This window comes from Serratia sp. CoH_134_PS_4 (assembly GCF_058190535.1).
Genome location: NZ_JBXWKI010000013.1, coordinates 56,555 through 114,225, shown reverse-complemented (window position 1 = coordinate 114,225; position 57,671 = coordinate 56,555). Strand labels below are relative to the sequence as shown.

49 protein-coding genes, 2 tRNA genes and 1 pseudogene (2 of these 52 running past the window's edge) are annotated in these 57,671 nt (G+C 51.5%); 30 read left to right on the top strand and 22 right to left on the bottom strand.

Features of this window, described 5'->3' with window-relative positions:
* The 3 genes from AC2FCQ_RS19360 to AC2FCQ_RS19350 form a co-directional block, all read left to right on the top strand.
* Window positions 1–151 carry the 3' end of an HNH endonuclease family protein gene (locus AC2FCQ_RS19360; RefSeq protein WP_490308815.1) on the top strand. 632 nt of this gene lie to the left of the window's left edge, so 151 of the gene's 783 nt are visible here — the last part of the coding sequence; its start codon lies beyond the left edge, outside the window; its stop codon occupies window positions 149–151.
* 865 nt (window positions 152–1,016) lie between these two features.
* Window positions 1,017–1,961 (top strand): ArdC family protein, encoded by a 945-nt coding sequence (locus tag AC2FCQ_RS19355; protein ID WP_490308816.1) that lies wholly within the window; start codon window positions 1,017–1,019, stop codon window positions 1,959–1,961.
* Window positions 1,962–2,581: 620 nt separating this feature from the next.
* A complete protein-coding gene (locus AC2FCQ_RS19350) occupies window positions 2,582–3,907 on the top strand; it encodes a hypothetical protein (protein WP_490308817.1) in 1,326 nt (441 codons plus the stop codon).
* A gap of 227 nt (window positions 3,908–4,134) precedes the next feature.
* Here the strand turns inward: AC2FCQ_RS19350 and AC2FCQ_RS19345 are convergent, their stop codons facing one another.
* The 7 genes from AC2FCQ_RS19345 to virB11 form a co-directional block, all read right to left on the bottom strand.
* A complete protein-coding gene (locus AC2FCQ_RS19345) occupies window positions 4,135–5,184 on the bottom strand; it encodes a DNA-methyltransferase (RefSeq protein ID WP_490308818.1) in 1,050 nt (349 codons plus the stop codon).
* Window positions 5,177–5,980 (bottom strand): MobC family replication-relaxation protein, encoded by an 804-nt coding sequence (gene mobC / locus AC2FCQ_RS19340; RefSeq protein ID WP_490308819.1) that lies wholly within the window; start codon window positions 5,978–5,980, stop codon window positions 5,177–5,179. The genes AC2FCQ_RS19345 and mobC overlap by 8 nt, the downstream gene beginning before the upstream one ends.
* Before the next feature lie 8 nt (window positions 5,981–5,988).
* Window positions 5,989–7,725 carry a type IV secretory system conjugative DNA transfer family protein gene (locus tag AC2FCQ_RS19335; protein ID WP_490308820.1) on the bottom strand — a complete coding sequence of 579 codons (1,737 nt, stop codon included), beginning with the start codon at window positions 7,723–7,725 and terminating at the stop codon, window positions 5,989–5,991.
* 778 nt (window positions 7,726–8,503) lie between these two features.
* A complete protein-coding gene (locus AC2FCQ_RS19330) occupies window positions 8,504–8,809 on the bottom strand; it encodes a dpoa decarboxylase (RefSeq protein WP_490308821.1) in 306 nt (101 codons plus the stop codon).
* Window positions 8,810–8,858: 49 nt separating this feature from the next.
* A complete protein-coding gene (locus tag AC2FCQ_RS19325) occupies window positions 8,859–9,161 on the bottom strand; it encodes a TrbM/KikA/MpfK family conjugal transfer protein (protein ID WP_490308822.1) in 303 nt (100 codons plus the stop codon).
* Window positions 9,162–9,208: 47 nt separating this feature from the next.
* The gene (locus tag AC2FCQ_RS19320) at window positions 9,209–9,607 is read right to left on the bottom strand and encodes a cag pathogenicity island Cag12 family protein (protein ID WP_490308823.1); all 399 of its coding nucleotides are present in this window, start codon (window positions 9,605–9,607) and stop codon (window positions 9,209–9,211) included.
* Window positions 9,604–10,623, bottom strand: coding sequence for a P-type DNA transfer ATPase VirB11 (gene virB11, locus AC2FCQ_RS19315; protein ID WP_490308824.1), 1,020 nt, complete (start codon window positions 10,621–10,623; stop codon window positions 9,604–9,606). The genes AC2FCQ_RS19320 and virB11 overlap by 4 nt, the downstream gene beginning before the upstream one ends.
* A gap of 37 nt (window positions 10,624–10,660) precedes the next feature.
* Here virB11 and AC2FCQ_RS19310 point away from each other — a divergent pair, with 37 nt between their 5' ends.
* Window positions 10,661–11,668 carry a hypothetical protein gene (locus AC2FCQ_RS19310; protein ID WP_490308825.1) on the top strand — a complete coding sequence of 336 codons (1,008 nt, stop codon included), beginning with the start codon at window positions 10,661–10,663 and terminating at the stop codon, window positions 11,666–11,668.
* Between the two features lie 309 nt (window positions 11,669–11,977).
* Here the strand turns inward: AC2FCQ_RS19310 and virB10 are convergent, their stop codons facing one another.
* The 4 genes from virB10 to AC2FCQ_RS19290 all read right to left on the bottom strand — a co-directional run bounded on the left by virB10 (window position 11,978) and on the right by AC2FCQ_RS19290 (window position 16,085).
* Window positions 11,978–13,195 (bottom strand): VirB10/TraB/TrbI family type IV secretion system protein, encoded by a 1,218-nt coding sequence (gene virB10 / locus AC2FCQ_RS19305; protein WP_490308826.1) that lies wholly within the window; start codon window positions 13,193–13,195, stop codon window positions 11,978–11,980.
* A gap of 19 nt (window positions 13,196–13,214) precedes the next feature.
* Window positions 13,215–14,120 (bottom strand): P-type conjugative transfer protein VirB9, encoded by a 906-nt coding sequence (gene virB9 / locus AC2FCQ_RS19300; protein ID WP_490308827.1) that lies wholly within the window; start codon window positions 14,118–14,120, stop codon window positions 13,215–13,217.
* Window positions 14,120–14,803 (bottom strand): VirB8 family type IV secretion system protein, encoded by a 684-nt coding sequence (locus AC2FCQ_RS19295; RefSeq protein WP_490308828.1) that lies wholly within the window; start codon window positions 14,801–14,803, stop codon window positions 14,120–14,122. Before AC2FCQ_RS19295 ends, virB9 begins: the two co-directional genes overlap by 1 nt.
* Before the next feature lie 214 nt (window positions 14,804–15,017).
* Window positions 15,018–16,085 carry a TrbL/VirB6 family protein gene (locus AC2FCQ_RS19290; RefSeq protein ID WP_490308829.1) on the bottom strand — a complete coding sequence of 356 codons (1,068 nt, stop codon included), beginning with the start codon at window positions 16,083–16,085 and terminating at the stop codon, window positions 15,018–15,020.
* 8 nt (window positions 16,086–16,093) lie between these two features.
* Here AC2FCQ_RS19290 and AC2FCQ_RS19285 point away from each other — a divergent pair.
* The 8 genes and pseudogenes from AC2FCQ_RS19285 to AC2FCQ_RS19250 form a co-directional block, all read left to right on the top strand.
* Window positions 16,094–16,834 (top strand): annotated as a pseudogene (locus tag AC2FCQ_RS19285) (alpha/beta hydrolase); the annotation flags it as partial.
* A 280-nt stretch (window positions 16,835–17,114) separates the two neighbouring features.
* Window positions 17,115–18,107: an aldo/keto reductase gene (locus AC2FCQ_RS19280; protein WP_062792381.1), complete on the top strand. Its 993-nt coding sequence runs from the start codon at window positions 17,115–17,117 to the stop codon at window positions 18,105–18,107.
* Between the two features lie 209 nt (window positions 18,108–18,316).
* A complete protein-coding gene (locus AC2FCQ_RS19275; protein ID WP_490308874.1) occupies window positions 18,317–19,453 on the top strand; it encodes an MFS transporter in 1,137 nt (378 codons plus the stop codon).
* Window positions 19,453–20,586, top strand: coding sequence for an MBL fold metallo-hydrolase (locus AC2FCQ_RS19270; protein WP_490308830.1), 1,134 nt, complete (start codon window positions 19,453–19,455; stop codon window positions 20,584–20,586). The genes AC2FCQ_RS19275 and AC2FCQ_RS19270 overlap by 1 nt, the downstream gene beginning before the upstream one ends.
* Before the next feature lie 21 nt (window positions 20,587–20,607).
* Entirely contained in the window at window positions 20,608–21,546 is a 939-nt protein-coding gene (locus AC2FCQ_RS19265) for an aldo/keto reductase (RefSeq protein ID WP_490639896.1), read from the top strand.
* Between the two features lie 24 nt (window positions 21,547–21,570).
* A complete protein-coding gene (locus AC2FCQ_RS19260; protein ID WP_490308831.1) occupies window positions 21,571–22,869 on the top strand; it encodes an NTP/NDP exchange transporter in 1,299 nt (432 codons plus the stop codon).
* Between the two features lie 29 nt (window positions 22,870–22,898).
* A complete protein-coding gene (locus AC2FCQ_RS19255; RefSeq protein WP_490308832.1) occupies window positions 22,899–23,624 on the top strand; it encodes an NADPH-dependent F420 reductase in 726 nt (241 codons plus the stop codon).
* A gap of 336 nt (window positions 23,625–23,960) precedes the next feature.
* Window positions 23,961–25,181 (top strand): MFS transporter, encoded by a 1,221-nt coding sequence (locus AC2FCQ_RS19250; RefSeq protein ID WP_490308833.1) that lies wholly within the window; start codon window positions 23,961–23,963, stop codon window positions 25,179–25,181.
* A gap of 319 nt (window positions 25,182–25,500) precedes the next feature.
* Here AC2FCQ_RS19250 and AC2FCQ_RS19245 read toward each other — a convergent pair whose 3' ends face one another.
* Together AC2FCQ_RS19245 and AC2FCQ_RS19240 are read right to left on the bottom strand one after the other, a co-directional pair.
* A complete protein-coding gene (locus tag AC2FCQ_RS19245) occupies window positions 25,501–26,775 on the bottom strand; it encodes a tyrosine-type recombinase/integrase (RefSeq protein WP_490308834.1) in 1,275 nt (424 codons plus the stop codon).
* 161 nt (window positions 26,776–26,936) lie between these two features.
* A tRNA-Asn gene (locus AC2FCQ_RS19240) sits at window positions 26,937–27,012 on the bottom strand.
* Between the two features lie 547 nt (window positions 27,013–27,559).
* Between AC2FCQ_RS19240 and AC2FCQ_RS19235 the strand changes: the two genes are divergently transcribed.
* The 5 genes from AC2FCQ_RS19235 to AC2FCQ_RS19215 all read left to right on the top strand — a co-directional run bounded on the left by AC2FCQ_RS19235 (window position 27,560) and on the right by AC2FCQ_RS19215 (window position 32,694).
* A complete protein-coding gene (locus AC2FCQ_RS19235; protein ID WP_209635985.1) occupies window positions 27,560–28,678 on the top strand; it encodes a branched-chain amino acid ABC transporter substrate-binding protein in 1,119 nt (372 codons plus the stop codon).
* A 219-nt stretch (window positions 28,679–28,897) separates the two neighbouring features.
* Window positions 28,898–29,812 carry an ABC transporter permease subunit gene (locus AC2FCQ_RS19230; RefSeq protein ID WP_044552474.1) on the top strand — a complete coding sequence of 305 codons (915 nt, stop codon included), beginning with the start codon at window positions 28,898–28,900 and terminating at the stop codon, window positions 29,810–29,812.
* A 10-nt stretch (window positions 29,813–29,822) separates the two neighbouring features.
* Window positions 29,823–31,109: a high-affinity branched-chain amino acid ABC transporter permease LivM gene (livM, locus tag AC2FCQ_RS19225; RefSeq protein WP_490308835.1), complete on the top strand. Its 1,287-nt coding sequence runs from the start codon at window positions 29,823–29,825 to the stop codon at window positions 31,107–31,109.
* On the top strand, window positions 31,106–31,981 hold the full coding sequence (locus tag AC2FCQ_RS19220; protein WP_209635980.1) for an ABC transporter ATP-binding protein: 876 nt from the start codon (window positions 31,106–31,108) through the stop codon (window positions 31,979–31,981). Before livM ends, AC2FCQ_RS19220 begins: the two co-directional genes overlap by 4 nt.
* On the top strand, window positions 31,978–32,694 hold the full coding sequence (locus tag AC2FCQ_RS19215; protein ID WP_209635978.1) for an ABC transporter ATP-binding protein: 717 nt from the start codon (window positions 31,978–31,980) through the stop codon (window positions 32,692–32,694). The genes AC2FCQ_RS19220 and AC2FCQ_RS19215 overlap by 4 nt, the downstream gene beginning before the upstream one ends.
* Here the strand turns inward: AC2FCQ_RS19215 and AC2FCQ_RS19210 are convergent.
* Window positions 32,691–33,377, bottom strand: coding sequence for an aspartyl/asparaginyl beta-hydroxylase domain-containing protein (locus AC2FCQ_RS19210; RefSeq protein ID WP_209635976.1), 687 nt, complete (start codon window positions 33,375–33,377; stop codon window positions 32,691–32,693). The two genes, AC2FCQ_RS19215 and AC2FCQ_RS19210, sit on opposite strands and share 4 nt — an antisense overlap.
* Before the next feature lie 249 nt (window positions 33,378–33,626).
* Here AC2FCQ_RS19210 and AC2FCQ_RS19205 point away from each other — a divergent pair, with 249 nt between their 5' ends.
* The 3 genes from AC2FCQ_RS19205 to AC2FCQ_RS19195 all read left to right on the top strand — a co-directional run bounded on the left by AC2FCQ_RS19205 (window position 33,627) and on the right by AC2FCQ_RS19195 (window position 37,126).
* Complete coding sequence (locus AC2FCQ_RS19205) at window positions 33,627–34,817, top strand: sugar transporter (protein ID WP_209635974.1); 1,191 nt, start codon at window positions 33,627–33,629, stop codon at window positions 34,815–34,817.
* 277 nt (window positions 34,818–35,094) lie between these two features.
* The gene (locus AC2FCQ_RS19200; RefSeq protein ID WP_209635972.1) at window positions 35,095–35,523 is read left to right on the top strand and encodes a DoxX family protein; all 429 of its coding nucleotides are present in this window, start codon (window positions 35,095–35,097) and stop codon (window positions 35,521–35,523) included.
* The gene (locus tag AC2FCQ_RS19195) at window positions 35,516–37,126 is read left to right on the top strand and encodes an MFS transporter (protein WP_490308836.1); all 1,611 of its coding nucleotides are present in this window, start codon (window positions 35,516–35,518) and stop codon (window positions 37,124–37,126) included. The genes AC2FCQ_RS19200 and AC2FCQ_RS19195 overlap by 8 nt, the downstream gene beginning before the upstream one ends.
* A gap of 23 nt (window positions 37,127–37,149) precedes the next feature.
* Here the strand turns inward: AC2FCQ_RS19195 and AC2FCQ_RS19190 are convergent, their stop codons facing one another.
* Window positions 37,150–38,679 carry an MFS transporter gene (locus AC2FCQ_RS19190; RefSeq protein WP_490308837.1) on the bottom strand — a complete coding sequence of 510 codons (1,530 nt, stop codon included), beginning with the start codon at window positions 38,677–38,679 and terminating at the stop codon, window positions 37,150–37,152.
* Window positions 38,680–38,853: 174 nt separating this feature from the next.
* On the opposite strand from AC2FCQ_RS19190, the gene AC2FCQ_RS19185 reads away from it, so the two are divergent.
* Window positions 38,854–39,741, top strand: a complete 888-nt coding sequence (locus AC2FCQ_RS19185; RefSeq protein ID WP_490308876.1) for a LysR family transcriptional regulator — start codon at window positions 38,854–38,856, stop codon at window positions 39,739–39,741.
* A gap of 49 nt (window positions 39,742–39,790) precedes the next feature.
* On the opposite strand, the gene katG is transcribed toward AC2FCQ_RS19185, so the two are convergent.
* The 3 genes from katG to amiA form a co-directional block, all read right to left on the bottom strand.
* Window positions 39,791–41,989: a catalase/peroxidase HPI gene (gene katG / locus AC2FCQ_RS19180; RefSeq protein ID WP_490308838.1), complete on the bottom strand. Its 2,199-nt coding sequence runs from the start codon at window positions 41,987–41,989 to the stop codon at window positions 39,791–39,793.
* Window positions 41,990–42,310: 321 nt separating this feature from the next.
* A complete protein-coding gene (locus tag AC2FCQ_RS19175; RefSeq protein ID WP_490308839.1) occupies window positions 42,311–43,363 on the bottom strand; it encodes a porin in 1,053 nt (350 codons plus the stop codon).
* A gap of 171 nt (window positions 43,364–43,534) precedes the next feature.
* Window positions 43,535–44,383 (bottom strand): N-acetylmuramoyl-L-alanine amidase AmiA, encoded by an 849-nt coding sequence (gene amiA / locus AC2FCQ_RS19170; protein ID WP_490308840.1) that lies wholly within the window; start codon window positions 44,381–44,383, stop codon window positions 43,535–43,537.
* Between the two features lie 340 nt (window positions 44,384–44,723).
* Here amiA and AC2FCQ_RS19165 point away from each other — a divergent pair, with 340 nt between their 5' ends.
* The 8 genes from AC2FCQ_RS19165 to AC2FCQ_RS19130 all read left to right on the top strand — a co-directional run bounded on the left by AC2FCQ_RS19165 (window position 44,724) and on the right by AC2FCQ_RS19130 (window position 51,789).
* On the top strand, window positions 44,724–46,079 hold the full coding sequence (locus tag AC2FCQ_RS19165) for an MFS transporter (RefSeq protein ID WP_404759272.1): 1,356 nt from the start codon (window positions 44,724–44,726) through the stop codon (window positions 46,077–46,079).
* A gap of 27 nt (window positions 46,080–46,106) precedes the next feature.
* The gene (locus AC2FCQ_RS19160) at window positions 46,107–46,508 is read left to right on the top strand and encodes a hypothetical protein (protein WP_490308841.1); all 402 of its coding nucleotides are present in this window, start codon (window positions 46,107–46,109) and stop codon (window positions 46,506–46,508) included.
* A 53-nt stretch (window positions 46,509–46,561) separates the two neighbouring features.
* Window positions 46,562–47,512, top strand: coding sequence for an ABC transporter substrate-binding protein (locus AC2FCQ_RS19155; RefSeq protein ID WP_490308842.1), 951 nt, complete (start codon window positions 46,562–46,564; stop codon window positions 47,510–47,512).
* 191 nt (window positions 47,513–47,703) lie between these two features.
* Window positions 47,704–48,714, top strand: a complete 1,011-nt coding sequence (locus tag AC2FCQ_RS19150) for a FecCD family ABC transporter permease (RefSeq protein ID WP_490308843.1) — start codon at window positions 47,704–47,706, stop codon at window positions 48,712–48,714.
* Complete coding sequence (locus AC2FCQ_RS19145; protein ID WP_490308844.1) at window positions 48,701–49,468, top strand: ABC transporter ATP-binding protein; 768 nt, start codon at window positions 48,701–48,703, stop codon at window positions 49,466–49,468. Before AC2FCQ_RS19150 ends, AC2FCQ_RS19145 begins: the two co-directional genes overlap by 14 nt.
* Window positions 49,469–49,583: 115 nt before the next feature.
* The gene (gene hchA / locus AC2FCQ_RS19140; protein ID WP_490308845.1) at window positions 49,584–50,459 is read left to right on the top strand and encodes a glyoxalase III HchA; all 876 of its coding nucleotides are present in this window, start codon (window positions 49,584–49,586) and stop codon (window positions 50,457–50,459) included.
* The gene (locus AC2FCQ_RS19135) at window positions 50,456–51,175 is read left to right on the top strand and encodes a PA1136 family autoinducer-binding transcriptional regulator (protein ID WP_490308846.1); all 720 of its coding nucleotides are present in this window, start codon (window positions 50,456–50,458) and stop codon (window positions 51,173–51,175) included. The genes hchA and AC2FCQ_RS19135 overlap by 4 nt, the downstream gene beginning before the upstream one ends.
* A 167-nt stretch (window positions 51,176–51,342) precedes the next feature.
* Entirely contained in the window at window positions 51,343–51,789 is a 447-nt protein-coding gene (locus AC2FCQ_RS19130) for a universal stress protein (RefSeq protein ID WP_490308847.1), read from the top strand.
* A gap of 221 nt (window positions 51,790–52,010) precedes the next feature.
* Here AC2FCQ_RS19130 and AC2FCQ_RS19125 read toward each other — a convergent pair whose 3' ends face one another.
* Complete coding sequence (locus AC2FCQ_RS19125) at window positions 52,011–52,490, bottom strand: hypothetical protein (RefSeq protein WP_490308848.1); 480 nt, start codon at window positions 52,488–52,490, stop codon at window positions 52,011–52,013.
* A 406-nt stretch (window positions 52,491–52,896) separates the two neighbouring features.
* On the opposite strand from AC2FCQ_RS19125, the gene AC2FCQ_RS19120 reads away from it, so the two are divergent.
* The gene (locus tag AC2FCQ_RS19120; protein WP_490308849.1) at window positions 52,897–53,709 is read left to right on the top strand and encodes an abortive infection system antitoxin AbiGi family protein; all 813 of its coding nucleotides are present in this window, start codon (window positions 52,897–52,899) and stop codon (window positions 53,707–53,709) included.
* A gap of 285 nt (window positions 53,710–53,994) precedes the next feature.
* Here the strand turns inward: AC2FCQ_RS19120 and AC2FCQ_RS19115 are convergent, their stop codons facing one another.
* From AC2FCQ_RS19115 to AC2FCQ_RS19105, 3 genes are all read right to left on the bottom strand, one after another.
* A complete protein-coding gene (locus tag AC2FCQ_RS19115) occupies window positions 53,995–55,707 on the bottom strand; it encodes an AIPR family protein (protein ID WP_490308850.1) in 1,713 nt (570 codons plus the stop codon).
* Between the two features lie 279 nt (window positions 55,708–55,986).
* Window positions 55,987–56,062: transfer RNA gene (locus tag AC2FCQ_RS19110), tRNA-Asn, on the bottom strand.
* Between the two features lie 119 nt (window positions 56,063–56,181).
* Window positions 56,182–57,671: the final stretch of a beta-galactosidase gene (locus tag AC2FCQ_RS19105; protein ID WP_490308851.1), read on the bottom strand. Its footprint extends 1,594 nt past the window's final position; 1,490 of the gene's 3,084 nt are visible here — the last part of the coding sequence; the start codon falls outside the window, past its right edge; its stop codon occupies window positions 56,182–56,184.

The following is a 57,671-nucleotide window of genomic DNA, read 5'->3' as shown; positions in this document are numbered from 1 at the left end:
AAATGTTGATATCGATAACTCGTTTTCAGAACATGTGCGTGCACTTGCGGATTATATTTCCGAAGGTGCGGAGTTGTCGGCCTTTGCACGAAGAATTGTGGCCGGTCACCGAGATGTTTTATGGGTTGAGAATTTGCTTCGCTCGGCCTGAAAATGATCTGCTATCTCAGCATAGACGTTTGTTACGCTTCGCTACGCATTTCATGGGTCGATTGACACCAATTTGGTTCTGAAAAATTTAATAATGCTAAGTTGTCTCAAAATAATGAGCGATCTCTTAGGTTACTGATTTACATCACCATCCTCGACCGACTGCTCCAGTATTTTCCGATAGCCCTCGCGTGATAACTATTGTGCTCGTTCGAGATGGCTTTGCCTGCAACGATAGGTCCGAAGTGCCTCCGCCGCTGGATCGCGATGCAGCACGATCCGCGCCCTCTGGTTTCTCATCCAGTAAACACAGATAGTTAACGTAGTGCTGTTCGTCATCATCATTACGTTCTGGCTCGTGTCAATGCGAGAACGAAGGGAACTCTCGCGCGTCAAGGCATCTTGAGGCTACATACGTAAAGTAAGCTCAGCCAACACGGCGACTGCGGGGATAGACTTTACGCTGTGTTCAATAAGGAGACAGCCCTGACCCGGTAGGGATTGATACCGGAACGAGGCAATTTAAGAACAAACCGCCCCCGGTTAGCAGGATCGTCTCGTCAGGCAGGAAAGCATGCTAACACTTACACGAAGTTCCTGTCAGTGCCGGTCCCAGACTCAACACCACTAATTTACTTTTCACCACTGCAGAACAAGGGGCGCTACACCCGTCTATGCAGTGTCAGTTTTTTCTCCGTGTGACTTCCGTTCTCGTATCAGCTTCCGGTTAATCGTTTCCCAACACAACCCGTCCCGCAAGGGTAAATGGCACGCATTCTGCGCCCTTGCTGGCCGGAACGATGCCGGGAAAGCGAACCGTCAGGCGATACGAAGACGAAAAATCACACCACTGACGGAGAAAAAACATGACCATTTCCCTGCATACCCAAACTAGCGCCCCTAACACCGCAGCGGCGACCAGCGTATCCCCGCTGGAGCAGTCAGGCTCCTCAAAAACGAAATTTTCTAAAGCCAAAACCGATATTTATCAGACCGTTACCGACACCATCATTGCAGCGTTGGAAGCTGGTGTGAAACCCTGGTCCTGCCCGTGGCTGCGTGTATCCGGCATGTCTGGTCTGCCATCGAATTACGCCACCGGCGTAGCCTACAGCGGTATGAACATCATGTTGCTGTGGTGCAGTGCATCAAAACAGGGTTTCTGCGATTCACGCTGGATGACCTACAAACAGGCACGTGCAGCAAGTGGGCAGGTTCGCAAGGGTGAGCATGGAACAACAGCTATTTTCTACACAACCCTCGAGAAGGAAAACGACGCCGGAGAAGTTGAACATATCCCGATGCTGAAAACCTTCACCTTATTTAACGTTCAGCAAATCGACGGTTTGCCACTGACCACGGAAATCGCCCGTCCGGAAGCAACCTTTGACCCGGTTCCGCAGGCTGAAAATCTGTTCCGCAACAGTGGCGCAAACATCATCGAGAAAGGACAAAACGCCTTTTTCAACCCATCTACAGATGAAGTCTGGCTACCGGAGTGCTATCTGTTTTCGGATGCGGCTAATTTCTACGCTACCGGTTTGCATGAACTTGTCCACTGGAGTGGTGGCAAAGGCCGCCTGAATCGTGAAATGAAAGGGAAATTTGGCAGTGAGGATTATGCGTTTGAGGAGCTGATCGCGGAGTTGGGAAGCGCGTTCCTGATGGCTGATCTGGGGATTGTCGGAGAGGTCCAACACGAAAGCTATATTGCTTCCTGGCTGAAAGCACTAAAAAACGATAAACGCTATATTTTCAAAGCTGCTAGTGCGGCATCAAAAGCGCATCGCTACTTGATGGATAAAGCTTGAGGGCAGAGGGAAGAATACGCAAAGGAATGTAGCTTAAACCTTACATAGCAGTGGCAGACTCGCAGGCTGCGGGGGAGGGCGGCAAAGAGCCCGCTTATCCGTTTAGATGCATTGACTCAGACTTCATCCGGCGGTGTTCTGGTAAAAAGACGGTCTAGCCTGACAGCCGACAACGAACGAAAAGCGGAAGTTCGCATTTAATCATCGTGGAGCAGGTCACGCAGCCAAAGCTTTGGTATGTGCATGAAGATATTTTTTTGAGGCCTGCTCTACATACCAGTTGGGTTCCCTCATGGGATATGGGAGGTCAAGTTACTACTCACGATAAAAAACTAAATTGATATTATAAACGTGTTGAGTAGAATCAATATATCAATAAGTAGTATCTTATTTGATGTTCAAGTAAATGTCCGCATTTGCATCAGTGCTACCATTCGGATGAGGTTCCTTCATCTTGTAGTGGCTGAATTAATTCATTAAAATCAATTAATTAAGTGATGCTTGCCGATTTAAATGCATAAGAGTAGTCAACTTACTTGCAATTGCTCAGAATTTTATTCTGAAATTTCTTTAATTTAATTTAGGAATCACAACTAAAGCGGCTTATAAGGAGTCTTAAATTGTCAGCATCCGCCCCTACACCGCCAGAACCAATGCTTCCTGCCTTACCAACGGCTGTTCTGCCTGCTATTTCCGAACTCACTACATCATTGGGGATTCCCCGCCATGTCCTGGCGAGCGATGAGGAAATTCAGCATGCATGGCGCGACCTTCCCCGTGAGCTGCGCGAAATTCCACCAAACCTTCGGGGGGAACTGGTCGCCAGAATGTGTGTTGCTGTTAGCACTGGTCTATTTGACGGGGCAATGAATTACGCATGGAACGCGGCCATCCTCCAACTAAGAACAAAGGTAAGGAACTTTGGTCTACCTATCGTCGCGCAGATCCAGCAATCGGACTTCGAAGAAAAGCATCTACTGGAGCTCCAAGATAGCCGGCTCCTTGAACTTGCACTCAAGCTAAACCTAGTTAACGAAGATGGGTTCTTTTTTCTTGACCAATGTCGCGATGTTCGCAATAACTTTTCGGCAGCCCATCCGACAATGGGCAGCGTTAACGACCGAGAGTTTACAACGTTTTTGAACCGATGCGTTCGTTATGCACTAGCTGATGCATCCTCCCCGAGAGGAGTAGACATTGGGGCATTCATCTCAGCAGTCAAAGGTACAAGATTTAATGCTAATCAGCATGACGTGTGGGTGCAAAGGCTCACAGCTACACACGATGCTCAGCGTCAGATGTTGGTTGGAATGGTGCATGGCGTCTATTGCGACCCAAACACATCAGAACCGTCGCGTTTGAACGCACTTGATATAAGCAACTCACTGAAAGAAATTTTTACTGCATCTCTGCGCTCTGAACTCGTCAACAAGCATAGCGAATATGCAGCAAAAGGAGATGAGCCACGTCATGCGGCATCTCTTCAATTCTTCGAGAAACTTGGTCTTTTGACTCTGCTAAATGAGTCAGAGCAACATGCTGTCTTCTACCGAGCGATTGAACGACTTTGGAATGTACATAATGGAACAAATAATTTCTACAACGAGCCGCCATTTGCAGAGCGGCTATTAGAACTGTCGCTGCACGGAGCGGTACCCGAAACAGCACAAGAGCAATTCGTCCAAGTAGTCGTCTGCTGCTACATTGGCAATGGTTACGGTGTGTGTTGGGCCGCAGCTACAAGCTACGAACAATTAATTCGTAACTTTTCCCCAAGGGAAATTGCAACAATGATTCGTTTAGCAGGCAATAATGACAATAGTCTTGGGCGCCGCGTAAACTCATTATCGTCATGCCGTGCCAGATTCAAAGCCACCCTCGCTTTGATTGATCCAGCGAGTGTTCCTAGCGGAGTCAAAGCGGCTTACGATCATTTCATAAGATAATCAATCCCTGACGCCTAAGGCTCGAAGATAAGTCTTAGGCGTCAGGGGTGTGTAAGGCTAGAAAATGCCAGCGTCGTGAGGAATTATAATCACACCGGTTTTAGTTCAACGCACTTTTTAATGTATTTAACCTAGTTTCAATTATGTGCTATTGGGTGATGACGAAATATGGATAAAGAACATCCGGGCATCCGTGCCACTGGTTAAAACCCAGTAGGATTGACACATCATTTATCAATGTGCCTTCCTGCATCACCAGAACGAACCGTGGTACTCCGTGCTGCCGCAATACGCCTGCGAGCAATTTTCACATAATCCGCCTCGCGTTCAATACCGATGAAACAGAAACCTTCCATCGCCGCAGCTCTGCCGGTGCTTCCACTCCCCATAAAGGGATCAAGTACAGTGCCGCCCGGGGGCGTAACCAGGCGGCAAAGGTAACGCATCAGTTCGGTGGGCTTTACACACGGATGATTGTTACCCTCACCACGGTCTTTTTTGCTGGCTTTTGCACAATAAAAGAACCGACTGGCGTTGCTAATTTCTACCTGCTGAGGCATATACGGGAACATAGCAAGTACTGTATCACTGCCATCATGGATAAGATTGGCAGGCCAGCGACCATCAGGGCTTCCTTGTCTGGCGATACCGCCATCACCTTTATTTCTGCCTCGCCACATGTGGTTGGGATCGGAACCCCCCGGTCCATTTGGATAATCATAGGGGGATTCTCCTTCTGCCAGAGGGATCCTGCATTCGCTGATGTTCAGAACGCCGGTACCATGCGCGCACAGATTCGATTCTATAGACCCTTTGAATGGCTTACGGGCAAGGGTAATCGGCTCCAGTGCTGGTTTTAACGCGTGGTGAGATTTAGGGAAGCCCGAACCGTATACCCAGCCCAGCATTCCGTCACGTCCAAATGTCGCGTCCAGCAATTTGAGCTGATCCGTCGACAAACTTTCAATGAGGACCTGGGCAGCATTGCTGGTCTCATAGAGAAATACGATCATGTCACGTATTTCAAACCCCGCATCCTCAATACGCGCTGCCATTCGGTGTTGAGTGCGGGAGCCCGCGAACGAAAGCAGATGACCACCGGGTTTGAGTACACGCAGACATTCTTCCCAGATCGCCAGTGAAGGTACATCATAGTCCCACGTCTTCCCCATGAATTTAATACCATATGGCGGATCGGTCACAATGCTGTCCACAGAGTTGTCTGGCATACTGCGCAGTACGTCAAGGCAGTCGCCATGAGTCAAAATGTCATCCATGGCGTTCCCTTCCGTTATCACCACCAACTGATGAAGAGGGGGTACCCTGTTTATCACTGATTTTTTCTTCCAGCTCATCTATGGTGCGGAACAGGAACATCTCGCGGTTTTTCGCATCAAACGGAGCGGGAACACTATTTCTCATCACCGTTCTGACGCTGCCAAACAGCCTGACCAGCGATTCTTTCGTTTTATCATCCGGCATAACATACATGGCATAGTGCCAGCGTCCGGCGTCGCTGGCGGCGAGATGACTGTTGATAATGCTGATGTAACGGGCGCGGGTTTTCATCGACCGCTCTGTTTCCACTGCGACGATGGCACCGCTGCTTAAGGTAATAATGCCATCAGGTCGGTGCCGGACACCCGGGTACCGCGACATAAACTCTCCCCGATCGCCGTTCAGCCAGCCTGTACCGCCTTTTTCTTCAAGCGCGATCCTTACCCGCTGGTTTAACAGTCGATGTTCCAGCGTCGAGTTTTTGAGTTTGCCCGGTTCAAAATAGGCGGGGAAAACATTGTCATTAGCGCTAACCACCATTGCCAGTCCCTGCATGGTGATCCCCCACAATGATTTTTTCCCGGTCAATACCGGATATTCGTATTTAATCAGGAGGCCTATCGCAACCACTTTATTAAGCAGGTTATACATCGCATGGTTATGTTTTCCTTTATAGCCGACAACTTTTTTTAAGGTCCGGAAATCAGAGAATGTTTCTTCCTTGAGAAAATACAGCAATTCCCGCATTCTCCGTTTTGTGGCTTCATTTCTTGCAGCAACGTTATGAATAAGCATTGATAGCCTCACAGGTTAATGGAGGGTTTGTGGGTCGGGCTTTCTTTTTCGGTATGCAGGCTTTGTTTATGTTCAAACGAAAGCAGGTCGATATATTGCTTTTTCGCCGGTATATGGAATAGTTTGGTTGCCTTCGCCAGATCATTCTGGGTAAAAACAAAACCAACAAATTGGGGGAGGTTAAGCAACATATTGCTGTCGATATAATAGCGTTCAGCCTGGCGGATCATCCTGTCCGTTTCCATTTTCTCCGTCAGGGATATATCCGTTTTCACTTTCCTCATTTCATCGTCTACCAGAATAGAGCCGGTCATCCTTGCCACCCAATCGGCGGTGTCCGGATCGCGAAGGCGATAAACCAGCATAAACTTGCAGTTCTCAATCACCGAACCGGCAACGGCGTCACCCTCCAGATCTGCCGGACAGTCATACAAATCTTTTACCGATTGGTGAGCCATGATGATATGCACGCCTTTATCCCTCGCTGCGCCAAGTCCTTCAAGCGCAGGGCGGGACAGGTGATACTTGAGTTCATCAAGGAAAATAGCGACCGGGCGAGGTTTGCCTTTTATCCGGTCACGCGTTTCGGCTATCTGAATCAGGCGAGTTAAAATCATGCGCTGAGCCGATATGATTTTCTGATTACGCATTGAGCCGATGATGTAGCAACATCCGCCTTCATCAAAAATGGTCTTTAAGGAAAATCCCTTATTGGCATTAATGGAACTCACTAAAGCGATTTCTTCAAGCTCGCCATAAAAAGCAGGCACATCTTCACTGAGGGATTTCACAAAGTCAGTGTTAAATAAGTCGCGTAACGTCATTCCCTTTTCGTAAATAGCTGCCGTATTTCTGGCTGCGCGACGGTCGGCGATACGGTAAAAGTCAGCACCTTCGCCTTTTTTACCCAGGCTGAAACCGGCATTAAACAGCTCCTCCAGTTGTTCATGAGAAATATCAGCCAGTAAATCAAGCTGGAAATGAAGGTCATTCAGGTTAATAAGAACAAACTGTTTATTCGCTTTCTGACAAGCTTCCCGCAGTACATGCGGTGCCCATTCATCATTTTTAGGATCTTCGACAAATACGCCTTCACCTGAAAGTATTGCCTGATAAAGCAGCACACAGGCACTGACACCTTTGCCGGACCCTGTGGTGCCGATAAGGTCGGCGTGTTGAGTTTGAAATTCTTCAGGGGTGATATATTGCGGCTGATCATCTTTGTCCAGCCCGATAAAGATACCGTTATTCAGGTCAATATAATCCAGCGGATTATACGCAATGCTGTCAGGCAACATGTCCCTGACTTCACGAACATCCGTTCTGACATTTCTTTCCAGTTTACTTTTTTTAATCATCCGGTGTTTGAGGGTATCGATTTCACCTGTCAGCAATCTTCGGGCTGCAATATGAAAAGACAGACCTGCAAGCGTAAATCCGACAGTCAGTATCCAGAGTGATAATCTGAGCAGTATTTTATTGTCGAGTACTTTAAAGAAAAAACTCAGCCCCTGAATGGTCAGCGGTGACAGGGTGCCGAATATGAAAAAGAAGGTGGATACACCCGCCACCGATTTTAACCAGAAGGGGGCATTTTTTCTTTCTTCACGTGGCAGATGAAAAATGAATGGCAGCGTCAGCCCGGCCAATATGGACAATATTACCGGGTTGTATTGCAGCCACAGCAGAAAAAAAGAAAATGCATCCGAAAAGGCATTCAGCCTTTGCATCAGATGAGTTCCCATTGCAGTGATCTCCGGCCTGATTTCGGTGTGACGGGCGCATCACATGGGCGTCACCGATGGACGTTAAACCCCACGCCCATGCGCGACGCCTATTGATGACGCCCATAAAAAGGATGAAAAGTACTGAACGTCTCCGACGCTCATGCCCGTGATCCGCGCTTTCAGAAAACAGCCGACGCGTGGTCGTCAGTCCCCTGAAACGCCCGAATGACGGCAACGGCGTGTGATATTACGCTCGGGCTGAACGCCCTTACTGCCTGTCACATGGGGGTAATGTCGTGGCTGGACGCCGCGCCAAAACCCCCGAGGTCAAAGGCGGCACACCGTCGCCCGCTACGCGCGACCAACCCCTTTAAGACGCGCGTTTCGCCTGTTTTTTCTCGCAAGCTCCAAAAAACGGGAACGCTGCTTTAAAGGGGTTGGTCGCGCCTGATCGGTTATATTCCCCGCTGGGGCGGGAAATATAACCTGGCTTGACGGTGTGCGGGGCAAGCCCCCCAAATAAACCGCTGTCGTGGGCGACAGCTTTTCGCTCGCTGGGGCGGCGAAATTTATTCGGCTCCCTCGGCCTGCTCAATTCGCTTTGGGCGAATGTTCGCAGGTGGGCGCGGTGCCTGAAAATTAGCAATTTCTCCGAAATTGAATTTTCTGCCCACGCTCCACGTGCTTATTTTACGGCTTAGCAATTTCTCCGAAATTGAAGCCAAAAATAAACACGCCTGAAACCCGCCGTCTGTCAGTCTGTGGCGTCATTCGATACATTATCAATGTTTGTGATTCACATCTGTTCGCGGGCTATTTCAGCCCGGCATTCCCGGTCCGCGTTTAATGCCGCATGGTAAGTTTCATCATCGATTTTCGTTCCCTGACTTTCGGCATACCGCCTGAGCTTCTCTGCGTCCGATTCATTAAGCTGTGACAGATGATGTCGCAATAAACCGATAAATCGGCTCTCATATATCTCGTAATAAAGTCCGCATCCCTGATGTGCTTTTTTTGACAGAGAATTATAGATACACGTGACAGATATTCTGTCGTGATGCGTTGAGTGAATGTTGGAAATAAACAGGTCTTCTTTATCCAATTTTGTGTCTCCATGCAGGGAAATACATTAAGATAACGGCAGTATTGTATTAGCCTCTGACCCTGCCAAACCTGGACAGGATTTTATTCACCGCCTCCGGTTCAGCACTGGCACATTCTCCCAAGAAAGCTTTTCTGGAATTGAGCGTGTGATTGGGTAAGAAACCGTGTTTATTCTTTTTGACGATATTAAAGAAAGCACGCTCCGCAGAACGACATTCACTTCCTCCATTGTTTCCGGTTGCCTTACCGTACATACAAAGCACCACTTCGCACGGGTCGGCAGCGAAAGAATAAACAGGCGTCCCGGCAGCAATGCACAGTACTGCCGCCGCAATAACGGAATATTTCATGATGGATACCTTAGCCTAGGATTAATTTCAGGATGTGAGGGGAGGATTTAATGTGAAAAATAAATACGGGTGTCGCTGCATGTCAGGCAGTCAGAGACAGGCTGATATTCAATAACGCCTGTTGCGCCATATCGGCGGAGCCAGTTTTTTGCAGTAAAGAATTCTGCGCCTGATGACGCTGCAACAATAATACGCGCTGAGTGGGAGACCGCGTAAAATACGGCGAGCGTCCAGCGTGTCTCATTAAAATTCCGTGCGTGAATGGATAATAACCATTTATCTTTAACCATTGGAGATGGAATGATAACCGGGTTTTCCCGCCATTGCGGTAAACCGGTATTGACTGACTGGCCCGGTTTATCCCATTCAACAGGCACCGGTGGCGGGGGTGAAGAGCAGCCGGAAAGTAGCAGCGAAAATAGCAGCATATTGATAATTTTCATCATGCTTTCATCTCCTCAAAAAAGGCGCGGCGGTGCAGTGGCCGGAAATAAATGTCATTCATCCGGCGCACATTACCGTCCAGGTCGATACTCACGATAACGTCCAGACTGTCCAGCACCTTGCGTAACATAAAGGTGTAAGGGAGTCGGGCGCATTGCGGGTTTTCATAACAGCGGGTAATAAACCCGTCTACCGCTTCCATTGCTGAACCGGCATGGATAGAGGTCATACTGCCTTCATGGCCGGAACCGGTTATCTTGAGAAAATCCCAGGCCTCACCGCCGCGTACTTCGGTTAATAGTATGCGGTCGGGATTCATACGGTAATTCCAGCGCAACAGGCTGGCGGGCGTCACAATTGACCCTTTTTCATCTGCTGATTCCGACGGATAAAAAAGGTGGACGTAGTTTTTATGAATAAATAAGGTGATTTCCGGATTATCTTCAATGGTCGTAATACGCAGATGGCGGGGGATATAACCAATCAGCATCTTCATATAGGTGGTTTTACCGGTACTGGTTTCCCCGGCCACCGCAATGGTTTTACCGTATTTCACACATTTCTCCATAAAGCGCGGAATGTCCTTCGCGTTATATAAGGCCAGTAATTCCTGATCGTGCGTCTGCGTTTTTTCCGTGCCCGTCACCCGGTTATAAAACCCGGCGGCAATATAGTCCTGATGCGGGATCTGCACCTGTGAGGGTTTACGCAGGGTGATGGACACCGTGTTACGCTCGCAGGCTGGGGGCACAATAACCTGACAACGTTCGCCGGATTCCAGCGTGGCTGACAGCCCCGGCTTGATATCTTCGATATTGTCGCCGTGATGCTTCGCCAGGCATCTGGCAAAGTTGTAGCAGCCCTCATAATCCAGCGGAACGGTGTGCTGTTCCCAAATGCCGTTAATTTTGGTGAAAAGCTCACCTGGACGGTTAACGGCGATCTCCGTCAGTCCGGTAAGCGCCAGAAAATCGCCAAAATATCGCTGCTTATAGCGGTCGAGAGAGAGGTTTTTCATGTGATATCCTTGAATCGGATAAATGTGTGGAGGGAGCATGTCGAAGACGAAGGTACTGTTCGCTTATTGCCATGAACTGGGGCGCTTCTTGTCTATTGATGAAGCGCGAACGGAATTTTTTTCCAGAAAGCCGGAAGAAAGAAAGCGGTTCACTTTTTCCTGTAGCGATCGCAACTGTAATGTCACCATCAGTGGCGTTAACTATCACGTCAAAGCTGAAGATGGTGAAAAATTCAAGGCCGCACACTTCCGTTCACCCCATCCTCACAAGTTCGGATGTGAATGGGTCGAGTTCACCGAAGATGCCGATCAGGACAGACGTCCGGACGAATCAGAAGCTGATTTCACGGAAAGAAAAGCCAAGCAAAAGCTGACGGACTATATCAACTGCTTTGATCCTTCAATTGATGATCCTGATGGTGAGCCAGCCGATCCCGCTAAGCTTGCTACTCCTGCATATGTAAAAAAACCTGACGGGGATGATGATAAGCCCGGTACAGGTGAAGAGCCCCGTTGGAGCCGCTATACGCGAACTAACCAGCTTCAGCGACTTATCGACACATGGCAGGAAGCGAAAGAAACGCTGCCTCAGGATGAGTTCAGGGCGTTGAGACTCAGGATCATGCACCACAATCAGGTCTATCTTCATGAATATATAACGCATATTCAGCGAGGATTGACTAACCCGTACGCGGGCGTCATCTATGGCGGTGGGACCCTGATGCATCGGTATGGGCGGGGTTTTCTTATTAATTTCTTTGATAAACATGAGGGTAAACCTGTTCGCCTGTACGTCAGTAAAGATCTGATGGCGAAAGGCCGGTTTGGTCATTATATCGATGAAATTCTGGACACAGAAAACGTAAGATATTTCCGTGTGTTTCTGCTCAATCCGGTTGTTTCTGAACGGGAAAACAGCACAGGGAAAAGCGTTATCAACCTAGAAATATCAAAGCTGCGTCAACTGGCGATTTATTACGAGCTGAACTCCAGCAAGGAAGATGATTCTCCATCAACGGAGCAGGAGGGGGATAGTCCGGCATAGCGGGCTAATGTCGTCACAAGAATGATAATATCGGTGACATCAGGCAGCGATATCTGCTTATGTTCCAGCCGGATATCGTCTGAGGAAACAGGTGGTGCATCCAGAGGACCTTCACAGATGGTGAGGCAGAACGTTTGTCCTTCTCCTGAGTCAATCATGAGCTCTGTCAATGCGCCCCCGGCACGATAACATGTCATGACTATTCTCCTGATCCCGCTAAGGTGTGACATTACGTCGTTGACTACGGCATTGTTGTAATCGTCCCTTACGATGACGTCTGTCGCGGTGACGCCAAACAGAAATTTTCGATTATTCACTCTTCATCCTCAACGTATAGATGCCGGAAAAATCAATATCCTGTCCGGTGATCAGATTGATGATCTCACCCTGATTTTTGTAGAGAGTTGGTGGGATATTGATGCTGTTTTCCAGTATGGTACGTGCCATATCCGCCATCGCCTGACGGCTATTTTCGGTATAGTCCGTGTTACGATCTTTCTGACCGGCGCTGTTGGATGCCCATGCGCCAATATCAGGGATCATACCGACCAGTAATGCACCGCCGAATCGCTCCCTGAAATGCGTGTCGATCCAGCCATCAACGCCAGCCTCGCCGAGCTCTCCGGCAGCGCGGGTATCGACCAGCGGAATATCAAGATAAGGGGGCAGGCGGGTACGCAGCTTTGTGATGACGAGAAAGGCGCGTCCCTGTCCGTGCGTCATTCCTGTTTCTGCGCCTGTCTGGTAAATGCCCGTGGCGGTGGTCCCTTTTTCAATCAGCTTCGTATTACCGCTGGCACTCCAGATATCTTCGGCGATCGTGCAGCGGATTTTCCCCGCCCGATCCGAGACAAAGCGGTAATCCAGTGAACAGGGAATAGCGGTATTTTCCGGGACGTACAGGTCCGGGTTGTAAGGAATACGCCGGACTGCTGCCGGGGAGGGTTCCGACGGTGGCGACGTGGTGTCTGGTTGCTGTCCGGCAGAAGCCGCCTGCGTCATCTCCTGCTGCCGGGTCCGGACCGGGTTTTGGGCCGCAGCGGCTGAACCATCGCGCCGAACCAGAAAATGGGCTTTATCGAGTTGAGGCGGCATTTCAGGCTTCGGGGCTGTCGTCATGCGCGGGCTGTTTTCTGCCGGTTCCGATGCTTCTGCTCCGGTATCTTGCGTACCCAGATCGGTACGCTGCCGGTAATCGCTGCGGTTCGGTTGTGGCGCAGCATCCTGCCGCTTTTCTTCACCGGGTTGCCAGAGAAGATTGCGGTATACCCAGTTGCCTGCCCATGCCAGTGCAATCAGCGCAACGGCGGCGAGCGCCAGAAAAGCGGTGGCTTTCCCGCGCCTGCGTTTTTTCAGTTTGTTGACGGCGGGTTGTAGCGGGTCGTTCTCTTCATCGTCCTGCGCGGTGAGAAGCGTCGCTTCCCGCCTTGCTCGGGCCTCGCGCTCCAGCGTGGCAATATCATCATCTCGTTGTGCCGGAGAAGGCACTGAGCCATCAGGCACCGGATGCAGGTGTTCATCGTTCATCAGTATGACTCCTCAGTTGTCAGTGGGTTGCGGGCTTTTCCACCCGCTCAACCTGCGGGGAAACCGTGGCACCATCAGCGGTCTGGACTCTGCCGAAACCGCGATTTTCCAGGCCGACCACGGCGTTACCGGAACGCAGGACCAGACGGGGCGTGACCTCCTGAATGACCAATACGGTGAAGTTGCCTTTTCTGCGGATACTACTGTTAACCACATGCTCCTGGCCGTTCAGCTCTTTTGTCACGGAGGGAATAGATTTGGCCGGGGAGAAGCCCACGAACGTAAACCGGCCATCGTCATACGCGAAATCCGGAACGATACGGGTGCTGTCGCGCCCCGGATACTTGAGGTAGTGCCAGTTGCGTGGCGTCTGCGCGGCATTCAGGGCCTGCTGAACATCAGCCTGCTGCTGTTTTTGCTCTCGCTCCAGCGCTTTGACCGCTGTCTCACGGCTGGCCTTTTCCTGTGCTTCACCCGGATAACGGTAACTCACCTGGAAAGCAGGCTGCTGCGGTGACTTATCATCGATGACGTTCAGCTCGACGTTGTACAGCCGACGGGTGGTGACGATCAGCAGGTTGGTATGCCAGTCCTGGCTGTTAGGGGGGATCACCACCTGCGTGGTGTTACCGTCCGTGCCGGGCGCGCCCTGAACGAGCGCCACCGGGCGGACGTTGACCCGGTTGGCGTCCGGTGTGGCTTCCCACGCTTCTTCAAAACCGGGTCTGGCACTGATAACCGCTTCGTCGCTGTCAAAGACCAGTGTGGTCATGAAACCGGGCCGGGTGCTGACGACAGTAACGTTCAGTGGGTTATAGACAACCTGCTGAACGCGGGCATCATAGCGGCTGGCCTGCGGGATGGCCGCGCACCATGCCGTGCCACACGCCATCAGCGCCAGCGGGATAAGAGTGATGCTTTTCATTATTCACCTCCCCGGATTTCACGGTCTGCCTGCCAGCTGGTCACGATAAAACCGAACGGGTTAATCTCACGTTCCGTATCGCTCATTTCTTTGCCAGGGTCGGAGTGAAATGTCAGGCGGGCATCCCAGTATTCGATGCGGGTGCTGTTGTCCGCGAGGCGGCGGATAGTCTTTTTGTAACGGAGGGTGGCAACTTTATCGGGATCCGTGCCCGAGGCGATCTGGTTTGACAGAATGTCGATTCGTACCGTATTTGTCCCATTCTGGTACACCTTGTCCGGGGCGTCTTTTCCGGCATACAGCGCCAGATAGTCATTGTTGACCTGAAGACTGTTATAAACCTGTACCGTGGTGTAATCGTCCTGCAGGGAAGGGTAAACGTACCGTTCACGCAGCCTGACGTAACTGGACGTCATCGCCTTCTGATAAGCGGCCTCCGCCGTCAGACTGGTTTTCGACACACGGGTGACGTGCTCCACCCGTCCGGTATGATTATCCACGGTGTACAGTTCCACGACCGTCTGTTTCAGGGGCAGTATCAGCACCACGGCGGTAAGCGCCAGTACGGCGGTGAGCAGGCCCGCGCCGCCCACCATAAACCCGGCTTTTGTGGCACGTTTGTCCCGCTCAATCATCTGCTGTTCAAAGGTGCGGGAATCCGCAATGAGGGTCTGTTCACTCATGACTGTTTAACTCCGCCATTATCTGAGGGGTGTTCACCGGGATACCCTGACCACCAAAGGCTGAGGGACGGGGGGAATGCGCGCATCCGGAAAGCGCGCACAGCAAAACCAGCGCAATCAAGCGTTTCATGGGGTGTTTCCTTAGTGAGATGAAAACAAGGTTATGTTTTCGTCGGGAGGATCAACGGGAATATTTCAGCAGGGGATGACAGGTTTAACGATGGAATTTCTGAACGGCAGTTTCTCTTGATCGCGCCAGTCGCCGGGCTTCGTTGCGGGCGATCATCTGTTCAATCGCATTCTTACGCGCCTGCGCTGCGTTGTATCCCGGACCGCTACCGGCTTTACCCGCACTGGCATCCCTCCAGCCCTGGATGTTGTCCTGAAGGGTACGGGAAGTCTGCTTCCCGGCTCCTGCTGCCAGCTTCCCGGCACCAAATGCCGCCGCGCCGATACCCACCGCCGCCAGCCCCTGCATGGATACGGTTGCACTGGCCCCGGCCAGCGCTCCGGCCAGTTTTGCGGAAAGGTAGACCAGTATTGCCGCGCAGATACCGGCCAGACAGACCTGAGCACCTAACTCTACAATGTTGGATTGTGCAGCTCCGGCCAGTGATTGCGTTAATATTTTAGTCATAAAAGTTATAACCATTCTTAATGATAAAGCTGAAAACAGAACCGTTAATATGGCTGCAAATATATTTTGCAGCCAGTTATTAAACATGGGTCGTAAAAATCCATATATCAGACAGAATATGAAGATGGGCGCAGTAATACTCAGAAGTAAAATCATCACCTCCGCAATCATTGAAACAAAGGCGGTGACCAGCATTAAGACAAACACACCAAGCCAGACATAAAACTGAGCGGTCATGCCTTCATCTTTTACGTATGTTGAATTATCCATGTCATGCAATTTTTTTCCGAGCACCTTCGCTTTATCCCATAGTGTATCTAACATCTGCCATATATTATCGCCGCCGGAAAATCCCTCCTTTAAACCATGAATAGCGTCGATAACGCTGTCAAGATAACCGCTGACATTTGCCAAAAAGGACAGGATGATCGCCATCCTCATGATGTCCCACATGACATCTTCCGCTGGCGTAGACAGCTTACCTGCCAGGGTCTGGTATCCACGCCACAAGATATAGAGGGTGGCTGACGCCGCCGCCAGCCCCATAACCATCGCAGAATACTCCATCATCAGGCCACTGGTGGATTGTGTTATTCCACCAATCAGCTGTTTCTCTATAAATTCAAATGTACCGAGATCAGCCATAGTGAACCTCTCTACTAATTGACCAGCCTTTCTGGGGCGAGAGTGAAGGTGAACCGCGTAATGAGGTGGTGCCTGATATTTATGCGGAAGCGTTCAGCGCGGCAGTGGATTATCTGGGTACTCGGACCTTCATCGATCGTGAACGTATTGGAGGGCTGGGTATCTGCGGCAGCGGCAGCTTCGTTATCAGCGCGGCCAAGATCGATCCACGAATCAAGGCAATTGCAACGGTCAGTATGTACGACATGGGTGCCGCCAATCGTGATGCGCTGAACCACTCGCAGACTCTGGAGCAGCGTAAGAAGATCATCGCGGAAGCCGCGCAACAGCGTTATGTGGAATTTACCGGTGGTGAAATCGCCGTGGCCGGTGGCACGGATCTTGTGCTCAACGCACAGACCCATCCGATCCAGCGTGAGTTCTTTGATTTCTACCGCACACCGCGCGGCGAGGTGACGCCTGCAGGCGCGTCCAGTGAGCGCACGACTAAGCCCACCGTAACCAGTAACGTGAAGTTCATGAACTTCTACCCGTTCAGCGACATTGAGACGATCTCGCCGCGGCCAATGCTCTTCATCGCCGGGGATCAAGCGCATTCGCGCGAGTTCAGTGAGGAGGCATATCGTCTGGCGGGTCAACCCAAGGAGCTGTATTGGGTCAAAAACGCGGGCCACGTAGACCTTTATGACCGTACTGACGTCATCCCTTTTGCAAAGTTGACTGAGTTTTTTAGCGGCAATCTCAGATAGCTCGTGACCGCTGGCCGAAGGCCGAGCGTTATAACGTTTCAGACTGTATTTGGCGCGGAAGTACGGGTCTTTCATTCTCAACTTTAGGGGTATCGCAACCATGACTTCATCACCAACCAACAACGCAGATTCGGGCGAGGTGGCACGAAATCCCGCGCGTCGCGGATTTCTTAAGGTGGCTGGGGCCGCCGCTGCAGCCGCGGCGCTCCCCATCGGTGCCGTTTGGTCCGGCCTGGCTGCCGCGCAGTCGGCACCACGAGGCATCAGCGGGCAGTACGCGATCGGAACACGTAAGCTAGGCAGCCTGGAGGTGTCGGAGTTGGGCTACGGCTGCATGACGAACACCGCCGGACCCTACGGGCCGGGTGTGGATCGCGCCCAAGGCATCCGCGTCATCCGTGACGCTTACGACCGGGGCATTCGGTTCTTCGATACTGCCGAGGTCTATGGCCCCTACCTCAATGAGGAACTGGTGGGCGAAGCCCTGGGCCCTGTGCGCAACGACGTGGTCATCGCAACTAAGTTCGGCTTCAAAATCGATGGTACCAATGGCCTGGACAGCCGACCAGCGCATATCCGCCGCGTGGTCGAGGAGTCTCTGCGCCGTCTCAAGACTGACCGCATTGACCTGTACTACCAACATCGGGTCGACCTGACCGTACCGATCGAGGATGTGGCTGGCACTATCAAGGACCTTATCCAGCAGGGCAAGGTACTGCATTTTGGCCTCTCCGAGGCGAGCGCTAAAACCATTCATCGTGCGCATGCGGTGCAGCCGGTGTCGGCAATACAAAGCGAATACTCGATTATGGAACGCAGCGTGGAGCATAACGGTGTGCTGCAGGCGTGTGAGGCGCTGGGCATCGGTTTCGTACCATGGGGACCGCTGGGCCAGGGCTTCCTGCCTGGAAAATTGCCGGTCGACGTTCAGTCCAGCTTCGACAAGAGTGACCTGCGCAAAGGATTCCCGCGGTTCACTCCCGAGGTCATTCGCGCCAATCAGCCCGTTCTCGATTTTCTCAAGGCCTTTGGCGAGAAGAAAGGGGCGACACGTGCGCAGATTGCGCTGGCATGGTTGATGGCACAAAAGCCCTGGATCGTCCCGATCCCTGGCACGACAAAAATCGACCACCTGCGTGAGAATCTGGGTTCGATTCAGGTAAACCTGACGCCTGATGACCTCCGCGAAATAGACGCTGCGTTCGCCAAACTGCGGGTACATGGAGGGCGTATGAACGCCACTGAGATGGATCAAATCGGCAAAGACAACTGATCTGATCGGCAAACGTTAGTTTTCTAATCCCCATGACGCCGTGTTTGTCCGTGAAGGAGGCACGATCTTCACTTTTGTTTCACCGGATTGCCAGTACTAAGAATTATGAGGATTTGATGGACAGCCAACATGAAGCAGTAGTCTCGGCCAGCATTGCCGACCGCCAAGGCTCCCCAGTGAAGCCTTCCTACTGGAGCGGTGTCGTCGCGATGTCATTGTGCGTCTTCGCGCTGGTCGCGTCGGAATTCATGCCCGTCAGCCTGCTGACGCCGATCGCGCAGGATCTGCACGTAACTCAGGGCATGGCAGGACAGGGTATTGCCATCTCTGGCGCATTCGCGGTCCTGACCAGTCTGTCAATTGCAGCCATTGCGGGCAATATGGATCGAAAGACCCTGCTGCTTGTCATGACTGTGTTGATGGCTGTATCGGGTACCGTCGTCGCGTTTGCTCACAACTATGCGACATACATGATGGGTCGTGCGCTCATTGGTGTGGTTATCGGTGGGTTCTGGTCGATGTCAGCCGCGACGGCGATGCGGCTGGTTCCTGCATGTCAGGTACCCAAAGCGCTGTCAATCTTCAACGGAGGCAACGCCCTGGCGGTGGTGGTCGCCGCACCCCTGGGGAGCTATCTGGGCACGATTATCGGCTGGCGTGGCGCGTTCTTTTGCCTTGTTCCCGTGGCAGCGATTGTGTTGGTCTGGCAGTGGGTTAGTTTGCCAGCGATGAAAGCCCAGCCTCGTGGAGTGCGATCGGTCAATGTATTGGGCCTGCTCAGGAAGCGTTCGGTTGCAGTTGGTATGGCTGCCTGTGGTGCGTTCTTCATGGGGCAGTTCGCACTTTATACCTATGTGCGTCCCTTCCTTGAGAATGTTACACATACGCAGGTCTCGACCCTGTTACTCATCCTGTTGACGATTGGTGTGGCTGGCGTTATCGGTACGGCGCTGATCAGTGTGTTTCTCAGACGCGGTCTTTATCAAACACTGATCCTCATTCCCGTTTGTATGGCGGTGATTGCTTTATCCCTGATCCCATTCGGGAGTGGTGCCGCAGCCGTGACGGTGTTGCTGGGCCTATGGGGACTTGTCGCCACTGCCGCGCCCGTTGGTTGGTGGACATGGGTCGCAAAAGCTATGCCCGAGGATGCTGAGCTCGGTGGCGGCCTGATGGTGGCGGTGGTCCAACTGGCGATCGCGCTGGGCTCGACCGTGGGTGGGTTGCTGTTTGACGCTGGTGGCTACAAAACAACCTTTGTTGCGAGCGCGACTGTACTGCTGATGTCGTCCGGGCTGACGTACCTAACGTCGCGCACTGTCGCGGCGCAGGGGGCACAAGGCTGATGGCAAAGCGTCGATTCCGAATGAGCAGGTTGTTTCTTACCGGTCTGATGCTGATCGGCGGTGGTGCGTTGGCAGGACTCGCGTATCTGCAGCATCCTCTGTTTGGAAAGCTCCCCGACGGAGAACGGCTTGCCCGGATCCGCGAGTCTGGCAATCAGGTGGACGGGACGTTCCGTAACCAGATCGAGACGCCATTGCTGACGACCGATGAAACCCAGCTTGAGCTTTGGCTAAGCACCTTCAATAAGCAGAACAGTACGCACCCGCCGGCTGCAATTCCGGCCATAAGGACTGATCTTAAAGCGCTGGATCTTACCCAGGATTTGGTTGTCTGGCTGGGACACTCTTCGTACTTCGTACAGTTGGATGGCCAACGTATCCTTATCGACCCGGTGTTTAGTGCTAACGCTGCCCCGGTAATGCGGGCGAACGTTGCTTTCGAAGGAACTAACGTCTACGGAGTAGATGATGTTCCAGAGATCGACGTGCTGCTGATCAGTCACGATCACTACGACCATCTGGACTATCCGACCGTGACTGCGCTGCAGCCCAGGGTCAGGCAGGCCATCGTGGGTCTAGGCGTCGGTGCGCATCTGGAAGCCTGGGGTTACAACAGCCGCCAGGTGCATGAAGCTGACTGGTACGAGCCTGTCCAGGCAAGCCCGGAACTGCAGGTTCATGCTACACCCGCGCGCCATTTTTCCGGCCGAGCTTTTACGCGCGACAAGACCCAGTGGGTCGGTTTCGCGCTGACGACATCCCGGCATCGGATTTTTTTCAGTGGTGATTCAGGCTACGGCCCGCACTTCTCCGAAATTGGCCGGCGCTATGGCCCCTTTGATTGGGCAGCGCTGGATATGGGGCAGTACGACAGACGCTGGGCCAATGTGCACATGACGCCCGAGCAGGCGGCGCAGGCCGCTGAGGAGCTCGGAACTCACGTACTAACCCCCGGGCATGTAGGGCGCTTTTCGATTGCGCCGCACGACTGGGACGATCCATTTCGACGGATCGCAGTAGCAACCCGGCAACATCGTTATGCGTTATGGACGCCGGTTATTGGACAGCCCGTTTACCTTGATGGCCGTCCGCAAGAATTCTCCCCCTGGTGGGAGACCGTGAAAACTCACTGATCCGATCCGTTGGAGCAGACTATGAACTTTCAATCAATGACACGCAGACAAGTCGCCCTTCTCGGCCTTTCCGCCATGGTCGCTGGCAGTTTTGCCATGGCTCAAACGGGTGGGGGTAGTAATAGTAGTGCCCCTACCGCGACAGGTACGCGCAGGGTCCGCCTGCCCGATGGCAGCAGCGTTCCCGCGCTTGGTATGGGTTCCTGGCGGCTTGGGCAGGGCAGACGTCCGATAGCCCAGGAGGAAGAGGCCATGCGCACGGGCATTTCGCTGGGCATGAACCTGATTGACACTGCAGAGATGTACGGGAGCGGGGCATCCGAGGAAATGATCGGCCGGGTCATTACCGGTCGGCGCGCCGAGGTTTTCCTGGTTTCTAAAGTATTGCCTTCCAATGCAACCACGACACGCGGTATTCGCAGTGCCTGCGTCAACAGTCTCAAACGCCTGGGTACCGATTATCTTGATCTCTACCTGCTGCACTGGCGTTCGCAGGCCAGGGATCTGGCACTGGTGGTCGATACCTTCGAAGGGCTTAAGCGTGACGGGCTTATTCGCCGTTGGGGTGTATCCAACTTCGATGTCTCAGACATGGAAGAACTGTTCTCTGTCGCAGGTGGTAAGGCTTGTGCGACCAACCAGGTGGAATACAGCCTGTCCAGTCGCGGGATCGAGCGTGACTTGATCCCCTGGAGCCGGAAGCACGGCGTCCCGCTGATGGCGTATTCACCTCTGGGTAGCGACGGGCGTCTCCTGCAGAATCCGGCTTTGGCTAAAGTGGCCAGCAAGCACGGTGTGACGCCCGCGGCTATCGCTATCGCATGGACCCTGCGCGACGGGGCCACCATTTCGATACCTGAATCCGGGTCTGCGAGCCACATACGCGAGAATGCCCGCGCTGCGACATTGTCGCTCGACGCCCAAGACCTCGCATTACTCGAGCAGGCCTTTCCGGTCTGAGTGCAATATGAGGGAGATTGACCGATGGCAGTATTCTTACAGCGATTGACAGGGATCAGGCCCCAGGAAGCACGGGCGGTCTTTTGGTCGATGCTATATGTGGTATCCCTGTTCCTCGCCTATTACGTGCTTCGCCCGATCCGCGATGAGATGGGTGTATCCAGCGGCGTAGACAATTTGCCGTGGCTGTTCACGGGTACTCTGATTGCCATGCTGGTGGTTAGCCCTTTGTTTGCCCTGGCAGTACGCAAACTGCCTCGCAATCAGTTTATTGCTCTTACGTACCACTTCTTCGCGGCCAATCTGGTGGTTTTCACACTCCTGCTGCAGTTTGCTTATGCAGACTGGCAGGTGTGGATCGGCCGTGCATTTTTCATTTGGGTCTCGGTGTTCAATCTGTTTGTGGTGTCGGTCTTTTGGTCCTTCATCGTGGACATCTTTGACAGTGAGCAGGGCAAGCGATTGTTTGGCATCCTGACTGCCGGCGCGACGATCGGCGGTATTCTGGGTTCGGCGCTCACCACTTTGCTCGTCGAGAATGTAGGGCGTACATGGTTGATCTGCGTGGCTGTCATATTCCTGGAGTTTGCCATCGTGGCGTCGCACAGGCTTTCCTTCGCTGCGGCAACGATTGAACAACCCGGTCGTCATCAGGACGCCGAAAAACCGGTGGGTGGCGGCATATTTGCAGGTTTCCTGCATACACTTCGCTCGCCCTATTTGGCTGGCATTGCTCTCTTTATCTTGCTGTATTCCATCACTTCGACGTTTCTGTACTTCCAGCAGGCCAGCATCGTCCAGGCGAGTTTCCCTGATCGGGCAGCACGCACCGCCTTCTTTGCCAACATCGACCTGCTGGTTAATTCGATCACGCTGTTCCTGCAGCTATTCCTCACCGGGCGGCTGATCGCCAGGCTTGGTATTGTGACGACGCTTTGCATCCTGCCGTTGATCAGCGTGGCAGGCTTTGTCGCCCTTGCCGCAAGTCCAAGCGCCCTGGTCCTGGTGGTGGTTCAGGTCGCACGCCGGGCCGCTAACTTCGCCATTGCCCGACCCGCACGCGAAATTCTATTTACATCCAGCGACCGCGAGGATCGTTACAAGGCCAAGAACTTCATCGACACTATCGTCTACCGCGGTGGGGACCAGGTCGCAAGCTGGAGCTATGCAGGGTTATTAGGCGTGGGGCTCGCGCTCGGGCAAATGGCTATCGTTGCCATTCCCTTGTCTGTTGCATGGTTCGTGCTGAGTCTATGGCTGGGCCGAACCCACCAACGTCTGGAAGCACAGGCTTGTCCAGTGTTGATAGCAGGCAAACCCTGACAGACGATATTGACCAAGAGGAGTTTGAAATGACTATTTCCCGCCGAAAGCTTTTGCAATCCATGAGCGTCGTGGCCGCTGTACCCTGGCTTCTTCGCGGTATCGCGCAGGCGGCTGAGCCGCTGCGGATCGGTGTGCTCGGTGCTGGCTCACTGGGTGGTATTGTCGGCAGCCTGTGGGTAAAGGCTGGACACGAAGTCATGTTCTCTTCCCGCCATCCAGAGGAGCTTGAATCCCTGGTGCGGCAACTGGGGCCGCGCGCCTCCGTTGGGCTGCCGGCAGCAGCTGCCGAATTTGGCACCGTCCTGTTGCTCGCGGTACCCTTCGTCGCAATCCCTCAGGTAGGACGCGATCTGCGTCGACAGTATGCCGGCAAAGTGGTGCTCGATTCGACTAACCCCTGGGGGCCAAGCGACAGCGAAGTGTACCGTGAAGCTCGGGAGAATGGCGTCGCGCAGACGGTGCGCAAGTACTTTGCTGATGCGCGTCTGGTGCGGGCTTTTAGCTGTGTGGATGCCGGTGTGGTTGAGACGTCTGGAACCCGTCGTGGCGGGCGCATCGGTATGCCGATCGCCAGTGATGATGATCAGGCTATTCAGGTCGCCACGGGTCTTGTGCGTGACGCAGGTTTGGACCCTGTTGTAGTGGGGAATCTGGCTGCATCCTCTGCTTTCCAACAGGGCGGACCAGGATGGCGTGCGCATTTGACCGCTCCTGAACTGCGCCTCCGCCTGGGTATGCCAGTCGGTAACTAGAGCTTGTGTTGCTGAAACTGCCAACATCTGTGATACCTGCGATGTAATGACCAAACTCTAAAGAACGACAGGTGCAAAAGTTCGTCTTCACCGGGACTCGCTTAACGCCCGAGTGTTCGCTACATCTGGCACAACGGTATGAATCATTCAGAGAAAGCGGAGGTGATGGAGTGCGCCACACTTCTGGGTCGCACGAGGTTTTATTTATTTTGACCAGAGCTGCATTGCTTGCTGAACGTTGTTGGCAACTGAATGAACCTATCTACCGCAGCTCGGCACCATGGTGCCGAGATACCACCGATAGTCATTAACTCTTAATAATGGAGATTTTTAAACGTGTCACCTCCTCACTCTTTGTCGTCTACTTCAGGCAAGCATTTGCGTGCCGAAGGACTTCCTCTGGGATCACTTCTGGCTCTGGCTATGACGGGGCTCATATCCATCATGACTGAGACATTGCCAGCTGGACTGTTGCCAGAGATTTCTGCTGGGCTTGCGATCTCACCGTCTCAGGCTGGACAGTTGGTCACTGCCTATGCGCTCGGGTCGATGCTTGCGGTTCTTCCATTGACAATCATTACTCAACATTGGCGTCGGCGCATGACGCTTCTCACTGCGGTCTTTGGTTTCTTGATCTTCAATATTGCCACAGCCCTTTCGACGGACTATATCTTCACTCTTTTCGTGAGGTTCATGGCTGGTGTGGCTGCGGGACTATCCTGGAGTCTGATCGCGGGCTATGCGCGCCGGCTGGTCAAACCCGAATTGCAGGGTCGTGCTGTCGCGGTAGCAATGCTCGGTACGCCCATCGCGCTGTCTATCGGCGTCCCTGCTGGCACGTGGCTCGGCCATCTGGTCGGTTGGCGGATGGCCTTCCATGGCATGTCGCTGTTCACTGTCGCGCTAGTAGTCTGGATACTGTTGATGCTGCCCGATTTTCCGGGCCAGACGCGTGCCAAACATTTGGGGTTGTGGCAGGTCCTATGTACACCAGGCGTACGTCCAGTTCTGGTCGTGATACTTACCTGGATGCTTGCCCACAACATTTTGTATACCTATATAGCGCCTTACGTTGCGCAGGCTGGCCTTGCCAGTCAGGTCGATGTGGTGTTGCTTGTATTCGGTGTGGCCGCGCTCGGCGGTATCGGTCTCATTGGCCGACTGGTTGATCGACATCTTCGCACCGCGACATTAGCCAGTTTAGTGGTATTTAGCCTTGGGCTGGTTGTTATGGGGATCTGGGCGGACATAAGCACAGCTGTATATATATCTACAGCCATCTGGGGTTTAACCTTCGGTGGGGCAGCAACCCTGCTTGTTACGGCAGTAGCGGATGCGGCAGGTGAAGGTGCCGACGTCGCTGTATCATTGACGGTAGTGGTGTGGAACGCCGCGATCGCTGGAGGTGGCTTTTTCGGCGGCATGCTTCTCCAGCATGTCGGCGTGGTTGCGTTTCCCTGGTTGGCTCTGTTGCTTATCGCAGTCGGACTGGCCGTAGTGGTTACTTCTTACCGGTTTTCGTTTAAGCCCGGGCCTCGGGCGCATGCAAACCATTAAGGGGCAAGCTAGACGAGCTCGGCCCAGAGACATCTGTGAGCCGAATGTTTCAGGGAACGTCTAGGGAGTTGTTGGAGATAACAATGCTAATGATATCTTCATCAATGGGCGAAGCAGATCGAATGTATTGATTGATAGCTGAATCATATTCATAACATTCCACTAAATGCGCAAGTAGGGGCCGTAAGCTGAAATGCAGATTTACGTTTTATTGCCCAGAACTAACCTGCGCAGATTATATACATGTTGCACCAACAGGATAAACATAGCTGTGACTAGGGCTATGTTTATTACTTGACCTTCCAGTTAACGGTTCTGTTTATCTTTTTCTTTCAGGCATAGTGCCTTTCATGGACAAAAGGTAGGGTGGCACAAATTCCACTCTGCTTCTGTCAAGATAGTCCGACCACCACTGCATCATTGCACGGCGGGCATCGAGATGTTCCGCTTTATGAACGTACGCTGCTCGAACGCTATTGCGCTCCTGATGGCTCATTTGACGCTCAACGGCATCCTGTGACCACAGGCCAGATTCCATCAGGGCACTACAGGCCATTGCCCGAAATCCGTGACCACAAATTTCATCTTTCGTGTCATAGCCCATCAGCCGTAGTGCCTTGTTGACCGTGTTTTCGCACATGGGCTTATACGGATTATGATCACCCGGAAATACCAGCTCCTGATGCCCGGATATTTCCCGTATCTGTTTCAGAATAGTGATGGACTGGCTGGAGAGAGGAACGATATGCGGTGTGCGCATTTTCGCTCCACGCCCGGAATAGCGGACACCGGGGATTGCCTCGCGAGTGGCAGGAATGGTCCAGATTTTGTTTCTAAAATCGATCTCAGACCAACGGGCAAAACGCAGTTCGCTGGAACGGATGAACAAATTTAGGGTAAGTGAGACTGCCAGGCGGGTTAATTCTCGTCCTTGCTGGTAGTTCTCAATACGGGTTAACAGTTCTGGTAGCTGTTCCAGCGGAAGGGCAGGGTAGTGGCGTTTAACCGGAGGGGCGATGATACCGTCCAGATTTGCCGCCGGATTGTTATCTATCAGCTCCTGATGCACGGCATGACGCATGATGTTGCACATATGCTGTCGAGTGCGTGCCGCCACTTCCAGCAGACCTTTTTTCTCAATCCCTTTCAGCAGGTCGATAAAATGACGTGGTTTTAGTTCAGAGACAGGTAGATGCCCAATGATCGGAAAAATATGGTTATTCATGCTGGCGAGCAGACGGACGGCATGATTCTCAGACCATGCTCTGTTGCTTTTATGCCAGCTCAGTGCAACAGACTTGAAGGTTTCTTCTGGCAACGCAGTGGCTCTTTCAGCGGAGCGTTGTTGTGCTGGGTTGATATTCTGCACCAGTAGCTTACGGATACCGTCACGCTGTTGACGAGCATCAGCCAGAGAGACATCAGGATAGGCACCTAAGCCGAGGCGGGATTCTTTTTTATTGATACGATATTTGAGATACCAGAGACGTGAACCGCCTGGATTAACCAGCAGGTACAGACCGTGAGAATCGGAAACTTTGAAAGGTTTAGCGGATGGTTTTAAGTTGCGGATTTTTGAGTCGTTAAGAGACATTTGGGGGTCACTCCGTCATCGAACCAACTTGACCCCAAATCTGACCACCAAATTCTCCCGATGCGGAGGGAAAACTGAAAATGCATCGGGAAGACCTTTCACGCTAACTTATTGAATCTGAATTACATAGGGATTCGCAAAGCGGCATGAAAACAAGAATTTGGCTCCTCTGACTGGACTCGAACCAGTGACATACGGATTAACAGTCCGCCGTTCTACCGACTGAACTACAGAGGAATCGTGTGAACGGGGCGAATAATAACGGGGTGGTGCGGCTTTGTCAAAGCACTAAACTGCGAAAAAAGTGCGTTTGCTGTCGTAATGAGCATGTTGCGTTGTTTTTCGGCACTCATCTTGTTTATTCGCGCGGTTTATCATCCAACATTGCTGTCGTCGTTATTGCACCGATCATTGCACGTTTAAGGTGCGAGAGGCGGTATATGCGTGAACGCGCGGTGAAAACGATAGCGATTTTTACCCTGAAATACCCCACTGGAAACCTCCTGAGGGTGCTGAAACCTCGCATTTTCCCTCCGATATGTAGGATGAATGAACAGAAAATATGTATTGGCCGTCACAATGGCTAGATTTTTGCTTGTTTAAATGCGTGGAATGCGACTGCGCTCTCGCGCAAATTATTTTCGCCGTCTACACATAAAGTGACTGGTGCACGCCCCTGGGCGTTCCGCTATACCCGTCAGACTTGAAGCCGTATCGGTGTTATCGCCGCTTTGATACAGCGCCAATTATTTGGGGTCTAAAAACAGTGCTGAGGAAAACAACAATGTCATCTAAATTGATTAAAAGTCCGCTCGCTGCTCTGCTTATCGGTTGTTTAGGTTCTGCTTTTTATGCTCAGGCCGATATCGTTATCGGCGTCGCCGGGCCGTTCTCTGGGCCGAATGCGACCTATGGCGATCAGTACTGGCGTGGTGCTTCGCAAGCGGCAGCGGATATTAACGCCGCCGGCGGGATTAAAGGGGAAAAAATCAAACTGGTTCAGGGGGATGATGCCTGCGAACCCAAACAGGCGGTCGCCGTTGCCAACCGCTTGGTGGATCAGGACAAGGTCGCTGCGGTAGTGGGCCACTTCTGCTCATCCTCCACCATGCCCGCCTCCGAGGTGTATGACGAGGCCGGCATTATCGCCATCACGCCCGGTTCCACCAACCCGCAAATTACCGAACGCGGCATGGCCAACATGTTCCGCATGTGCGGGCGTGACGATCAGCAAGGGGTGATCGCCACCAACTACATGCTGAACACCCTGAAGGCCAAACGCATTGCGGTCATCCACGACAAAGACACCTACGGCCAAGGGCTGGCGGATGCCGCCAGGGCGGAGATGAACAAGCGCGGCGTGAAGGAAGTGCTGTATGAAGGGCTGTCGCGCGGCGAAAAAGACTTTAACGCACTGGTGACCAAAATTGCGTCGGTCAAACCTGACGTGGTCTATTTTGGCGGTTGCCACCCAGAGGCAGGGCCATTGGTGCGCCAGATGCGTGAACAGGGGGTGACCGCCAAGTTCTTCTCCGGTGACTGCATCGTGACTGAAGAGCTGGTGACCGCTGCCGGCGGGCCGCAGTACACCAACGGTGTGCTGATGACCTTCGGTAACGATCCGCGTCTGATCCCGGAAGGCAAAACGGTGATCGCCAAGTTCCGCGCCAGCGGTTTTGAACCTGAAGGTTACACTCTCTACTCCTACGCTTCTATTCAGGCGATCGCTGCGGCGTTCAACGCGACCGGGGGCAAAGACAGTGCCAAGGCCAGTGAATGGCTGAAGTCGCATGATGTGGATACCGTGATGGGTAAAAAGGCCTGGGACAAGAAGGGCGACCTGAAGGTATCGGATTACGTGGTCTATCAGTGGGATGATAAAGGCAAATATCACCAACTTTAAAATCCTCTGCGTCTTTCAAGCCACAGCGTTGTTGGCTGCATACGTTCACCCCAGTCACTTAGTGGACCTAAGTTTCTGGGGACTCACGTACTTGTCGCCTAACTGTAACTTGAAATCCATTGAGGATTAACGCATAAGCGGATCCGCGGATCCGCGCCGATACTTCCCTTGGGCCGCGTCTGCATGTGCTTGCGGTCCCACCAGGCGAGACTGCTCATTATGGATGTTTTCTTTCTGCAACAGTTGATCAACGGCCTGACGCTCGGCGCAGTTTACGGCCTGATCGCCATCGGCTACACCATGGTTTACGGCATTATCGGCATGATTAACTTCGCCCACGGCGAGGTCTATATGATCTCCGCCTATCTGTGTGCCATCGGGCTGGCACTGTTGTCATTCTTTGGTCTGCAATCCTTCCCATTACTGATCCTCGGCACGCTGGTGTTTACCATTGTGATCACCGGGGTATATGGCTGGGTGATCGAGCGTATCGCCTACAAACCTTTGCGCAACTCTACGCGTCTGGCGCCGTTGATCTCCGCTATCGGTATGTCGCTGATCCTGCAAAACTACGCGCAAATCAGCCAGGGGCCACGCCAGCAGGGGATTCCGACATTGCTGGATGGCGTATTCCGCCTCAACTTTGACGGCGGGGTGATCCAAATCACCTACACCAAGGTGTTTATCCTGGTCGCCTCACTGCTGGGCATGGCCATCCTCACATACATCATTCAGCACACCCGCCTGGGGCGTATTTGCCGTGCGACCCAGCAGGATCGCAAGATGGCGTCCATTCTGGGTATCAATACCGATCGGGTCATCTCCCTGGTGTTCGTGATTGGCGCTGCGATGGCCGGTTTGGCCGGGGTGCTGATTACCATGAACTACGGCACCTTTGACTTCTACGTCGGCTTTATCATCGGTATTAAAGCCTTTACCGCCGCAGTGTTGGGAGGTATCGGTTCGCTGCCCGGCGCCATGCTGGGGGGCTTGCTGCTGGGCGTCGCGGAGGCGCAATTTGCCGGCATGGTGAACTCAGATTACAAAGACGTATTTTCCTTCGGCCTGCTGGTGGTGATCCTGATTTTCCGCCCTCAGGGCCTGCTCGGACGCCCCATGGTTGCTAAGGTTTGAGGGATAAATTATGTCGCAATCTAGGGTTCACCAAGGGCTGAACGTTAAACGCAGCCTGCTGGATGCCGTATTGGCCGGGCTGATCGCCCTAATCGTGTTCGGGCCGATCGTCGGTATTGTTCTGAACGGTTACAGCTTCAACTTTGAGCCACGCCGGCTGGTGTGGATTATCGCGGCGGTGATGGCTGGGCGGCTGTTGCTCAGCCTGTTTTTGCAAACCGCGCCGGGGCGCAAGCTATTAACGCGCTTTGACGGCGGTAATGACGGTGTCTATGTCCGGCCGATTGGGGCCAAAACTAGCCTGCGTTGGATCATCCCGTTAATGGCGGTGATCGCGCTATTGTTCCCGTTTGTAGCCACTAAATATCTGCTGACGGTAGCGATACTGGGACTGATTTACGTGTTGCTTGGGCTGGGGTTGAACATCGTTGTTGGCCTGGCTGGGCTGCTTGATCTGGGCTATGTGGCATTCTACGCCATTGGCGCCTATGGATTGGCGCTGGGCTACCAGTATCTCGGGTTGGGGTTCTGGGCGATGTTGCCGCTGGGGGCATTGATGGCGGCGTTGGCCGGTGCGCTGCTGGGGTTCCCGGTATTGCGCATGCACGGCGACTACCTGGCGATCGTCACGCTGGGATTCGGGGAAATTATCCGCCTGGTGCTGAATAACTGGATGTCGTTGACCGGTGGGCCAAACGGTGTCTCGGTACCGGCTCCAACGATTTTTGGTCTGGAGTTTGGGCGGCGGGCGAAGGACGGCGGCGTGCCGATCCACGAATTCCTCGGCATTGCCTATAACCCTAATCTGAAGTTTATTTTTATCTATGCCGTGCTGTTCCTTGTGGTGCTGTTGGTGCTGTACATCAAGCACCGGCTCACGCGCATGCCGATCGGTCGCGCCTGGGAGGCATTGCGCGAGGATGAAATTGCCTGTCGATCGCTCGGGCTCAACCACGTATTGGTGAAGCTGTCGGCCTTTATGATGGGGGCGTCCACCGCCGGGCTGGCCGGGGTATTTTTCGCCACCTATCAGGGCTTCGTTAACCCAACTTCATTCACCTTCTTTGAATCGGCGTTGATTCTGGCAATCGTGGTGCTGGGGGGCATGGGATCGACGATCGGTGTGGTGCTGGCCGCGTTCGTGCTCACGGTGGCGCCGGAGCTGTTGCGGAGCTTCGCCGAATACCGGGTACTGCTGTTTGGCGTGCTGATGGTGGCGATGATGATCTGGCGGCCGCGTGGGTTGGTGCGTATCAGCCGTACCAGCTTTGTACCGCGCAAGGGGGTGGAGCCATGAGCGATCCTATCTTGCAGGTTGAGCATCTGATGATGCATTTCGGCGGCATAAAGGCGCTGAACGACGTGAATCTGGCGGTGGAGCGCGGTTCGATTACCGCATTGATCGGCCCTAACGGCGCGGGTAAAACCACGGTGTTCAACTGCCTGACCGGTTTTTACCGCGCGACCGGCGGGGCGATTCTGCTTAATACGCACAAGCGACCGACCGACGTGATCCAGGTGCTGGGGCAGAAATTCCATGCGGGTGATTGGATTAACCCGAAGCGGCTGGGCTCGCGTGTTTACTACAAAATGTTCGGCGGCACCCATTTGGTCAACCGCGCCGGGCTGGCACGCACCTTCCAAAACATCCGCTTGTTCCGCGAAATGTCGGTGGTCGAGAACCTGCTTGTCGCGCAGCACATGTTGAGCAACCGCAACCTGATCGCCGGTGTGCTCAATACGCCGGGTTACCGCCGGGCGGAAAGCCAGGCACTGGATCGTGCCTTTTACTGGCTGGAGGTGGTGGAGCTGGTGGACTGCGCCAACCGGCTGGCGGGCGAGATGTCCTACGGCCAGCAGCGGCGGCTGGAGATTGCCCGGGCAATGTGCACCACGCCGGAAATGATCTGCCTTGACGAGCCTGCCGCCGGGTTGAACCCGGTAGAGACGGCAACGCTGAGCCGCATTATCCGTTTTCTGCGTCAGCATCACGGCATCACGGTGCTGTTGATCGAACATGATATGGGCATGGTGATGGAGATCTCCGATCGGGTGATCGTGCTCGATCACGGCGATGTGATCGCCGAAGGTACGCCGAAAGAGATCCAGCATAACGATTCGGTGATCGCCGCTTACCTTGGTGCGGATGAAGAGGAGCTGGCGGGATGAGCAATGTGATGTTGGAGTTTCGCAACGTGGACGTGTTTTACGGCCCGATCCAGGCGTTGCAGCAGGTCTCGTTACAGGTGAACGAAGGGGAAACGGTGGCGCTTATTGGCGCCAACGGGGCGGGTAAGTCGACGTTGCTGATGTCGATCTTCGGCCAGCCACGTATCAGCGGCGGGCAGATCCTGTTCCGTGGCGAAGATATCAGCCAGCGCTCTACCCACTACGTTGCCAGCAGCGGTATTGCTCAGGCACCCGAGGGGCGACGAATTTTCCCGGACATGAGCGTGGAGGAAAACCTGCTGATGGGTACCATCACCATTGGCAATCGCTATGTGGACGAAGATTTGCTCCGTATGTTCGATCTGTTCCCCCGCCTGAAAGAGCGGCGTAACCAGCGGGCGATGACCATGTCCGGTGGCGAGCAGCAAATGCTGGCGATTGCCCGGGCTCTGATGAGCCGGCCAAAACTGCTGTTGCTGGACGAACCGAGCCTGGGGCTGGCACCGATCATCGTTAAACAGATTTTCAGCATTTTGCAGGAATTAACCCGCGGCGGCATGACCCTGTTTCTGGTGGAACAGAATGCCAACCATGCGCTGAAGCTGTCCGATCGCGGCTATGTGATGGTCAACGGGCAAATCCGCCTGACCGGCAGCGGCGCAGAGCTGTTAAACGACCCTGAGGTGAGGAAAGCCTACCTGGGCGGTGCTTAGAACTGGCGCTGGATCCAGCGCACGTTCAGCCGCACCAGTGCAATGATGCCACTGGACAGGATCCGCAGCCCGGTGGATAAATCGCGGCGGCGGATATCCAGCAGCAGCACGGTACGCACCTTATCGCTGTCGTTCCATACCTCGTGTTCGAAGGTATCGTCCCACAGCATAAATTCTCCTTCGTTCAGCCGGTATTCTTGCCCGTCCACTTTTAACACGGCGGCAGGCAGGCCATCGGCACCTTTAGGCATCGATAACACCAGATAGCCACGCAGAATGCCCCGGAACGGGCCACGGTGTGCCGGCACCTGTTTGCCGGGCGCCAGGAATGATAGCGAAGCGGAAAGAACGTCGGGGGATGAGGCAATCAGACCCGCCAGCGTTGGGCAGCGTGCAAGATTACGCGTAATCGGCTGGCCATAGGCTTTCATGATAAACATCCGCCAGTCGCGTGCATCGTTGTCGGAGATCGACGCCTGTTCGATCATAATCTCGTGAAATCGCGGGATATTACGCAGATCTTCCGCCACGGTCAGCGCCTCTTCACGGATCTGTGGCCACTGGTCGGTAAAGCGTTGTGCATCAGGAAACAGGCGTGTGCTGTCGAGCACGGGAGCGCCCTTGATGCGACGATCGTAAATACGGCGTAATGACAACACGGACCAATCATAGATAGCTGACATAGTGACCTCAATAGAGTAACCAGATTTCTCGCCGTCTCTTGATATTATTATTGTTTAATATGCGCCTGCCGGATGATTAATTCTTCGGTATAACACGTTTGTCCGCTAAAGGCTTGCCGACCAATAGGCCATAAGTGGCAAAAAGCAGTTGAAAAAAACACCCCAATAAAAGTGTGACGCGTATCGCATTTACCCCACCAATTGGTTAAAATATCGCTACTTCCCGCACCTGCCCGGATCCCGTTTAACATGGAACACACTCAGGTCTCTCGCTCAACCGCCTGGTTGCGCGTGGTCATTCTTGCCGTGTCGGCCTTTATCTTCAATACCACCGAGTTTATTCCGGTAGGGTTACTGAGCGATATCGCCCAAAGCTTTTCGATGCAGACCGAGCAGGTGGGGTTGATCATCACGATTTATGCCTGGATTGTTGCGGCTTTCTCACTGGTGTGCATGCTGCTGACCAGCAAGATTGAACGACGCAAACTGTTGATCGGCGTGTTCATTCTGTTTATCGCCAGCCATGTGTTGACCGCCGTTGCATGGAACTTCACCACGCTGGTGATCTCCCGTGCCGGTGTCGCCTTGGCCCACGCCGTATTCTGGTCGATCACCGCTTCACTGGCGATCCGCGTCGCACCCGCAGGCAAGAAAGCGCAGGCGCTGAGCTTGCTGGCGGGCGGTACCGCACTGGCGATGGTACTTGGCCTGCCACTGGGGCGTATCGTTGGCCAGATCCTGGGCTGGCGTATGACTTTTATCGGTATCGCCGTTTGTGCCACTCTGGCGTTGGTGCTGTTGTGGCGTCTGTTGCCGGTGCTGAAGAGCGAACATTCTGGCTCACTGGCCAGCGTACCCATGCTGTTTAAGCGCCCGGCGCTGGTCAGCCTGTATATGTTGACCATCATTGTGGTGACGGCGAATTTCACCGCTTACAGCTATATCGAACCCTTTATTCAGACCGTGGCTGGGCTGTCAGAAAACTTCACGACGCTGATGCTGCTACTGTTCGGTGCCGCCGGTATCATTGGCAGCCTGCTGTTTAGCCGCTTTAGCGAACGTTTCCCGTCGGGCTTTTTCATCGGCGCCATCGCGTTGCTGATGTTAAGTCTGCTGTTGCTGTTACCGGCCTCCGGCAATGAAAACCATCTGACGCTGCTGTTTGCCGTGTGGGGTATGGCAATCATGGCGATTGGCCTGTCGATGCAGGCCAAGGTATTGAACCTGGCACCGGACGCTACTGACGTAGCAATGTCGATCTACTCCGGGCTGTACAACTTCGGTATCGGTGGTGGGGCATTGCTGGGTAACCAGGTCAGCCTGCATCTGGGTATGGGCAACATTGGCTTTGTCGCAGCTCCGCTGGCGTTGATTGCTCTGGGCTGGTGTCTGCTAAACTTCTATCGCAGTGAGCGGTTCCAACACCATCACATCCGTTAATGGCCTTCTTGCTGATAGTGGCCATCGCATTGCTGGTGCTTATCGTTGCCAGCATGCAGATTGTGATGGTGCTCATTGGGGTATTCGGTCCCAAAACACGCAGCAGCGATCTGGAAAATATCTGACGGACTTAACCGGCGTTGTGCACTGAGACAAGGCCGGTATCTTCAGTAAAAAAACTGGCGATCATGCGAAAATAATTCCGTTATCACGGCTTTCTCTCCTGCCTTAATCTTGACCCGGAAAATGTACTCATACCACGACTGGGAGACGATCTATGAGCCCGCCGACCACGCAAGATGGCACCCGAATTTCCTTTCTTAATACCCCCTTTATCCGCGGCTTAATACTCGCGGCAATTTGTGCCGCCTACATTCAGGGCGGTTTGGTCAAAGTGCTGGATTTTAACGGGGCGATGGCGGAGATGGCCCATTTTGGCCTGCAGCCGGCGGCGTTGTTTGCCAGCCTGGTGATTGTGCTTGAATTGGGGGCCTCGGCACTGATCCTGACGGGTTTTTACCGCTGGCTGGGCGCGTTGGCGCTGGCCGGATTCACCTTGGCCGCCACGCTGATGGCCAATCGTTTTTGGGAAATGAGCCCGCCGGAGCGCTTTACCGGAATGAACGGATTTTTTGAACACATTGGGCTGGCGGGCGCATTGCTGCTGGTGGCACTTTACGACCTCAAGGAGCATAACGATGGCTGAATCGGTTGAGAGCAAAGCAGCACCCGGCGGTTTCGCGCCGCTGAAGATCCCGGTATTTGCGGTGCTGTGGGGGGCCACGGTATTGGGCAACGTTGGCAGCTTTATGCGTGACGTCGCCAGTTCCTGGCTGGTGACGGATTTATCCTCTAATCCGTCGGCAGTAGCGTTGATGCAAACGGCTGCCACGCTGCCCGTGTTCCTGCTGGCGATCCCGGCTGGGGTGCTATCAGACATTCTCGACCGTCGTCGTTTCCTTATTTTTGTCCAGATTCTACTGGCCTGCGTCAGTGGCACCTTGTTACTGCTGTCGCAAAGTGGTGCGCTGACCGTTGAGTATTTGTTGGTGCTGACCTTTATCGGCGGTATTGGTGGGGCACTGATGGGGCCGACCTGGCAATCTATCGTGCCCGAGCTGGTGCCGCGTGCCGATCTCAGAAATGCGGTTGCACTGAACTCGCTCGGGATTAACATCGCCCGTGCCATTGGTCCGGCGGCGGGGGGCTTGTTGCTGGCGAGCTTTGGCGCTGGCGCGGCCTACGGCGCGGACGTGCTTAGCTATGTGTTTGTCGTCGCTGCCCTGTTGTGGTGGCGCAGACCCAAGGTCGAAGATAACGGCCTTTCCGAGCATTTCTTTGGCGCTTTTCGCGCCGGCATACGTTATGCCCGCGCCAGCCGTGAGCTGCATGTGGTGCTGTTACGGGCGGCGGTGTTCTTTGTGTTCTCCAGTTCGGTTTGGGCGCTGTTGCCATTAGTGGCGCGACAGATGCTGGGTGGTACCGCCGGTTTCTACGGCATCCTGTTGGGTGCCGTGGGGGCCGGTGCGATAGGCGGTGCGGTGTTGTTGCCGCGGCTGCGCCAGCGGTTGAATGCCGATGGCTTGGTGCTGTTGGCGGCGGTGATTACTGCGGCGGTGATGGCACTGTTGTCATTAGCCCCTCCACAGTGGCTGGCGGTCTTGCTGCTGTTGGCGCTGGGCGCGGGCTGGATTATCGCGTTGACCTCACTGAATGGGGCCGCGCAGGGGGTATTGCCAAACTGGGTACGTGGGCGTGGGCTGGCGATTTATCTGATGGTGTTTAACGGTGCGATGGCTGCCGGTAGTTTGCTGTGGGGGTTAATTGCTCAAGAGATCGGCGTGGCCGCCACGCTGCTGACGGGCGGCATTGGATTGTTGGTGATTTCAGTGGCATTTCACCGTATTCGTCTGCCGGAGGGCGAAGCCGATCTGCAACCGTCAAACCATTGGCCGGAACCCTTGCTCAACACGCCGGTAGAGAACGATCGCGGGCCAGTGATGATCCAGATAGAGTACCGCGTGCGGATGGAAGATCGTCCACAGTTCCTGCGGACGCTACAGCAGCTTTCACGTGTGCGCCGTCGCGACGGTGCCTATGCCTGGGGCCTGACCGAGCATACCGCCGATCCTCTGTGTGTTATGGAGTGGTTTATGGTGGAGTCCTGGGCTGAGCACCTGCGTCAGCATCAGCGGGTTTCACATGCTGATGCTGATTTACAACAAGCGGCATTACAGTTCCATATCGGTCCGGAAAAACCGCAGGTCCATCATTTCCTGTCACTCGACTTGCGGCACCTGGCGCAGTAATCAACGGCTGCGGCGGGGGCTATTTACTCCGCCGCACCGTCGTGGGCATGTAAGCGCCCCAGGAGCATAAAGATCAAGAGTGCCGTTGCGGCAGAGGCGATCGCCAGTATATACAGCAAGTGACGGAAGGCCTGATCGTAGATTTGCAGCGTTAATTGGCGCTGTCCAGGTAGCAGGGTGGTTGCGCTGTTCAAGTCGCCGAGGGCGGCGCGGTTGGCTGCCTCTATCATCTGTTGGGTGTCGGTAACGCCGGGGAGTGCAGCAAACAAGCCGCCCTGAATAAGTATGGCAAGCACCGCGCCGGTGATTGCAATGGCGATGCCGTCAGCCGAAACCCGCACTGCGTTGAAAATGCCGGTCGCCATACCTGCCCGTTCTTTTTCCACCACGCTGACGGCCATTGCGTCCATCAATCCCCAGGGCAGGCCAATACCGATACCAATCAACAGCATCGGTGCTATCAAGTCATGGCTGCCATTTGCCGCCAACGCATGGCCCAACCAGCCCAGCCCGGCAGCGGCCAGCAGCAGTCCAATCCCTGAAAGTACGCCGGAAGTAAAACGGTGTGCCAGTAGTGCGGCAAGGAAGGGCACGAACAGCAGGGGAGCCGCCAGCGCAATCATGTTTTTACCGGCTTCGAGGGCACTCTGCCCATCAATACCAATAAAACGCCCGGGCAACAGGACGATCAACACCACAAAAAAGAAGGCCGGTGTGGTTGCCAGCACCTGAACCCCAATAAAGCGGGTACTGCGGAACAACGTCAGATCGAGCATCGGCCGTGCGACTCGCCGTTCAATCAACACAAATGCGATAAAAATCCCCAGCGACAGCAACAGTGAACCGGCCACCGACAGGCTGCCCCAACCGTTTTCAGGGGCGAGCAGGATCGCGTAGGTGAACAAGGCCAAGGCAGCGGTAAAACTAACGGCACCGGGCCAGTCCAGCCCTGCCGCATTGGGATCGCGGGACTCTGTTGCACTGAATGCCACTAATACCAACCCCGCCACAGCAATCAGCGCCGTGGCGAAAAACACCCATTGCCAGCCTGCCGTCACCACTAACCAACCCGATGCTAACGGCCCGAAAGCCAGACCAATGCCGAACGTGGTGCCCAACAGGCTGAAGACCCGGGTGCGCACCGCGCCATGAAACGTCTGCGCCAGTGACGACATCGCCCCGGCAAAAGCCCCCGCGCCTGCCAGACCTTGCGCCAGCCGTAAAATATCGATTCCCACCACCGAAGGGGCTAGGGGGATCATCATCGTCAGAAGGCCGAATGCAGCCAACCCGAAGAGCCAGACGCGTTTACGGCCATAAATGTCGGTCAGGCTGCCGGCGGCCATCATTGCGCTGCCATAAGTGAGGATATAACCATTTACGACCCAGCTCAGCTGCACGGCGCTACCACCCAGTGAATGACTGATGGAGGGCAACACCACGGCGGGGCCGGTGAAGCTCAGGGGAATAAGGATACCTGTCAGGCAGGCGGCCAATAATTGTAGCCATGCCCGAATCTCAGTGTGCTCTGCGGTGGAGGTTATTTGCGTCATGGTGCTCATCTGCATGGAGTAGGAAAGCCCGCAAGCGGGAGTTGTGCAGTGTCAGGGGCCGTGTCACGGCGGTGACTGCGTTGCCATCAAGGTAATCTCTCCCACATCGAAGAAAAATAGGCTAAATTTCCATAGATATCGGACAAAAATGTCCTGAATAAGGAAGCGTATGTGATGGACAGTCTTAATGGCATTCAGGCGTTTGTGCAGGTCGCAGAAACGCGCAGTTTTTCCGATGCAGGGCGGCAGTTGGGCGTATCGTCATCCGCGGTGGGCAAGAGTGTGGCGCGTATGGAGCAACGGCTGGCGGTGCGTCTTTTCCACCGGAGTACACGTAGCGTGACGCTGACGGCAGAAGGCGCGCTGTTTCTTGAGCGTTGCCGCCGGATCCTGGCAGAGATGGCCGCAGCCGAACTCGAACTGGCCGACAGCCGTGGCACACCCAGCGGCAAGCTGCGTGTCAGTTTGCCGCTGGTCAGTGGGCTGATGATGCCGGTGCTGACCGATTTCATGCACCAGTACCCGGACATTGCGCTGGATGTCGACTTTTCCGATCGCATGGTGGATATCGTTGAAGAGGGATTTGACGCGGTAGTACGTACCGGTGAGCCGACGGATTCGCGGTTGGTGTCGCGGCGGCTTGGCGGCTTTCAGTTAGTGCTTGTGGCGTCGCCAGCGTATTTAAAACAACGCGGTCAGCCGGAGAAGCCGGCAGATTTGCTCAATCATGCCTGCTTGCAGCACAAGTTCCCTACCACAGGGCGGCTTGAGCCCTGGCCACTGCGGGATCTTGCCTTGTCTGAGCTGCCGGCGACCATGATCTGCAATACCTCAGAAGCGTTGCTGCCGGTGGCGCAAGCCGGGTTGGGCATCGCTTGCCTGCCGGATTTTATGGTGAAGGTGGCGCTGCAACGCGGTGAACTGCAAAAGGTGTTGGAAGGTTTCGTTGAGCATCAGGGATCTTTCCGGGTCATCTGGCCCTCCAGCAAATACCTGGCCCCCAAACTGCGCGTTTTTATCGATTTTCTTAGTGAACGGTTATTCCCGATAAAAAAGGAATAAAAAGCCCGCCTAAGTGACCTTAAGCGGGCGACGTTACTGCGGTGTGAGCTTAGGCGAGGTCGAAACGATCGAGGTTCATCACCTTATTCCAGGCGGCAACAAAGTCCCGCACAAAACTCGCTTGGGCATCTGCGCTGCCATAGACTTCCGCCAGTGCTCTCAGTTGAGAGTGCGAACCGAAGATCAGGTCTGCGCGGGTTGCCGTCCACTTGAGCGCTCCCGTTTTGCTGTCGCGGCCTTCGAACACGCCTTCCTCGCCCACCGGTTTCCAGGTGGTGTTCATATCGAGCAGGTTGACGAAGAAATCGTTAGTCAGCGCCTGTGGCCGTTGGGTGAATACGCCATGCTGGCTTTGGCCCACGTTGGCATTCAAGACCCGCAGGCCGCCCAGCAGTACCGACATCTCCGGTGCCGTTAGCGTCAGCAGCTGCGCTTTATCGACCAGTAATGCTTCGGCCGGCACGTTGAATTGACGCTGCAGGTAGTTACGGAACCCATCTGCGACGGGTTCCATCGCTTCAAAGGAGTCGACATCGGTCTGTTCCTGCGTGGCATCCATACGGCCCGGCGTGAAGGGCACGCTGACAGGATGGCCGGCGTTGATCGCCGCCTGTTCCACGCTTGCCACACCGGCCAGTACGATCAGGTCCGCCAGAGAAACACGTTTATTGTCCGACTGTGCGTGATTAAACGCCTGCTGGATCCCTTCCAGCTTGGCCAGCGTTTGCGCCAGTTGAGCGGGTTGGTTGATGGCCCAGTCTTTCTGCGGGGCCAGACGAATGCGTGCACCATTGGCTCCGCCGCGCTTGTCGGAACCGCGGAAAGTGGACGCTGAAGCCCAGGCGGTGGATACCAGCACGGAGATCGGCAAACCGGAAGCCAGAATCTGGGTTTTGAGCGCGGCGATATCCTGATCGTTGATCAACGGATGATCGACTTCGGGGATGGGATCTTGCCAAATCAGCTCTTCTGCCGGCACTTCTGGACCGAGATAACGCGCACGCGGCCCCATGTCGCGGTGGGTCAATTTATACCAGGCGCGAGCGAACGCATCGGCAAGCTGCTCAGGGTGTTCATAGAAGCGGCGTGAGATTTTCTCGTACGCGGGATCGAAGCGCAGCGAGAGGTCGGTCGTCAGCATGGTGGGGCGCTGTTTTTTGGCGGGATCAAACGCATCGGGAATGGTGTCCCCGACGTCTTTGGCTACCCATTGATGGGCGCCTGCCGGACTTTGCGTCAGCTCCCATTCGTATTCAAACAGGTGTCTAAAGAAGTCGTGGTTCCACTGGGTAGGGGTGGTTGTCCAGGTCACTTCCAAACCGCTGGTGATCGCGTCTTTCCCCTTGCCGGTGCCGAAGCTGCTCTGCCAGCCGAGCCCTTGCAGCTCTAAGCCCGCAGATTCTGGATCGTCGCCGACATGTGATGCCGGGCCTGCGCCATGGGTCTTGCCGAAGGTGTGACCACCGGCGATCAATGCCACGGTTTCTTCGTCGTTCATCGCCATACGGGCGAAGGTTTCGCGGATATCGTGGGCGGCGGCAACGGGATCAGGGTTGCCGTCCGGTCCTTCTGGGTTGACGTAGATCAGACCCATCTGCACGGCTGCCAGCGGGTTCTCAAGGTCGCGGTCGCCTGAATAACGGCTGTTAGCGCCGCCGCTCAGTTCCAGCCAGATTTTTTCTGATCCCCAATAAACGTCATCCGGTTCCCAGGTGTCAGCGCGTCCCCCCGCATAGCCAAAGGTTTTAAAGCCCATGGATTCGAGAGCCACATTACCCGTCAGGATGATCAGGTCAGCCCAGGAGATTTTGCGTCCGTATTTCTGTTTGATGGGCCACAGTAAGCGACGGGCTTTGTCGAGACTGACGTTGTCAGGCCAGCTGTTGAGTGGTGCGAAGCGTTGCTGACCTTCACCTGCGCCGCCCCGGCCGTCACCGATACGGTAAGTCCCGGCGCTGTGCCAAGCCATACGGATGAACAGGCCGCCATAGTGGCCAAAGTCTGCCGGCCACCAGTCTTGCGAATCGGTCATAAGGGCATGCAAATCTTGTTTGACGGCGGCCAAATCCAGGCTGTTGAAGGCTTTGGCGTAATCGAAGTCAGGGTCCATCGGATCGGAAAGGGGGGAATGCTGGTGCAGTGGCTTTAGGTTAAGTTGGTTTGGCCACCAGTCCTGATTGGAAGGGCCGCGGCGTGGTGCATTCAGTTTACCGCCGCCGGAAAACGGGCATTTACTTTCAGTTGTCATGGTGCGCTCTCTGCTTCTGTAGGTTCGCTCGTCAGGCCCTGTCTGTCCTATACCTGAGGAGCGGTTAACGTGACATCGCGGGCCAATGCACGCGTCGGGTGTTGCGCTAAATAACATAACCTCATTGAATACATTGGGTTTTCATCTTCAGAGCCGGTAAAGAGCGAAGAAACACTCATGGATAAGCTTAGTCAGCGGCTGCGGATAGATAAAATAGGTATAGTTGAATGTTGTGATAGTCCCTGACTATTCATTACCCGAGCATTGATAGCCATGAATGCGTTTGAAACAGGATGCTGACCCTAAACTGTTGTTCTTCACTTACCAGTGATAGCTTATACCCACCTCGAATTTGTCAGACACATCGACGTCGGCGCCGTTTTTACTCATGTTATTGAACTCATAATTGATAAATGCCTGCATGTTCTTATTAAAGAGCCAACTGAAACCGATTTCTTCGTAATTCAATACACTCTCGTGTTTTCCCGAGGCGTTTTGTATAAGGCGCGTATAGCCAACGTTGGGCTGGAACTTGTCCGTCAGCCGGTATTTAGCGAGGATTTCATAGCTGGAAGATGAGCCACAATTATCGGATGTTTGTGGTTTTATGGCACTATCGCTTTGTGTAAACACGGCAGCGAGATAGGTTCTTTTTTTTGCATATTTCACCCCTTCTGCCAGAGTATTTATTTTTCTTCCGTAATCGGCATGATTATTCTGCTGCTGAGTAGATAAGGATGATGATGCTGCAAAAATAGTGGTGATCGCCGGCGTCAGTGCGTAACTGAAAGAGGCGGCGATACCATTACCATTCTGCTTACTTATTGTCTGTTCATCACTATTGCTTTTGAATTGATACTGGAGTGCGATAGCGGCGTTACGCTGTAAAATTTTTAATTTTTTACGGTAAGTCAGTAGGTTGAGTGCTCGGCCACGCATAAAATTATCTATATAGTTGTAAGACATTTCTCTGAATAACGGTGAACGATCAGTAAGGGAGGTTACGTCATATAAGGCGCCCCAATTCCTACCTATATTTATACTGCCCAATGATGGGTTTTCCATACCTAAGTAGGCGAGTCTGGTGCTGTTCCTGCTGGCGTCGGCAAAACTGACGGTATATTCCCAGTGCGCATAGGCTCTCCAGTGCTGGCCGAGATTTCTTTTTCCTAACAGACCAAAGTAGATATAACTACGGTCACCATCGTTGCGAACATTACTGCTGGAATAACGTCTGGCAATAATGGTGCCGTAAAAATCCAACCGCTCCTGACCATTGTCTTTGAGTGTGATCGCAAAGGTGTTTGAGCAAAAAAATATCGATAGTGCACAAAGGCACTCGGCTAACTGGCGGGGATAAATGCGTACTAACATCAGCGGAAAAATCCTTTGTCTTCAGAAGTTAAAGTGAGGAAATTGAGTGAATAGCATTTTTTGCTATCGTAAGTGAACGCTCAATTCCCCTCTTATTTTTTTTTGCTCAACATATTGCTTCTGAAAGTAAAAGTATTTTAGGGTGGGGTGACATTTTATTATTGTATTTTATCAAGCATTTTTTATATGAGTGAAGTAACTCAAGATGCCGTTAGTAATCGCTGTGGCGATTTTATGTCTGAATACCGCCGTTCCAAGCAGTTTTTCCTCTTGCGGATTGGTAATGAACGAGGTTTCAACGAGCACAGAGGGAATATAGGGCGATTTCAATACCACAAATGCCGCCTGTTCCGTGTTTTTGGAATGCAGATGATGCATTGGCGCAATGTGTTTAATGATGTGAGAACCCAGGAGAAGGCTTTCTTTTACTGTTTCCGTCTGTTCCAAATCGAAAAGTATTTCTTGTAAATAATGATCTTTTTTAATGACCGCAGGGCTGGCGAGATCGTCGGCCGCATTCTCACTGTTCGATAAGTACTTTGCCATCGCACTGCTGGCGCCTTTATTAGATAGCGCGAAAACGGAAGCACCGCAGGCGGAAGGGCAGGTGAAACCGTCCGCATGGATTGACATAAAAAGATCGGCATTGTGTTGATGGGCAATTTTTACGCGGTCATAAAGCGGAATAAAAACATCGTCGGTACGTGTTAGGTGAGCATTAATTCCATGCTGAATGAGCAAGGCACGAACGTTTTTTGCAATATCCAACACCACATGCTTTTCCTGAGAACCCGCGTGTCCAATGGCGCCCGAATCAATACCTCCATGACCCGGATCAAGCACGACCAGATATTTCTTGTGTGGTTTTTTAGCGTCTGGGGCCATCGGTACTTTCCTTACATGCTGCAGGCCCTGTGCATGAGCTTGCGAAATCTTGATATTTGATGCCAAGACCGCCAGACCGGCCAAAATAATCGTGCGTCTGGATGCTCTGATTTGTAATGATTTTTTCTTATTCATTGGGCCACCGTAGAGGATATAAGTTGATATAACGTTATAACATAACAATTTTAGCGGCTCGACTTATCGACTGTTAGCACCCGTTAATTTCTATTTCATTTCATGAATTTCTCTAGTCTTATAATCCGTATTTTTCTGTTTAATTGGTGTTATTATCTGTGATTTTTATGTTTTTAAATTGTTAATTTCAAATTTGAAACATTATGCAATCAATTATTTCAAATGATAATTTTTATCATTTGAAAATGTTATGTTATAACGTATAAATCAAGGGTGATCCTCAGCAAGGAGCAACGATTGTCTTTGGCATAAATGCAGTTTCTCTTCCAGGGGAGGTAAAATGAATATAAAACCCTATAAAAAAGACAAATTGAATGTTTTGGCTGTGCTTGCCGTATCCCTGAGCACCGTCATCGCCATGCTCGATAGCACTATCGCAAATGTGGCACTCCCTATCATCGCAAAAGATTTTGCCGTGTCAGAAGCGGCTTCAATATTGATCATCAATGCATATCAATTTGCGGTTATTGCTTCTCTATTGCCATTTGCCGCATTGGGGAGAACTATTGGTAATAAAAACATCTTCATGGCCGGCGTAATTCTATTTGCATGCTCTTCTATGGGATGTGCGTTGTCAGAAACGCTAGATACGTTGACGCTATTCAGAGTTGTGCAAGGCTTTGGCGCAGCGGCTATTCTCAGCGTCAATGCGGCACTGATTAAGGAGATCTATCCGGACAAATTATTGGGCCGGGGGCTGGGGATAAACGTCATGGTAGTTTCCGTATCCGCAGCGGCAGGGCCATCGATCGCCTCAACAATATTGTCTCTGGCCAATTGGAACTGGTTATTCACTATTAATGTTCCTATTGCTTGCCTTTCACTGTTGCTGAGTGTTATCTCCTTAGCCCCTAAGCCCCAGCGCAATGTAAAGTTTGATACAGGAGGCGCTCTTTTAGTTTTCGCGCTGTTTATTTTTTTCTCGTCATTTACGTTGAGCATGACAAAGAGTTCTTTCTTGTCGGCAGCAGCTAGCTTTGTAGTTTTCGTTGCATTGGCAGTACTGCTTTACCTGAATCAACGGCGGAAACAAGCTGCGGCGATGATTCCAGTGACGATATTTCGTAACGCTACGCTGACGCTGTCACTATTGATGTCGATGTTTTCTTACAGCACACAGTTGCTGGCCTACGTGTCGCTGCCTTTTTATTTTCATAGCATATTGCAAAGAAACGTAGTGGAAATCGGTTTACTGCTGACAGCATGGCCATTAGCGACTATGGTGACATCCTTGGTTTCTGGCGATCTTATCAAAAAATATGATCCCAATATTATTGCAGTAGCAGGACTATTTTTCTTGCTTATGGGCATGGTGTTGATGGTTTATCTGCCAGATGCTCCTTCAAATACGGCGATCGTTTGGCGTGTAGCGATTTGCGGCATCGGTTTCGGGTTGTTTCAGTCACCCAATAATTTCTTGATCATGACGGCGGTATCACACGAGAACAGCGGTATTGCCAGTGGATTATTGGGCAGTTCGCGGTTAGTGGGGCAAATCGTTGGTTCCGCCATGGTAGCAATATTCTTTAATTTTTATGGCTGTCAGGCAACGAGCATAAGTTTGGTTTCGGGCGCTGTTTTTTCATTTCTTTCCCTAATGGTTAGCTATATGCGTTTTAAATCAATACGCTCTTAATCATGCATAAATAAGTTAGAGGTTTCAATGAAATTGGCAAATTTGGCTCCATTTATCCTCGGATTGGTGATGATGTCGCTTTGCGGTTGTACCACATACAACCCAGTAGCCTTACAGCAAAAGGCTATTGGACAAGAGGGGAATTATTACCATCTTCAGCCACAGGTCTATATTGGTGACCACCTGAAGTATGGATTAAAGGATGGCAGTGGTGGAGAGATGAACGTGGCGAAAATTGAACCCAATGCCATTATTGCTGATACGGGGGAAATAATACCTTTTACACAGATTTCTTTCCTTGAACGGCAGGATATTTCTAAAGGCAAGACGGCTGCGCTGGTTGGCGGTGGGGCTGTCGCCACAACCGCAATTGTTATTGTGGCCGGATTAACCATTCTGGCAGCGGGCATCACTGCTTCGGTAGCCTAATGACCTGAAGAGGCTAAAACAAAAAAATTCTATCAATGAGACAATGCGAGGGGATGATGATCAGTAAAATAAAACTATTTGCTACCATCTTGTTGGCGGCATTTTCATTACCGACGACTAGCAGCGCCAACGGAGATATTACGACAAAAATTGCCGGAAAAGACACTGAAGTATTGCATCCGGTTTCTGGTAAATATAGCCGTATTGTTATCACCGGCAATTGTCCATTTGGTGTGATATTGGCTAATGATTCAGCCTATAAACATGTCATCGGCGTTGGCCCTTGGGCTTTTACGCATTCCGACATGAATGTACTGAAAGATATGAAACCGGATATCGGCAGGATCACCACAGATTTTATCAATAATGACTATACGGTCAATATGGAATCGTTGATGAGCCTTAAACCGGATATTATTTATTACTATGGTAAAAGTCAGGATGATCACTTGGAGCGGGCAGGGGTGCCCGTCATTAATCTCGACGCTGGCGGGAAAACCAAGTATGAACCGATGGTAACCCAGGTTTATTGGGAGAATAAGTTTGCGGAAACGCTTGGATTACCCCATACGCATAAATTCAAAAGCGCTTGGGAAAACATGTTGACGATGATCCAACCTTATGCTGCGGATATCAGGCAGCAACATGTCAAAGCATTGTATCTTGAAGAAAGCGATGGCAAACAGCTCAAGGTGAGTGGCCCTCACACCTATGGCGATACCTACCTGAAAATGGCAGGAATGGAGAATGTTGCTGGTAGTTTACAGGTCAGCGGTGATGCTGGGCGTTACATAAATGTCTCGATGGAGCAGATAATGCAATGGGATCCTGACGTGATTTTTGTTGTCTTCGGCAGTGCCAACGCTCTGTTGGAAGGTAAAATCCCAGGTCAGGACTGGAAAGATCTCCGAGCAGTAAAAAACGGCAAGGTTTACTCAACGCCGGTAGGGATACATAACTGGGGGGGCTCTCTGCAGAAACATCGCTGTTGCCATTATTTATGATCAGTAAATACAATCCAGAATATATTAGTGCTGAAAAGCTGAAGGATATAACACGAGATTATTATGAAAAGATGTTCTCTTACGCCATACCGGAACGTTTATTGAATGAGGTTTTGGCTCAGAGATAATTCGCGTAAATTATTTTATGGTGAGAAATATAATAATTAAACCTCTCTATGGAAGTAATGGTTATGCCTGATAGAAAAAAATATGCCGCCATAATGGCTGGGCTATCTGTGGTTTTATGCCTTGTTGCCGTCGCCTCATTATTTGTCGGTAGATACTCTTTGTCGGTTGACGAAATAATGCAGGTTTTATTACATGCGAAATTGTCTGCAAAGGATGAAGCCAACTACTCCGTTATTTTTAGTTTGCGTGTGCCAAGAGTCATCGCGGTGATGATGGTCGGTGGGGGGTTATCGGTTGCTGGTGCCACTTTTCAAGCCGTGTTGAAAAATTCACTGGCCAGCCCGGATGTGCTGGGAACCTCCTCGGCCTCTGCTTTTGGCGCAGCTCTTGGCATACTGTTTAGTTTTCCTTTTGCGTTGAGTTCGTTATGTTCATTATTTTTTGGCATATTGAGTCTAGTGCTTGTGTTTGGTATCTGCCATTTCAAAAAACGGCAGGATGAACTTACCACTATTCTGTCAGGAATTATCATCGCTTCGGTATTCGTGTCTTTTATATCAATAATTAAGTATGTGGCCGATCCACAGGATACATTGCCGGCCATCGTTTTTTGGCTGATGGGCAGTTTTGCGTCAGTGCTTAAAGAGCAAGTTTACTGGCTTATTCCACTGTATGCGATCAGTTATTTTGCAATCTATACGTTAAGGTGGAAAATGAATATTATCTCGTTGGGGGATGATGAAGCAAAAATCGCGGGTCTTAATCCGCAGCGGATAAAAGTAGCATTACTTTTTTTATCCGCAGTATTGGTCTCTGCTTCAGTCACTATTGCTGGTGTTGTCGGTTGGGTTGGGCTAGTTATCCCTCATCTGATTCGAAGCGTGCTCGGTTGTAACCACGGTAGGCTGATTCCTGCTTCGGCGCTTGGTGGGGCATTATTTCTGTTGATTATTGATAATATTGCCAGGAGCGCCACTTATGCGGAGATCCCTATCGGAATTTTGACTGCGCTCATTGGGGCTCCGTTATTTGCACTGCTTTTCATTATGAGTCGTAGATATGATAACAGTTGAACAATTGTCCTTTGGTTTTAAAGGCTCAAGAAAAGTTATAAACAATATTAGCTTCCATCTTGAAAAAGGAGACATCCTTTGTGTGATGGGGCCAAATGGCGCAGGGAAAACGACACTGTTGAAAAGTCTATCGGGTATCTATCAACCGGTATCCGGTGCCTGCGTGATTGAGGATATTGATAACAGAAAAGCACGGCTCGCTTACGTTCCTCAGGCGAAGAAATTACATTTCTCTTACAGCGTTCTCGATTTTGTTTCTTTTGGTTGCTCACAGCGAAAAGGTTTTTTTTCGAAACCAGGTAAAGAGGATTTTGATAGATCCTCGGAAATTTTGAATAGGCTTGATGTTGGTAGGCTCAGAGGGAAATGTATTAATCAGATCAGCGGCGGTGAGTTGCAAATGTGCTATTTTGCTAAAGCGTTAGTTGCGGAACCTGATGTGATTGTTCTTGATGAGCCAGAATCTAATTTGGATTTTCAAAACCAAGCGAAAGTTATTGATATGCTGTGGGCGTTATCAAGAGAGAGAAAGGTTACTGTAATTTTTAACACGCATTTTATCAACTACGCGGAGAGTATTTCTGATAAATGCTTATTAATGGATAAAGAACACTATATATTTGGTGAAAAAAATGCTCTTCTTCAAGAGGAGTATCTGGAAGAATATTTCCAGGTGCCCGTAAGAAAATATCGTTATGAGGGCGAAGGAGGGCCTGATGAAGCGTTTGTCATCAGGCCACATAAGTTGAACTGACATGTGATATCAAGGTCGAAAAGTTTTATTAAGGGATATCCCTCATTGCGGTTCGGGTTTCTCTTAATTAAGCTGAAACAGCAGCACAAATCGTAACCCAAATAAGGAGATAATCATGACTGATTTACCCTCTGCGGATCGTAATCCAACCCCTGATATCGCGGAAGAAAATGCTTTCTTCCCATCACCTTACTCACTGTCGCAGTACACGTCGTCAAAAACTGATTTTGACGGTGCCAGCTACCCCAACGCGTATCGGGGGGGGAAATGGAAGGTATTGATGATCGCCTCGCAGGAGCGTTATTTGATGATGCAAAACGGCAAATTCTTTTCTACCGGCAACCATCCGGTCGAAATGTTGTTGCCGATGTACCACATGGATCTTGCCGGTTTTGAGATAGATATCGCCACGCCGTCCGGCGATCCGGTCAAACTGGAAATGTGGGCCTTCCCTGGTGAGGATGAAGCGGTCAAAGCCACATATGAAAAATACCGTAGCCAGCTCAAGCAACCAAAAAAACTCTCTGATGTGGTGAAGGACTTGGACGCCGGCAATTATATTGCCGTCTTTATTCCGGGTGGCCACGGGGTGCTTAATGATATCCCCTTCAGTGAAGACGTTAAGAAAACCCTGTTCTGGGCGCACGACAATGATCGTTACGTTATTTCGCTTTGCCACGGCCCGGCCGGTTTACTGGCTGCTGGGCTTGGTGAGGGTAAAGACGATTTCTTGTACCGTGGGTACGAAATGTGCGTGTTTCCTGATGCGCTCGATACCGGCGCTAATATTGATATCGGCTATATTCCAGGCCCGATGCCTTGGTTGGTGGGCGAGCGATTGCGTGAATTGGGCGTTACAATCCTTAATACCAATATCACCGGTAAGGTGCATAAAGATCGGCGGCTGTTGACCGGTGACAGCCCACTGGCTTCCAACAATCTCGGCAAGCTGGCTGCACAGACGCTGTTGGCCGATGTCGCTGGGCGATGAGCGTGGACATTGCTCAAGAGGCCTTTCTCACTGCACTGGCTATTGAGCGTGCGGACACCCTCTCTGTCATTCAGGAGAGGGTTCGCGCCTTCGCAGTTCCGCATGGTTTTGATCGCTTCGTGTTATTTTCTACTGCCGCCAGGGAAGATGAGGGGGTTGATCGCATCTACTGGGTCGAAGGCAATTGGTTCGGCGACGGCGAAGTGGTGGATGCCGTAACCTATCTTCGGCACTGTCCGGTAACCCGGCATATGCTGCAGGCAACAGAACCTTTTTTCTGGAGCAAGGCGCAGGGGGAAAAGGGGAGCTGCTATCAGATTGTTCGCACGCCTCGCGGCCCAGGCGTTCATGGGGTGCAGATCCCGATATTCGGCCCGTCCGGGTTGGAAGGTGCGGTCAGTTTCGGCGGTGAGTGCATTGAAAGCTCTCCGCCAATTCGGTTGGCGATGCTAATCGTGGGCACGGCGGCTTTTGTCTCTGCGCGCAGGTTACTTGAGTTGCCAGCAGAGGCCACGCTCGGCAGGTTGTCGGCGCGTGAGCGTGAAGTGTTGGCATGGACGGCTGCCGGGCGGCGCCAGGCCGACATCGCTGCCACGTTGGGGCTGTCGGAGCGAACGGTGGAAAACCATCTGCGCCGAATACGCCGGCGGCTCGGCGCAACCACGACCGCTCAGGCGATCGGTGTAGCGATCCGCAACGGTGAGATTGAAATGTGATGGCAGACAAAAAAACCAGTTGGGTTTATCCCGGTGGATTTTTCTGAGCATTAAATACGCGTTTATACTTGTAAGGCGTAAGTGTATTAAGGATTGCAGGTTTTGACTGGCAGACATCTGGAGGGTAAAGACGCAACTGCCGGAGTGATGCTGTTGAGAGGTGATGTATGCACATTTACAAGCATGCGTTGTTGTTGATCCAAAATGAGACGGGCGGTCAGCTCATGTTGGCGCATGCCGAACGTCTTGCGAAAGAAATGGGCACCTGTATCACGTTAGGGCATATCAGCGAAGATTATAGAGAGTTGGATTACACCAGCGATGCCTTAATCAAGGATCGTCAATCACATGAAGTGATTGAAGCTAAGGCGATGCTTAGCCGTCTGGCAGGGTCTGCCACTTTTGACGTCAAGGTAAAGTCGATCGTCAGTATCCATAGATTCAAAGACGTTCAGGCAGTGATCGACAGTGAAGGGATAGATCTGGTTATGCTGGGTCATGAAAACCGCTTTTTGGGTGTTTATACCTCCTTTTCTTTCGAATTCATCAACCGTTTAACTGTTGATGTGCTGATTGTTCATGTTCCCCCCGAGCCAATAATTTCATCGCCTTGAGGGCGCTGCTGAGCAGGTGGGTCTTATCTGTATGTGGGGATAAGCGGCAGACACAGTCACGCCGCACCAGGCTTTTGCCACCGTGTTTCAGATAGACTTAAAATAATGTCCGCTTCTCGCTCCTGGGTAACCTGATGCGTTTGTATGCAGAGAATGGGGTAAATACCCAGCGCGTAATGGTGTCGAGTATTTTTGCACCTAAAATGAAGGTTTAGCTATCTTCAAGGCTGGCTGTCCGTCAGCATGACGGAATAGTGAATCCCCTGTGGCAGATTAATTGAGAATGGCTTATTGAGTGTCAGTGGGATGATCTGTGGCGCAACCTGTATTGTCTTGACACTGTCACCTACCAGGCGGCCATTTACGTATCGCTCGAGATGATAGTAATTTATCTCACCACTGATCTCAGCCGTTCTGTTTCCTTTACCTGGAGACAAATCGATATACATCGTCGCTGCAGCAAATTTTCTGTCCAACTCAGAGGCGAATGCTTTTCCAGACAACGGACGGAGTGCGTACGTCATCAAATGACGGGTATTTTCTTTTTTCAGAAGGCTTTCTGCGGTTACGGTTACTGTGGTTGGCTCTGAAACTGGCGACTGCATTTCCGTTCTTAGGTACTGGGTTTTGTTTTCTGAGGGCACAGAACTACATCCCATCAGCACTAAACATAAAACAGTAATTCCTGTTATTCTGTTCAATTCAAATTTCCTTTTTTCATTATCAATAAATGATGGTCGTGCTGTCAGTATCGGCAGGGTTCAGAAATAGTTGATACTGTTATGCCCTAAGGGTATGAAAAGGGAAAAATATCTTGCTCATGAGATAAATGTTGCTAGTCGCCACTGCGTTGGTAGTTATCATTTACGTTGGCTACTCTGCCCCTTAACGATTGATGACAAAGTGCAATTTCTGCTTTTAGCTTAGAGGAGACTACGAGTCGTTCAGCCGTCTGCTTGGTGCCAAGAGCGGAAGTAGCTAACAGCTCTTAGTGTTGATTAATGAGGAGCAGGTTACTGTCGCTAATTCCGCTTGCTGATGTATGGAGGGTACTGATAACCTTGATTTATGGTACTTAGTTTATAAATCATATTATGGATGATCATTATGTCGCGTAGCTTATACCCAACTACCTTGTTTCATTTTACTGAAAAGTTAGATACCTTATTTGAGATACTTGACTCAAGTGATTTTCGAATTTCTTTCGCTAGAGAATTTATACAAGGCCAGAGTACGAATAGAAATTTCGGTATACCGATGGTTTCATTTTGTGATATCAGGCTAACGCAGCTTACCCAGCATACTGAAAGTTATGGCCATTATGGCATCGGATTATCAAAAGATTGGGCAAGCGAAAATGGACTTAACCCAGTAATTTACATGTCCAAGCACTCTTCTGTTTTTGATAATTACAATCTGGAGATAAGGAGTTTAAAAGCAGAGATTAATAAGTTATCAAATCATTTAGAAAAAATGAAATCTTCAGGAACAAAATCTCAGTTAAATAATGCAAAGCGGAAATATGACTCGGCTAACCTTAGTTACAAGAAAATTGTAGACCCTTTGCGATACATGAAAAATTACCAGGCGACTTTGAAACGACGCAATGGTCCGGAGATACCTAACTATATTTTTGCAGATGAGAGAGAGTGGCGATTTGTTCCAGATATAGAAAAGTCGATTGGAAAACCAGTGATCGCTGCTTCGAAAAACATATCAACTCAAGATGGCAAGAGAAAATATAACGAATATTATGATGATAACAGGTTGCCCTTTTCTCATAAGGATATTAAATATGTCATTGTAAAGCATGAAAGTGATGTTGAAATGATGATGGACTTTCTGCATATAAAGTATGGTTCAAAAAGCAACTTGATTCCAAGGGTTCTCTCAACCGAATTGATAGCGAATGATATGTAATCTAAGCCCCGTGTGGGCATAAATTATCTATGCAATGCTTCCTTTTTGATACTTCATCGTGCTCTTATTGTGTTTAACGCTAAAACTAACCTACTCCCCGTTTTTCACATAGACCACTATTAGCAATATGTGTTGTTCCACGATGAACGGATCGTGATAGTTTAGTTAATCACCTTCGATCAGGACGGGGTCGAGCAATGGAACGTAATCTTCAGTTAAGGTTAGAACTCTTGACCTATAAAACATTACGAATCCCTAACGACCCCACTTACTAAATATCAGGTGTCAAATCTGCGTTTTAGGTATTTCTTCTGCTGACTCTTTTAGTAACTGAACAATGTTAGACACAAAGTCTGTTCCTTTTGCGGTGGTGTCATCAGCACCTAATTTTTTATACTTCCCCCACACCAAAGAGTATACATCGTTAAAGTAATCATGAGTGATTCTAGATATATCAAAGCCACCAACAAATTTTGGAATATTATCTTGTTTCCCATCAGTTATAGCTAGCCTTAAAACAACGGCCATTGCAGTATGATAAATAATATTATTGAAATCCCTCTTACTTTCAAATTCATAAGATTTCAATAACTCAGTACATTTTTTTAAAATCAAATAAGAGTTTAGATAGAGAGATAGTGGGCTTTTTTTGTTAAAAATTTGTTCGTATCGAGTATTGTCATTTATGAGAGTCGATGGTCTTGCTCTTGCATTATTTGGTTGAAGGAGGACCGTAGTTATAACACATTGCGACAAATAAGGTATGGAAACTATACGAGAGGCTGGCTTGCCTTCGTTTTTATATAAATTTTTTCTCCTATCATAAAAGAAACCATTAGCTTTGAAGAAGTCTTCAATATCACGATGTATTACATCCGCACTTCTTAATGAGGCAGGAGGTATACTGGTTTGACTATTAGTTGCCCTTATTATTTTATCTCTAGATTCCGCGTCCCCCTCACAAATAACACGAACTAATAAATTCCTATCTTCCTGAGAAGTTCCTTCTAAATTGGAAAAATAGTTATAAATCTCATGTGAAGTTTGTAAGCCATTAACCACTTGAGGATTTTCAATAGTCAAGGTTTTGCCTGAAAGAACTGCTTTTGATGTGATCACTGTGACGCCATTATTCAAGAACCAAAAATCTTCTTTGCCAGTGGTAAGTGTTTCTTGAATAGCTACGTTGACAACAACATCTCCATTATGGTCCCTCACATTTGATTCAAAGATACTCCGCGAAAGAGAATCATTATCTGATATGAATTCATGATATTTTTTTAAATTAACAAGGCACAGATAACTACCACTTACTGTGGCTATGGGTGACTCTGCCAACTCCATCATTCTTGAAGTGCTTTTTACCTTTCTGTTCAACTCAACTAAATTGCTCGCGCCGACAAAATCCAATGAGAAATTAGAGCCTGTAAACATCTTAAGGATTGTTTCTTTTAATGTGTTTCCTTTATCGACAACATTAGGATGGACTTCCTCACCAAGAGTTGAGTAGTAGTATGAAAAAGTTAAATCGGGGAAACTTTTCATTAAATTGCTATAGACATCTCTAAAGATAGAAACTCTTGCTCTAAGATCATCATTGTAACGTCTTTTTAAACTATCGCTGCCTATATCTGCTGATATATTAAATAAATCCCTAGTCACTTCGTTAAATTTAACAATAGCATCTTCACCAAAATTTTTTGATGTTTTCGATTGAATAATGATTACTTCTATTTTGTTATGCTTTCCTGTTTTTGAGTAATCAGTGTCTTCTTTTATTAACTCCCCATTGAGAAATGTATAGAACGAGTCTACACCGCCATCACCCCCATCCCCAACTATGCTATATTCTATATCAGAATAAGTTACGTCATAATCCTTAAGTATCTGTGATGCAGTGTAAAGTTCAAAATAATCCGAATAACGTTCACCTTGCTCAGATGCTTCTTCCTTAATAATTTTTTCCATTATTATTTGTGAGTTGGTAAATTCACTCATTCTTTTACTCTCCTGTACTTGGTTGGAAGTCCAATGGAATCAAAACTACGTTAATGGAGTAAAGGGTTGGAGTCCACCTTTACTAACAATAAGATAGACGCAGTTTATCGAAGATCATAGGAGCATTCGAGCACCATTTGACCTTCTCACGTAGAACAATGTATGCCAATGTTAGTCATGGATTCGTTATCGAAACTTCCGCTCCTCGCTCAAAGCTGCCATTCAAAAAAACGAAAAGCAAAAAGCCCGCTTAGTTTCCTAAGCGGGCTTCTCTAAATTTGGCTCCTCTGACTGGACTCGAACCAGTGACATACGGATTAACAGTCCGCCGTTCTACCGACTGAACTACAGAGGAATCGTGTGAACGGCCGGAATCATAACGGGGTGTCGGCAGCATGTCAAAGGTGGATTACGCATTCTGTGACTGTTTGCTTACAGAATGCGCAACCCGTTGAGGTTTTAGCAGATTTAGCCCTATTCTGCGCGTTTTAGACGCAGTTGATAGTGGTAATGGCTGCGGTCAAGCAGGTAATCGGCATTGACGCTCGGGCTCCAGGAATCGTCGCCGCCAACCCCCATATGAACGCCGTCCAGATTCAGCCAGGTACCGGCTTCCGGCTGTAGCAGGTGCTGGTGGCTGCACGCCATCAACTGGCGCAGGCCATAGCGGCTGAGAGAGAAGTGGAACAGCCCATCAATCTGCCAATTGCCATACTGCAGGTTACGGGTGTCGCAGCGCAGGCCGTTTTCACCGGGGAAGATGTATGGCGTGTGCAGGTCTGCCAGCGGCAGTTGCCAACGGCCAAACTGCGCAGCGAGGCGACGATCCGGGTAGTTCTCATGCGGCCCAAGGCCCAACCATTGTGCCTGCGGGTGGATGTCTGCCAGTTGGCAATTCAGGCCAATACGTGCCGGTGGTGGCAGGCTGGCGGCGACATCGACGTCGACACTGACGCTGAGCGCGCCTTGGCTGTCGAACAGCCACTGCTTGCGGCTGCATAACAGCGTTTGCCCATCAACCCCAAACCGATGTTCGGTCACTACGCGCACGCTGTCACTCAAGCGATCGGCCTGTAGCAGCGTGCAGTGCTCTTCCAGACGGTACATTCCCGCCAGCTTCCAGCGTTCGACCCAGGCGTTGGGATCAATACGTTCGACTTCGCTGATGCCGATGTCATTATCCAGCGGTGCGCGGATAAAATTATCGCGCAGCGGGGTCAGCAATAGTGGGCTGCCGTGTTGCCACCACTGGGTTAAACAGCCGTTGTCGCGTGTAAACTGCCAGCGTTGGCTGCCATGGCTGATGTCGATCGTCTGGTCATTTTGGCTGAGCTGTGGGGCTACGCCGTTCGGTGCGAGCGGTGGAATATGCAATGTGCGGGGGACCAACCATTGATCCCAGGCGCAGCGGTGGTTCGCTTCGGACCAGTCGGTAGCTTGCGGTTGCACCACTTCCACATTCAGCCACAGTTCACCGGGTTGATGAAGCATCGGCAAACGGTCGATCAGGTGAATGCTGGCGCTGCCCTGCGGGGGTAAGGAGAGATCAAGGCTGCCGCTGGCACGCTCTGTGCCATCCAGCTCCAGCCGCCAGTTCAGGCGTTCATTATCGGTATGGCGGAACAGATACTCGCTGCTGACGGTCAGCGTCAGCGTATTGGCGTCGAAGGTAAATTGGAAAAATTGCTGCGCCCGTTGCGCTTCAAACAGCGCAGGGTGTGGTGTGCGATCGGGGAATACCAGCCCATTAAGGCAGAATTGTCGATCGTTCGGCGTATCGCCAAAGTCGCCGCCGTAAGCCCAGTATTCCTCACCGTTTTCATCACGGCGAGTGAGCGCCTGATCGACCCAATCCCAAACGAAGCCCCCTTGTAAACGCGGATACTGACGGAACGCCTGCCAGTAGCGGTCAAAACCGCCGAAACTGTTGCCCATCGCATGGGCGTATTCACACAGGATCAAAG

Coding starts and splice junctions, on each gene's coding strand:
- livM (WP_490308835.1), top strand. CDS start 29,823: ATGTCGCAATCTAGGGTTCACCAAGGGCTGAACGTTAAACGCAGCCTG.
- AC2FCQ_RS19145 (WP_490308844.1), top strand. CDS start 48,701: ATGATAACAGTTGAACAATTGTCCTTTGGTTTTAAAGGCTCAAGAAAA.
- AC2FCQ_RS19115 (WP_490308850.1), bottom strand. CDS start 55,707: ATGAGTGAATTTACCAACTCACAAATAATAATGGAAAAAATTATTAAG.
- virB11 (WP_490308824.1), bottom strand. CDS start 10,623: ATGAAAAACCTCTCTCTCGACCGCTATAAGCAGCGATATTTTGGCGAT.
- mobC (WP_490308819.1), bottom strand. CDS start 5,980: ATGCTTATTCATAACGTTGCTGCAAGAAATGAAGCCACAAAACGGAGA.
- AC2FCQ_RS19190 (WP_490308837.1), bottom strand. CDS start 38,679: ATGACGCAAATAACCTCCACCGCAGAGCACACTGAGATTCGGGCATGG.
- AC2FCQ_RS19335 (WP_490308820.1), bottom strand. CDS start 7,725: ATGGGAACTCATCTGATGCAAAGGCTGAATGCCTTTTCGGATGCATTT.
- AC2FCQ_RS19265 (WP_490639896.1), top strand. CDS start 20,608: ATGAACTTTCAATCAATGACACGCAGACAAGTCGCCCTTCTCGGCCTT.
- AC2FCQ_RS19310 (WP_490308825.1), top strand. CDS start 10,661: ATGTCGAAGACGAAGGTACTGTTCGCTTATTGCCATGAACTGGGGCGC.
- AC2FCQ_RS19270 (WP_490308830.1), top strand. CDS start 19,453: ATGGCAAAGCGTCGATTCCGAATGAGCAGGTTGTTTCTTACCGGTCTG.
- AC2FCQ_RS19320 (WP_490308823.1), bottom strand. CDS start 9,607: ATGATGAAAATTATCAATATGCTGCTATTTTCGCTGCTACTTTCCGGC.
- AC2FCQ_RS19120 (WP_490308849.1), top strand. CDS start 52,897: ATGTCGCGTAGCTTATACCCAACTACCTTGTTTCATTTTACTGAAAAG.
- AC2FCQ_RS19215 (WP_209635978.1), top strand. CDS start 31,978: ATGAGCAATGTGATGTTGGAGTTTCGCAACGTGGACGTGTTTTACGGC.
- AC2FCQ_RS19155 (WP_490308842.1), top strand. CDS start 46,562: ATGATGATCAGTAAAATAAAACTATTTGCTACCATCTTGTTGGCGGCA.
- AC2FCQ_RS19235 (WP_209635985.1), top strand. CDS start 27,560: ATGTCATCTAAATTGATTAAAAGTCCGCTCGCTGCTCTGCTTATCGGT.
- AC2FCQ_RS19260 (WP_490308831.1), top strand. CDS start 21,571: ATGGCAGTATTCTTACAGCGATTGACAGGGATCAGGCCCCAGGAAGCA.
- AC2FCQ_RS19295 (WP_490308828.1), bottom strand. CDS start 14,803: ATGAGTGAACAGACCCTCATTGCGGATTCCCGCACCTTTGAACAGCAG.
- virB10 (WP_490308826.1), bottom strand. CDS start 13,195: ATGAACGATGAACACCTGCATCCGGTGCCTGATGGCTCAGTGCCTTCT.
- AC2FCQ_RS19245 (WP_490308834.1), bottom strand. CDS start 26,775: ATGTCTCTTAACGACTCAAAAATCCGCAACTTAAAACCATCCGCTAAA.
- AC2FCQ_RS19220 (WP_209635980.1), top strand. CDS start 31,106: ATGAGCGATCCTATCTTGCAGGTTGAGCATCTGATGATGCATTTCGGC.
- AC2FCQ_RS19130 (WP_490308847.1), top strand. CDS start 51,343: ATGCACATTTACAAGCATGCGTTGTTGTTGATCCAAAATGAGACGGGC.
- virB9 (WP_490308827.1), bottom strand. CDS start 14,120: ATGAAAAGCATCACTCTTATCCCGCTGGCGCTGATGGCGTGTGGCACG.
- AC2FCQ_RS19275 (WP_490308874.1), top strand. CDS start 18,317: ATGTCATTGTGCGTCTTCGCGCTGGTCGCGTCGGAATTCATGCCCGTC.
- AC2FCQ_RS19255 (WP_490308832.1), top strand. CDS start 22,899: ATGACTATTTCCCGCCGAAAGCTTTTGCAATCCATGAGCGTCGTGGCC.
- AC2FCQ_RS19200 (WP_209635972.1), top strand. CDS start 35,095: ATGAGCCCGCCGACCACGCAAGATGGCACCCGAATTTCCTTTCTTAAT.
- AC2FCQ_RS19325 (WP_490308822.1), bottom strand. CDS start 9,161: ATGAAATATTCCGTTATTGCGGCGGCAGTACTGTGCATTGCTGCCGGG.
- AC2FCQ_RS19345 (WP_490308818.1), bottom strand. CDS start 5,184: ATGGATGACATTTTGACTCATGGCGACTGCCTTGACGTACTGCGCAGT.
- AC2FCQ_RS19150 (WP_490308843.1), top strand. CDS start 47,704: ATGCCTGATAGAAAAAAATATGCCGCCATAATGGCTGGGCTATCTGTG.
- katG (WP_490308838.1), bottom strand. CDS start 41,989: ATGACAACTGAAAGTAAATGCCCGTTTTCCGGCGGCGGTAAACTGAAT.
- AC2FCQ_RS19165 (WP_404759272.1), top strand. CDS start 44,724: ATGAATATAAAACCCTATAAAAAAGACAAATTGAATGTTTTGGCTGTG.
- AC2FCQ_RS19185 (WP_490308876.1), top strand. CDS start 38,854: ATGGACAGTCTTAATGGCATTCAGGCGTTTGTGCAGGTCGCAGAAACG.
- hchA (WP_490308845.1), top strand. CDS start 49,584: ATGACTGATTTACCCTCTGCGGATCGTAATCCAACCCCTGATATCGCG.
- AC2FCQ_RS19290 (WP_490308829.1), bottom strand. CDS start 16,085: ATGGCTGATCTCGGTACATTTGAATTTATAGAGAAACAGCTGATTGGT.
- AC2FCQ_RS19210 (WP_209635976.1), bottom strand. CDS start 33,377: ATGTCAGCTATCTATGATTGGTCCGTGTTGTCATTACGCCGTATTTAC.
- AC2FCQ_RS19175 (WP_490308839.1), bottom strand. CDS start 43,363: ATGTTAGTACGCATTTATCCCCGCCAGTTAGCCGAGTGCCTTTGTGCA.
- amiA (WP_490308840.1), bottom strand. CDS start 44,383: ATGAATAAGAAAAAATCATTACAAATCAGAGCATCCAGACGCACGATT.
- AC2FCQ_RS19195 (WP_490308836.1), top strand. CDS start 35,516: ATGGCTGAATCGGTTGAGAGCAAAGCAGCACCCGGCGGTTTCGCGCCG.
- AC2FCQ_RS19205 (WP_209635974.1), top strand. CDS start 33,627: ATGGAACACACTCAGGTCTCTCGCTCAACCGCCTGGTTGCGCGTGGTC.
- AC2FCQ_RS19135 (WP_490308846.1), top strand. CDS start 50,456: ATGAGCGTGGACATTGCTCAAGAGGCCTTTCTCACTGCACTGGCTATT.
- AC2FCQ_RS19355 (WP_490308816.1), top strand. CDS start 1,017: ATGACCATTTCCCTGCATACCCAAACTAGCGCCCCTAACACCGCAGCG.
- AC2FCQ_RS19230 (WP_044552474.1), top strand. CDS start 28,898: ATGGATGTTTTCTTTCTGCAACAGTTGATCAACGGCCTGACGCTCGGC.
- AC2FCQ_RS19160 (WP_490308841.1), top strand. CDS start 46,107: ATGAAATTGGCAAATTTGGCTCCATTTATCCTCGGATTGGTGATGATG.